Raw genomic sequence first — 56869 nt, forward strand, 5'->3', positions numbered from 1 at the left:
CACCGTTTCGGCCACGACCGCGCCAAGCCCGCCGAAGCGCAAGGCCTCCTCACAGGCCTCAAGCACATATTCCTCGTGAACCGCCTCGACATAGATCACGCGATCCGGATGAAGGCCGGTCTGCGCGAGCGCGGGTGCGAAGAGATCGGGACGCGCCAGGCACCACACGACCGTGCCCTTGGTGCGGGCCGCTATGCCTGCAACAAACAAGGCAGCAGCAGCTCCGTTGACGGCGCCGGCCCCGCCTCCGGCGAATTCGTGGATAGCGCCATAGGCGAGTCCCCCGCCGGGAAGCTTCTCGTCGATTTCGCCGACACCGAAGGGCAAAACCGCCTTCGGACGGGCAGCCGCCCCTTCGAGATGCTGGATGCGCTCTCGAAGCTCGTAGATAATTCGGTTTGCGCCTGGCCGAGCCATTGTCCGGTCTTCATCATATTAAACCTATCCACACCGCAGGAAGGCGGATATGTTCTTTATTTGTTCCTAATTCAGACGTGAGTCAACGTAGCTGTAGAGGTGAATATTCCTAACAGGGCGCTATCCGCGCCTTTAATGGCAAAAAAATAGAGTTAGTTCAACTGAATGGCCGGATTCCAACCAACTTGAAAAATATCGGCATAAGAAAAAATACCTATGTTTGCTCCCCCCTCCGGCCTCAACTCTCCGTGGCCGTCTGCAGGCAAATCCAGGAAATCCTTGCCGCCGCAGCGATGATCGAAACAGTCGCCCGACGGGCCGCCCGGCTCCTGACCGGATGGCCAGCTTTTGCTTTTGAAAGCAGGGAACTTTTCGTTTGGTCTGACGTTACAACGCGGCAGATAGTGCGCCGGAGTTGATGGCTGGAAGAATGATGCGCGTCCAAACACCCATTTTGACTGCCTCCGTGCTTGCAATTTTGGTTGCGCTTGTCGCCGTCAATCCATTCGGCCGTCATCTGGTCGACCCCCGCTCGACATCAGCAATTATGAGAGAGGGTCATTGACGAATGCGCCGCTCGATCTCGTCTGCGGCGTGCTCAGCTGTGAACACGCGTGGTCGGACGAAGCTTGATAGCACGGCCAAATGCCTATGATCGCGCTTATATCCCGCCTTTGAAATCCTGTTGCCTCTATCCCGCCATGCTGCCTCGTTCAGCGCAAAAGAACACAAAACCAGGAGAATGATTTGGCCCGTCCAAAAGGCAATCCGATCGACGCTGTCGTTGGACAAAACCTGCAGCGTATTCGAAAAAGCAGAGGAATTAGCCAAACCGCACTTGGTGAGGCGCTCGGCATTTCCTTCCCGCAGATCCAGAAATACGAGACAGGCATCAATCGCGTCAGCGCCAGTGCGCTTTACGAAATGGCGCGCGCCCTCGGGGTGTCACTGGATGACTTGTTCAGCGGGGCCGAACAGATTTTCAGCAACGATCCGACGCGAGAGCCAAACCTCGCCGGACGACGACCGACAGAAATCGATCAGATCCAGAACCCTGCCATTCGCGAGGCGATGCGGAGTCTCATCACGCTGGTATCTGGGCCGGGCACGCAAAATGAGGTCGGAGCGGAAATCGCGCAATAGCGTTGCGACCTGGGTCGTCGTTCACTTAATCGGGCTTTAGCCGAAGCAACCATGTGCTCGCTGTTCTGCCCAAGCGTATTCTCCACAATGACAGTACTGACGGACAAGGGCCTGCGGCACCGGCGGTGCGGCGGCAGTTGGCAGCGAGGTCGCCGTCATTGTTGCGAGACAACGTGCTCTCCAAGGACGTCCCCCACATTCAGATTATAGCTGAACAGGTGAATCTCGATATGCAGCCGCCGCTGAACCTGCTGACGGCGTCCGTGCAAAGTTTACCGAAATGTTTCCCAAGCGATGCCGAGCTACCACCCTTGGGCATCAATCTTGCTGAAAACTTCACCTCCCACACGAGGCGAAACCTCTAAACTGGCTCTGCACTCGTCAGCTCTAGAAAGGGAGGAGACGATGACAGACGCGTTGAGCGGGATTGTATTTTTGACAAGGTCAGACCTCGCTACGAGAGGCTGCGCGCTGACGACCAAGGACGTGCACGAGGCCGCAGCGCGAGCCTGGGCCGAAATCCGGTCCGGGGCTGCGCGCGGCGGCAAGGCGGTCCTGTCCTTGCCCGAAGACGAGTTTTGGTCGGTCCCCGATTTTACCGCCTTCAAGCCTGATTTTGCCCAAGAACGTCTCGGCTGGAAGCTGTCGTCTCTCTATAGCGTCAGCTCGACGCATGGCGGGGTGAAGATCATCGGTGCCAATGCCTTCAATCGCAGCCTCGGGCTTCCGAGATCAACATCGACCTTCATCCTGCTCGACAAGTTCACACTTCGCCCGATTGCGATCCTCGACGAGACGGCGCTTTCGGCAGACCGGACCGGAACCTATGCCTCACTCGTCGCAGAAGCATGTCTTGCCCGTGGCACTGCCTCCTGCGTCTATCTGGTTGGAGCCGGGCCGGTTGCGCAGAGCGTCATCCGGTCGCTTGCCTTTTCCTGCGCGGACAGGATCGAGCAGATCTTCGTCCGCGCCCGCAGATTGGAAAACGCCCGCGCGCTTGCAATTGCGCTCTCGGGCGAAGTCAAGATCCCGCTCGTCCCTGTCGATGACAACCGGACCATGCGCTGCTGCTCCCTGGTCGTCACCGCGTCCAATGCCCGCGAACCAGTCTTTGCGGACGAGGATCTGGCGCAAGAGGCGACCACGCTCCATCTTGGAGGCAACGAGGCGCCGGAAGATTATCTGAAACGGGTGTTTCGAACCGGCCTCATGGTTTGCGACGATCTCCAGACCGTTTCGAGGCGCAATTCGCAAAGCATCGCCCTGCATTTTTCCAGCCGAGGCCTGTCGCTGGAAACGATCGGACCGCTCATCGGCATACGCGAACTCGCAAATCCAGCACCCTGGTACGAAGACAATGCCGGACCGACCTGCGTTACCTGTGTCGGCCTGCCAATGCTCGATCTCTTCGTCGCCCAGGCGAGCTTCGATAAATATTGCCGTGCACATGCAGGATCGGAGGTGGATCGGACATGTCCTATCTGACCCGCATTCTGGCCGAGCATGTGCGGGCGGCACCGACAGAATATTGTCCTGCCATCGCTGACGTCGCCAGACGTTGTATCCTGGATCTGCTGGGCGCTGCTATCGCAGGCCTAGCCATGCCGAGCGCGGTAGCTGCGCGCACCATGGCCGCACCGGTCTTTGGCAGCGGCGAGGCGCCGATTTGGTGCGCCGGCAGGTGCGCGCCGGCGGGTGCCCTTTTCTGCAATGTCACTGCCGCATCCGCGCTCGACATCGACGACGGCAATCGCGCGGCTCGCGGCCATCCGGGGGCATGCGTCATCCCCGCGGCGTTGCTGATAGCTGGCCAGACCGGAGCGACGGGACGTGAACTGATCAGCGCGATCATCTGCGGCTATGATGTCGGCGCGCGCATCGCCGCCTCGCAGACGACGGACGGAATTCGCACACGCCAGTCCGGTCGCTGGGCAGCCTTCGCTTCGGCCGCGACAGCCGGCCGCCTGTTGCAGCTGGAGCCTGTCCGGCTTTCGCATGCTCTCGCCATTTCGGGCGTGATGGCGCCGAACCAGCTTGCCAATGGCAGTTCCGGCTACTCGCGGCTGACAGGCAACGATGTCAAGGAAGGTATCGCATGGAGCAGCCTGCTCGGCATAACGGCGGCCCATCTCGCGGCTGCCGGTTTTACAGGGCCTGAGGACCTTCTCGATCACCCGGACTATTACGATGGCAGCCGCATTCTCGGCGGGCTCGGTCGCCATTGGGAAATCGCCGACACCTATTTCAAGCCCTATGCCTGTTGTCGCTACATTCACCCCGCACTCGACGCCTATAGCGAGCTCGCCGCAGATACGATTGGTCCCGACGACATCATCGAGGTCGAGGTCCAGACCTTTGCCTGGGCCTTGAAGCTTGCCAACAAGGTATCGCCGGAGAGCCTGGTCGACATGCAATACAGCCTCCCCTTCTGCATGGCGATCCTCGCCGTCGATGGCGTCCAGGCGCTCGCACCGATCGATAAAGCTGCGCTTGGCCGAACGGACCTGATCCGTTTCGCGCAGAAGGTTCGGCTGAGCGTCGATCCCGATCTCGACCGGTTCTTCCCGGCGCAGACTCTGTCGCGCGTCGTCATACGCACCCGGACGCTCGAACTGACCTCTGATATCCACACTCCGCTGGGCGACAAGACGCGGCCGATGGGCTGGAAGGCCATCTGCCGGAAATTCCGCAATCTGACACGCCACCAGCTTCAGGACGCAGAGCAGCAAGACATCATTGGCGCCGTCGCCGCGCTGCCAGGCGGGGGCGCTGCCGCGATCGCTGATCTCCTGCAGGCGCTCCGCCGGACGTGCTAGCAGACTGGGATCTGCTTCAGGCGAGCGGAAAGGACATCAGAAACCGATCCGCCGATCGACCGACGAGGCTTCCATTGAAGACGACGATCCGGCCGGCGACGAGAACGTGACGGACACGGCCATGATTATGGGCCTCGCTGATGACGATATCGGCGCGTTTTCCCGTGGCGATCAAGCCGCGGTCGCCCGCCAGTTCGGGCAGAATGCGCGCAACATTGCCGGTCGCCAATGCGATCGCCGCTGCGGGCGCGATGAGCCTTTTTTGAACCAGGCGATGAATGGCCTCCAATATGCCGTCCCAGTCGCCGCCGGCATAGTCGGTAGAAAGCGTGTCGGCGAGACCGGCTTCGATCAGGGCATCGAGATTGTCCGGGCCGTTGCGCCATCGCGTGGAAATGCAATCGAGCGTCGACACATCGACGAAGGCGCCGAGATTGCGGAGCGCGCGCGCCGTTTCCAGTGCTTGGCTTGTCGTGAAGGAAGGATGATTGCTGTGACCTGCGACGATGCGTGCCTTGGGATGGATCCTAGCGAGGTCGATCAGCTGTTCGCCCGTCGGCGCCGCATTGTGAAAGATCGCAGGCATGCCCGTGCGCGCGGCCTCCGCGGCGATTTCGGCAAGACCGCGGCGCGCAAGCGCAACAGATGGCATCACCGTATCGTGGATCAAAGTCGCAAGGGTCTCTGCAGAGAAGTGGCCGTCGAGCACGCTTTCCTCGATGATCCGTCGGAGCGCCTCACGGTCTCCGCCATCTTTTCGCTCGAGCCTATGGCCGAGAACAACGTCCTTGAGTTCGCGTGCCAATCTTGGGTGGACAACGACTCCCGAAGTCTTCTCGATCGCGGCTGGAAGAAATCGATAGTCCTGTGCCCCGCCGCCGAGCGTCTGGCCGCCGCCGGCCTCGCCAAGCGCCTTGGCGCCATTTGCGAGCATGTCGTCGATGGTCGCCGTCAGGTGGCGTCCGGAAAGACCGCTCCCGTCAGCGGCCACCGCCGCAGCGAGGCTCGACGGCGTGTGGCCGGTGCTGATGTGGATGTCGAGCGGATGGGACGCGTCTCGCCCGGCGTCGATTTCGTCGGTCAGGGCAAGCCCGCAGACATTCAAGACGGTGGTCGTGCCGGACAGGAGATGGCGGTTACGCTGATAGAGCACATCTTCTTCGCCAAATGGCGGAGATCCGCTCGGCATCGACGGCCCGTGGACACAGCCATGCGCGTGAGCATTGATCATGCCGGGCAGGACCGTGCAGCCAGCAGCATCGATTACGGCATAGTCTGGCGCAACCATTAGGTCATCCGACTGAGTAATGGCTTCGATCGTTTGGCCGGACACGAGCACGCTCGCTCTCTTCAGTACTGTCACGCCGTCACCCGTGATCAGCTCGCCATTTACGATCGCAATCGGGCAATGCGGGCTCATCCGTTTCCCCTTCCTCTCAGGATCCTTTGACATCCAATCCATAACCGATGCCGCGCACGGTGCGGATGATGTCGACCTTCATGATCGGCGAGAGCGCCTTGCGGAGCCGGCCGATGTGGACGTTGACCGTTCGCGGGTCGACAAAGACGCCCTCCGGCCAGGCTCTTGATGCCAGTTCTTCGCGCCGGAAGGCGCGGGTTGGCTCACTGATCATCTGACGCAACAGGGCGAACTCGATCGGTCCAAGATGGATGTCGCGACCTTCATAGGTGATGCGGTGGGCACGAGCGTCGACAATCACTCCTCCATGGCTGATCGTCTGTGGCTCCACGCGCTCTATCGGCTGCTCCTCGTCGGCACCAAGCAGTCGTTTAAGGGCGCGCAGATACCGATCGGGCTCGACCGGGCGCATGAACGCCTCTTCGACGCCGACCTCCAGGAACGCTTCGAAGCGATGTGCAGCCCCGGCCGGGACAAGCGTCACGATGCGAACATGGTCGGTCGCCGCATCCGCCTTTAGCACCTTGCAGAGACCGACCGCGAACTCGTTCCCGCCGTCGACGATGAGCCCGACATTGTGTTTTTCCTTCACGGCCACGATGGTTTCGACCGGTCCCATCGCAAGGTCGGTGGCAAAACCCTCCACTTCGAGAATATGGCGGACCGACAGGCTGAAGTCGGCGTCGAGCGAGCTTATGACGACACTGGGTTTCACAACAGAACCGCGAGAAATAGAACTTCCCTCGAATTCAGCAACTTATGGATGCAACGATGCCACGAACGTCCACTAACGGCAAACGCTATGATATTAATTATTGTTTCCCGTCCGGGGCCGCGATTTCGCCTCCCTGTTCGACCAAAGCGTCCCCTCAGATCTGCGACTTGAAGCGGCTGGGTTCTATGCTCTCCTCGCCCGATGGAAAAAAAGCGACAGGCGGGCGCCATTCTGATTGCGACCGACGACTTCGCCTCCGTCGGGCGGATCGCCGCCGCTCTTGGCGCCGACAAAATTGCAAGCACAGTGGTCCCGCCCGCCCAGGCGACGCAGGTCTCGGCACACGATGGCTTCCGCATTCTGATCATCTCGACCCTCGTCGAAAATCTGGGTCTCGATCTCTGTCGGGCGATCCGCAGCGCAAGTGCGATGTCTATCATCCTGTTGCTTCCGGCTGACAGGCAGCTCGATGGGGTCGAGGCCGGCGCCGATTACTGTTTGCCTATTGGCACCGAGATGCGCCAGTTGATGGTGCATGTGCGCGCCCTGCTGCGCAGATCCGAACTGGACGAGCAAGAACGCTGGCGCGTGCTGCAGTTCGACGGCTGGCGTATCGATCCGCACCGACGCCTGCTTTCAGCACCCGACGGTTCAAACGTTTCGCTGCTCGCAGCCGAGTTCGAGCTCCTGATTGCGTTCTGTCGCCAGCCCGGAACTGTCCTGTCGCGACGGTTCCTGTTGGATGCGACGCATATCGGTCTCGGCAGACCACTCGAGCGCAGTGTCGATGTTCATATCTGCAGGCTCCGCCGCAAGCTCACCGAAGCCGGGAATGGCGGTGAGCTCATCCAGACCGTGCGTCTTGGTGGCTACGTCCTCGTCGCGCGCGTCAACCCTGAATAAGTACGGATTCCAATTCTCGTCTCATGAGTGTTTAATCCGGCTAATAGGGATATGTCAGTTGCGATTATTGCCTCGGTCGACGGCTGGTTTTGAACGTCGTGCGGCCGGCCAGCGGGAGCGATGTGTCTTGAAGAAGAGATTGGATGATCTGATTGATGTTTTAAGTCTGTCAAACGATGAACGCTCGGCACGCACTGCGCTTTTGACGTTTGCCCAGCAATGCGGCTTCGAACGCTTCGCCTACATGAACGTGCGTTCCGGGGACACCGAAGCTTTCACCAACTATCCGCAGGAGTGGCAGGAGATCTATTTCGCGAACGACTATCAGAAGGTCGACCCTGTCATCACTGCCGCCAAGCGTCTCCTGAAGCCTTTCTATTGGTCAGCAAGCCCCCTGCGGTGGACAGCCTCGCCCGAAGAACGAAGATTTTATGAGCATGCTCGTCAATTCGGCATCGTCTCCGGCCTCTCCATGCCAATCCGCATCGAATTTGGTCGGATAGCGGTCTTGACCCTCGCGTCGCATCTGCCCGATTTCAAGGTTGACGGGATGATTGATGACATCCGGGCGACGACCGCGACAGCGTTGGTGCATGCAACGTTAAAAATCAGCGATCCTTCGACTATGAAAAAACCCCAGGTCAGCCTGAGCGTTCGGGAAAAGGAATGTCTGAACTGGGCCGCTCTTGGTAAATCGATGTCGCTGACGGCCGATATCCTCGGAATCAAGAAAAATACCGTTCGCTACTATCTCGATGCCGCGAAGCGGAAGCTCGGTGCCTATAATACGATGAATGCTGTCTATCTGGCGACACGCCTTGGGCTGGTTTAGAAAGCCCGAATTACGCCGAGAAGTAGAACGGAATACCGTTTCCACAAGTTACACGCAAGCGTCAAAGTTTATCACAACCCAGCATTTTAGCGCCAATGCGGGGAGAATTTGATGACAACCATTGCACCAGCATCATATTACGGCACTCGCTATGCCGGCTACGACAAGACGAATTCGACGAAGTCCGAGCAAGCCTATTCCCTTCCAGGGGACCAGGAGGCCAAAGCGAGGACAGGCTCTGACACGAGGGTCGATTCGAGGCCCTCTTCAGCAACCTTCAAATTCATGGGCCGGGTGATCGATGCGACCAATCTCGCCGTTGACCTCAAGCCGATGAACATCTCCGAGCTGCCGGAGGACGAATATCAGTCCTTTATCGAAGGAGAAGCGGCAAGAATCGAGGCCAACAGAAAGTATCTGGAAATGCAGCACACGCAGTTTCCGGAGCCTCCGGATCTGTCGGACTATCCCGGCAACAAGCCGTATGCAACGGTCACCGTCGACGGACGGGTCGTGGCGACGATTTTCAATGACGGCTCTGTACAGACCGACGACAATGCTCTGGGATCGAAACTCAAGGACATCCTGAAGGGCAGCATCAATGGGACGAACGGACCCGACCTCGCTCAGGACCGGGCCGACCAGATCGCCGACATGTTCGGCGGCAGGATCTCGAAATCAGCGACGGCGCTGACTCAGCCTCAATATGCAGCACTCCCGAAGATCGTCGTCCAGCAGCCGACGATCGACTACGAGGCGATGATGAGCGATCCGCTCTATGCCCAACTTCAGAAACAGACCGGCAATCTCGAGATCTTGAAGCAGCAGAGAGAAGCATTCCTGTCACAACAGTGATGGGACCGCCAATCGGGGCGAGAGCAGTTTAAAAGCCTCGCCCCGATCGAAAACGCCGGCAGCGGCGTTTTCATTAGACTTCTTCAATTAGGCAACCATCGGCGGAATGAGCGCAGGCAGGTTGAAGGCGCCGTCATTGGTCTGAAGGATATCGATCACATAGTGACCGCCCTGGAAGTAATCCTCGATGATCACGGCATTGTCGATGACACCGTCGGCCGTGTCGTTGAGCGAGGTGATCAACAGATCGTCGCCGCCCGAGACGAAGAACTGGACTTCGGCTGCCGCATAGGAGACGATTAGGCGATCCTGCGTGTCGAAGACGGTATCCGTGCGCGGCGCGCCCGTGTCGGTGACGCCGTCGTTGATGACGTCGATGCCAGCACCGGTGAATTGATACTGATCGTTGCCCGCACCACCCCAAAGGCGATCGTTGCCGACGCCGCCATCCATGATGTCGGCACCTGCATCGCCGAAGAAGACGTCGTTGCCAGCTTCACCGAACATCGTGTCGGCTCCGTCACCTCCGACGAACGTATCGTCGCCCGTGCCGCCCGCCATTGTGTCATTGCCGGCATCGCCGGTCAGCCAGTCATTTCCGGCATCGCCGTAAAGCTGGTCGTTGCCCGCACCGCCATAAAGAGAGTCGTCGCCGTTTCCGGCGATCAGCGTATCGGTTCCGTTGCCGCCGTCGAGCAGGTCGTTGCCGTTGAAGCCATATAGGGTGTCGTTGCCCTCGCCGCCTTCGACCCAGTCGTTATAGGCGCTTCCATAGACGGTGTCGTCGCCGCCAAGGGTGTAGATCGACCACCATGCCTGATGATCGGGCCAGCCTGCGGGTGGCGTCGAGGTTTCGCCGCGCAGGTCAACAATATTGACGTTGTTGTCATAGGTACGACTTGGCATGTCCTTCTCCTCTTCGATTGGCAGACGCGCTGCCGTTGCTGCCGACGCAATCTCCCTGGCCTCATACCGGGATATGACGCTTCGACATTCTTGGGATGGGCCGCGCCCATCATGGTTCGTGAGCTATTCCTCCCGAAAAACCCGGGCCGCGTGATCGCGGATGGGTTTGGTGAAATAGGAAAGCACGCTGCGATCGCCGGTGCGCACAAAGGCCTCAACCGGCATTCCGGGCACGAGGGACAGATCATCCAGGCGCTGGCGTTCGTCATCGGGTATTGCCACGCCTGCGCGATAGAAGCTCGATCTCGTATGTTCGTCCGTTTCGAGATCGGCCGAAATGCGAATGAGCGTTCCCCTCAGCTCCGGCGTGGTATTGCGATTGAAGGCTGTCAGTCGCAGTGTCGCTGCCTGGCCGATCGCAAGCTGGTCGACGTCTTGCGGCGCAACCCTGGCCTCGACAGTCAACGGGCTTTCCTGCGGAACGATCTCCATCAATATCTCGGCGGGTGTTATGACGCCGCCAATCGTGTGGATCGACAGCGCATGAATGGCGCCTGCGATCGGCGCCCTGATGTCGATATGCTTGAGCTGTTCGAGAGCCGTCACCTCCTGCTCCACAAGCTCGGCCTTCTGGTTGTCGACATCACGCAGTTCCGTCGCCACATCAGCGCGCATCGTCTGATCGATCTGTAACAACTGGAGTTCGATCTCCGAAATCCGGCCCCTCGTGGCGGCAATCGAGGCAACAAGAGCACCACGTTCGCCCTCAAGCCGTGTTGCGTCGCGATCAAGGCTGTTGACCCGGTTCAAGCTGGTGAGGCCTTGCGCAAACAGCCGGCGCTGGCCCTCGAGTTCCTTGCCGATCAGCTCGATCTCGCGTGCTTTTGCCGCTTGCTGAACGTCGAGCCCCTTGATCTGCTCTTCCATTTGCCGGCCCTGTTCCCCAAGCCGTGCCTTCTGGCCCTCACGCGAGACGCGACGATCATCAAACAGCCTTCGCTCGCTCGTCATGGTCGCTTCCGCGACCTCAGGAGCAAGACGCTCGAGGAGAATGGCCGGGATCATGACCGTGGCAATTCCGTCGCGCTCCGCTTCCAGGCGCGCCTGCCGGGCGTGGAGGTTGTTGAGGCTCTTGGAAACCGCATCGAGATTGGCGCGGATGACGGTGTCATCGAGGCGAATGAGGATTTCGCCGGCGTCAACCAGTTGCCCCTCCTTCATCCGCAATTCGGCAACGATGCCTCCGGACGGATGCTGCACCTTCTTGACATTGCCATCGACCACTAGCGTGCCGACAGCGATCACCGCGCTCGATAGGTCCGTCGTGGCGGCCCATCCGCCGACGCCACCGAACAGCAGGGCGACAGTGGCTATTCCTGCAACGAGATTGCGACGCAGCGACCGCGACAACGAGAGATGCCCATCCATCGTCATTGCGCCGCCTCCCCTTCAATGACCGTCAGATTGGCAAGCGAAGCGGCGCGCGGCGCGCGCGGCCTCTGCTCCTGAAGGCTTTTCAATACTTGGTCACGCGGCCCGAAGATCTTCGCAGCTCCATTTTCCATGACCAGCAGGAAATCGATCTGTGACAGCACGCTGTTTCGATGAGCGACGACGACGACGATGCCGCCACGCGCCCTGATGGCTGCGATTGCTTCGGCGAGCGCTCTCTCGCCTTCACCATCGAGGTTCGAATTCGGTTCGTCGAGCACGACGAGGAACGGGTCTCCATAGAGCGCGCGTGCCAGCGCGACGCGTTGACGTTGACCTGCAGAAAGGTTGCGTCCGCCCTCGCCCACCTGCGTTTCATAACCATCCGGCAGCGCGACGATCATGTCGTGGACGCCGGCGGCCCGGGCAGCGGATATGACCGCAACGTCGTCGGCATCAGGCACCAGCCTGGCGATATTGTCGGCAATCGTGCCGGGAAACAGATCCGACGTCTGCGGCATATAGCCGATATGTCGGCCGCGTTCGCGACTCGTCCACTGGTCGAGAGCAGCACCGTCGAGGGCCACCTTGCCTTTTGCAAGCGGCCAGACAGCAGTGATGGCGCGCACAAGCGACGATTTTCCCGAAGCACTCGGCCCGATCACGCCGACCACCGTCCCGGCGCGGGCCTGAAATGACACGTTTTGAACCGTCATTCGCTGGCGCTCGCCCGGAGGAGCCACAAATGCGGCGTCCACCACGAGCGATCTTGTCGGCGCCGGTAGCGCCGTGCGGTCAGCCATCTCCGGGAAGAATGCGAACATGTCCTGCAGCCGTTGCCAGGCCTGGCGTGCTCCGACCATGTTGCGCCAATTGGCGATCACCTGCTCGACGGGCTGAAGAGCGCGGGTCACGATCACCGACGACGCGATGATCATGCCGCCGGTCAGGTCTCCCTCAATCACGAGATAGGCGCCGAGCGCGAGCGATCCCGACTGAACGGCCTGCCGGATTGCTTTCGACAAGCCCGTGAACAGGCCGGCAACGTCGCCGGTTCTGCGCTGAAGAAGCGTGGCCGCGCTGTGCATCGCCGCAAACCGTGTCCTGACAGATTCCAACATGCCCATGGCTGCTATTGCCTCGGCATTGCGATGGCTCGCCTCGCCGAAGCGATTGCGAACCGCCATGGCATCGGCCGCCTCCCGGGTGCGCGCGCGCGTCAGGGCATCGGTGGCGATCGTCATAGCGACGAGGAGAGCCATTGCCGCGGCGGTCAGCCAGCCAATCAGCGGATGCAGGAAGAAACATACGGCAAGATAGACCGGCATCCACGGCAGGTCGAAGAGGGCACTCGGTCCGGAGCCACTCAGGAAGCCGCGGATCTGATCCAGATCCTGGGCTGGTTTCAGGACGTCGCCATTGGCTTTGGTTCGCAGCGAGGCGCCAGCGATGACCGAAATGACTCGCCTTGAAAGCGCCTGGTCTAGCATGGCGCCGAGCCGCATCAGAACGCGGCTGCGCAGAACGTCGAGGATACCCGAAAAGGCATAGAGGCCGGCGGCTAGAATAAGCAGTGCGATCAGTGTGGGCAGGCTCTGGCTTGGAATGACACGATCGTAGACCTCGATCATGAAAAGCGGCGCGGTGAATGCCAACGCATTGATGATCGATGAAAACATGAACGCTCCGACGACCGCGAAGGTCAGCTCCGAGCGGGAATTCAAACGGCTCGCGCGCATCAGACCCTCCATCCAACATGCTTGATGAGCACTTTGCGGGCGTAACCTATGAGGGAACTGGCAATTCAATCAATATATGCAGAGTAGTGTAAAGCTATGCCTATGCCATTGATCCGGTTCGTGAAAAATGGCTCGTTAGGAAATTTACACAGCAGAAAAATTGGAATTCAAGACCGGAAATTGGCGTCGTTCTGTCAAATTATACCCGAATGCGTCCCATGTTGGCATCCAGGCGAAAATTTATTCCGGTCTGTTCTATTAGGATGCGCGAACATGCCATCGGCCATGCCCGCGGTGGCTCAGGCCGCCAGCGCCGACGCTACGTCGAGGAACGAGTTTTCCCGGACGAGCTGGACCAGCAGCCCATAAGACATGATCTGCGCGGTCTTCTTGATGATGCCGAGCTCAACTGCTTTGCCAACGGCCTCAGGCAGCGACTGGCAATGCAGGCGCTCCTGGGCGTGGCGGAGATGCATGCGCACGGTATGAATCGACAATCCGAGGAGCTTGCCGATCAGCGCCGGCTTGTGCCCGTTCAGCACCATCTCGAGGCAGACATGGCCGCGATCTGTCAGAAGCGGATCGGCCGGCCGCCTCTCATCGAGCCGCAGGGCATGGAAGTGAATGTGGTTGGCGAACAGCAGCAGGTCTGCCTCGCAACGACGTTTCTGGGCTTTCCATTCGACGTCGCTGAGCCCGCGAGCCAAAATCGTCAGCAAGCCGGGCGGTTTGTTGATCGGCGAAATCGGTATCGTTAGGCCGCGATCGCCGAGTTCATAGCGATCCACCTCCGAAAAGAAATAACGGGCGTTCCTTGATCTCCTGTCGATCCCGTCCCAGTCGAGCGGCAATGGTGATTGCCAGGCAGCATTGACGACCGGATCGATCTCAATAAATTCCCGTGCCTCGTATTGCCTGAACCATTCTGGATCGACAGTCGAAAGCGCAAGCCGCGAGGAGACCTTTCCGGCGCCCTCCTGTCGAAGCTTTCGATAGGTGAGGTTGCGCACGCCGTAATGATCGCGCATCGTATGGACGACTGCAGTCATGTCTTCATACGTTGCTGCTGCCGCCAATTCGCACAGCCTGTCATCAAAAAACCGATCTTGGTTCATCGTCCCCTCCGCCGCTCCAGTCTCACTTGAACAGCAACAGGCGATTTATTCAACTCTAAATACTTATGGAACGGTCTAAATCGCGGCAAAGCCTACCAAAGGGCGAAATTATTAGCCGGTGATGCAGCCGCCTTGAGCGGCGCGTCCTTACCTGTCGTAGCTACCGGGAAAGACGATATCCTGATCAACCAGGACGTTGAACCTGTATCCGGGCCGGATTTCCAGCGTCGGCTGGACATCCAGGTTTCGGTCGATCGTCCGCTCGGCAACGCGTCCGAAGCTTTCGGCGAAATTGCGCCTTGCAGCGTCGGAGGCCGTATCCTGCGTTGACCGTGTCGAGCTTTCCGGAATGGACGCGTCGATGCCCGTGCCGATTAGGGCGATGAGGGCCGCCGAGGTGAATGTCCTGATGGCGTGATTGTTGACGCGGTCGTTAAAGCCGCCATAACCCTCGGCATCCGTGCCCGCCATGCCGCCGATCTGCAAGGTCGATCCGTTCGGAAAAATGATATCGGTCCAGACGACCAGAACCCGGGCCTGACCGAAGGCGACCTTCGAATTGTAGCTTCCGAACAGCTTTGCTCCCTGTGGGATCAATAGTCGGTCGCCGGTGGCGCTGTCATAGACGTTCTGGCCGACCTGGGCACTGATACGCCCCGGCAAGTCCGAATTGATGCCTGATATCAACGTTGCAGGGATGACGGAACCGCGTTTGAGCTCGAAAGGCGACAACTGCGGAACGATCTTGTTCGGCAGATAGCCAAGCTCCTTGATATCCTGATTGAAGAAGTCTTCCTTCGAAAGCTGCTTGTTCGGATCCGCGTTCTGCCCGGCAAATCCGGCCTGCAGCGCAGCCTGATAGACATTGGCGGGAGTTGTTGCGGTCCGGCCGCCTGACGGTCTTTCCGACGGGTCGACCTGACCTTCGGAGGGCCCTGCCCGGCTGATGTCGACCTGAAGCGGTGAATCGAGCGCTGCTTCCTCGGCCTGGAGCTGCGCCATCCTCCGGCGCTGGAGCTCGCGCAGATAGCGCTCGCGGCCTTCTCGTGCCAGTCGTACCTCGAAATCGTCATCAGATCCGGGTTGGGCGGCTTTGGTGGCAGCGTTCGGTGTGGCTGGCGGGTTGTCGGGCTTTACTTGCGCCGGCGCCTTGTCGATAGCAGGTCGCGGGTCGAACAGTTCGGCCGGCTCGGGTTCGCCAATGATGCCGTCTTGAACACCACGCTTCAGCTGGTCGGCGTAGTTCGATGCAGGGGCGCCCGCTCCATCCTCGCGCTCATGTTGCGTGGGGTAGAACCCCCTGGCGGAAAGCCCGAAAATGACCACCGCAAAGAAGACGAGGATCAGACCGATGGCAACAAGCACCGGCAGCCGGTTGAGCCGCCGGACCGCCTGCGCCTGACCGCCATGCATGTTGCCGAGCTGGAGTGACTGTGCCATCTGTGCCCTCCTACTTGAACGTCATCACCGACAATGGGCTTGCCGGTCTCGCACCGGAGCCCGTCACGACATAGAGCCGCGCAAGCCGCAAACCATCCGTCGACAGGCTGGCGAGCACGCCGCCGTCCGATCCGTCGAGGGCGTAAGAAAGCATGGTCGCCTTCGCCTCGGTCTTCTGGACGCTCACGACCGAATAGCCGGATCCCTTGAGCATCGCCTGTAGTGCCAGGCCGAATTCCGACCGGTCGTCCGGCAGGTTGATCGGGCTTGCTTCCCGGGGAAGACGCTCGGACAGGCGGTTGGCCATGTCGCCGGCGATCGCCGCCGCCGCGCCCGCCGAAACCGGTGCGGGCCGGATTTGTGAATCCATATCCCCGGTCTGGCAGCCGCAGAGAGCCAGGCAACCAGTCACGGCAAGAAGGGACCGGCGCATGTCAACTGCTCCGCCGGATCGTAACCTGCTGCTTTCGCCAGCCGACCCCGGATACGAGTATCGCGCGCTCGATATTGTAGTCGACCACCATCATGTTGTTTGCCATGCGGTAGTTGACGATGCGGTTCTGTCCGCCGGAAACGACGAAGAGGACGGGTGCATCCTGTCCGGCAAGCGAGCGCGGGAACTGGATGTAGGTCTTCTGGCCGTCGGAATAGACGCGCGTCGGTTTCCAGGCGGCACTTCCGCTGACGGAATAAGAAAAGTTCAGTTGGTCGGCGGCAATACCGGTCCCTGGCACTCCTTTCGCTTCCAGGCGCGCATTCACATCTGCGAGCTTGTCGGAAACGTCTTCGGGATAGGAGAAGCCGACGCGCGCCATGTATTGGCTGGGATGGGATTTCAGCTGGATATGATAGGTGCGTCGCGACGTGGTGACGACCATGGATGTCACCAGGCCGGGTTCGGCCGGCTTGACGATCAGATGGATCGCCTGTCCTCCCACGGCTCCCGAGGTCGCGGGCTCGACCTTCCATCTGACGGTATCGCCGACCAACACGTCACGAACCACCTCTCCGGCTTCAAGTTCGATATCGCATACCTGGAGCGGCGAACAGATGACGGAAGGCTGGGTTTCGCCGAAAAGGAAGACGACTTTGCCATCGGAACCCCTAGTGACGAGGCCCGAGCTATCGCGCCACTTGGAAGACAGGTTCGTACCCTTCGCCTCTTTGGGCGTCATCGCCTGGGCCTTTGCCACGGGAGCAGCGCAGAGCGTAGTGGCCGCGATCGCGCAGCTGAAGGCGACCGATAAGTGTGTTCGGTTATGCATGCCCTATCCTCGTTCTATAGCTGTGCCGTCCAGTCGAGGTCCTTGAGATATAGACCGATCGGGTTGAGCCGGATCGTCGCCTCGTCCTGAGGCGTGGTGATCGTCACCGTGGCGATCGCGCGGAAGCGGCGCGTACCGGTCTCTTTGCCGCGCCGGTCGCGCTCGAACTCGGTCCAGTCGATCTGGTAGGACTGGCTTGACAGCGCGACGATGTTGTTCACCTCGACCGCGATCGTCGCTGCCTTGGCCTTCTCGAAGGGGGAATTGCCGCGAAACCACGCGTTGATCTTTTGCGTCGAGGGGTCAGAGGTCCGCAGCAACGCATAGGTCCGATCGATATACTGCTTTTGCACCACCGCATCGGGTGTTACCGAGCGAAAGCTGGTCACGAAGCCGCCAAGCGTCGCGCGCACCACGCGCGGGTCGGCATATTCGATATGTTCGGGAAAGCCTGCAGATACCGGCGTACCCAGCCTGTCGACCTCGACGATGTAGGGGATGAGCTTGACTTGTGTGCTGAGAAAGAGCGCGTAGCCGAATCCGATGATCGCGATCATCAAGGCGAGGATTGCAACAATACGCCAGGCCGCCGCTGCCCTGACATAGGAGCCATAGCGTTCGTTCCATTCCAGCCGGGCAGAGAGATAGGGGTTTTCTGCAGCGTTCGATTTCATGATCCCCACTCCTCGTTCACGTCCGTTGTCCGGGTCGGGGCGCTGTCGACGATCCCTTGCCTGCCGCGGACCGGCCCTGTTCGAGTTTGGCATTGGCAAGTCCAAGCAGCGATCCGGCATGCGAGCCCGGCGCCTCGATCGCCTTGTCCTTCAAGGCTGATGCGGTCGCCATGCTCGCGGCGCTCACACCTTCCGCCAAGCCGCGCATGACGGCGCCCGCCATGGATGCGCCGCCAGCCCGGGCCGATCTCGCCGCCGACATGCCTGCCGAGGCGCTCCCGGCCGCCAGGAAGCCGGCCCCTGCCGCAAAGGAGGCGGCCTGGCTGCCGTGCCGGATAACCTCCATGCCGCTGCCGACCGACACGCCTTGGATCACGCCCTGAATGATGTTTGGTACATAGATGGCAATGACGAAGACGACGACGGCAATTCCGGCGATCGCGAGCACCGTCTGAAACTGGTCGCCGATCTCAGGACGGTTGGCGAGGCCGATCAGGACCTGCGAACCGATGCGGGCGATCATGACGAGCGCCATCAGCTTCATTCCGACGCTGAAGGCGTAGACCAGATATCGGATCGCGAAATCCTTGGTGAAGGATGAGCCACCGAGCCCGAGCATGATCATGCCGGCAAGGAGGCCGATATACATCTCGGCCATGATCGCCACGAAGATCGCCGCCACCAGCGAGAAAGCGATCACGACCACGATCGTTGCGAAGGCCGCCGACACCGCCAGCGCATTGTCTTCGAACAGGCCGAAGCGGATCTTTTCGGCCATCTTGCCCGCCACCACCAGTCCGGCATTGAAGATATCGGCCGGCGAGGCATCTCCGCCCGACGCCCCGATCTGAAAGAGGCTGTCGACGACCGCTTTTGCAAAGGCTGGTCCCCGCTCAAGAACAAGGGCGAAGAACCCGACAAACATGATGCGGCGGACGAGTTCGGCAAACCATTCCTGCAGCGACGGCGCCTGCAGAGCGAGCCAGATCGCAGCAAGCCCGATCTCGATCGATGCCAGGATCCAAAAGAGCGATCGCGAAGCATTCGATACGGTCTGCTCCCATCCGCGCGCCGCGCCGCTGATCTCGTCCTGTAGCGATGTGATCAGGGATCCTTCCTGGGCATGGACGGGCGCAACCATGACGAAAAGAAGAAGGGCTGCCCAAACGACATCGCGCGCGACGCTCGCCGCTCTCTGTCTTCGCAGATGCCTCACCATTGCGGCTCCATGGTCCTGCCGCCGCTTGTCTGCGGGATGGTGGCCCTGAAAAACTGCTCGCGACGGGCTTGCGCGAGGTCCTTGTCGGTCTGATTGGTCTGCAGCCAGGTTCCCATCATCGTCATCTGCTGGGAGACGAGGCCGCGGAGCTTCTGCATCTGGGCAACCTGCTGGGCGGCAATCTCGTGACCGACCTGAAGCGCCTTCATCTGGCCATTGGCGCCATCGGAGAGCGATCGAAGCGATGCCATCGTCGCCTCCTCGGTGTCGAATTGCTTGGCCGTCAGGCTTGCCGCGCTGAGCGTGGCCGCGATCGTGTCGCGATTGGTGTCCGACCAGGTCTGGTAGGTCGCAGAGAAGCTTTCTGCGTCCGGCAGGTTCGCCCTGAGATCGGCATAGCTCTTGAACCGCTGCCGCAAAAGGTCATCGGCATTGGCCATGGCAAAGGCGATGCTCTGGCCGTCGGACACGACTGAGCGCAGCCGATTGAGATCGCCTTCGACCTCTCCCCAGATATGTGTGGGAAGCTGCGCGGTGTTCTGCAGCATGTTCTCGTAGATCTTCAGCTGGTTCTGGATCTGCTCGGCAAGCTGCGTGATCTGGGTCAGCTGGTTGTCGACCTGGACGCCCGAACTTTCGAGCAGCTTGATGAGCTCGCCATTGTTGGCAAGCTGCGTGAATTCGGTTGCCGCGCCGGTCGCAGCCCCTGCGACAACAGGAACCGGCCTGGCTGCTGCCATGAGGGTGGCGAGTGAGACTGCGAGAAAGCCGCGTCTAGATCGTGACATGGGACACTCCCCTCCCCTTGAGCCAGACAGATGGCCAGTCGTTTCCATGCTCGTTGCGGAGCGCGCGGATACGCTTGAGGTCGTCCTTGCCCGAGGCGCCTACGAAAGAAAGGGTGAGCGGTCCGAGCGCCATGTCGAAGAGGCGCCGGCCATCGGGAGAGACGATGTAGTAGTCCCGCTTTGGCCTTGCCGTGGCGACGATCTCGATCTGGCGCTCGTTGAAGCCGATCCGCTCGTAGAATTCGCGCGACCCGACGTCGCGGGCAGACCCGTTCGGCAGGCAGATCTTCGTCGGGCAGCTTTCCTTCAGAACATCGATGATGCCCGATCGCTCGGCATCCGAGATCGATTGCGTGGCAAGAACGACGGCGCAATTGACCTTGCGGAGCACTTTTAGCCACTCCCGGATCTTTTCGCGAAACACCGGATGGCCGAGCATCAGCCAGGCTTCGTCGAGGATGATCAGGCTCGGCACGCCGGAAAGCCGCCTTTCGATGCGCCGGAAGAGGTAGGTGAGGACAGGAAGCAGCGTGCGCTCGCCCATGGTCATCAGCTGCTCGATCTCGAAAGTCTGGAAATGGCCAAGCATCAGGCCGTCGCTTTCTGCGTCGATGAGCTGGCCCATCGGTCCATCGACCGTGTAATGGCGCAGCGCTTCCTTCAGGTCGCGCATCTGCACGCCGCTGACGAAGTCCGACAGCGAGCGTCCGGAAGAATTGGCCATCAGCGCGATCTGCCGCGCAATCGCATTGCGGTGATCCGGTGTGACGGCAATGCCCTGGAGGCCGACGAGCGTTTCGATCCACTCGCTTGCCCAGGCCCGATCGGCTTCACTCGACAGCTCCGCAAGCGGGCAGAAACTCAGGTCACTCCCCTCCCCTTCCCCGCCGATCTCGTAGTGATCTCCGCCGGCGGCAAGGGTGAGCGGCAGCATCGAACAGCCCTTGTCGAAGACGAAGAGCTGGCCATCCCTGTAGCGAAGAAACTGGGCGGCGATCAACGCGAGCAGCGTCGACTTTCCCGAACCGGTCGGCCCGAAGATCAAGGTGTGACCGACATCGTCGGCATGCAGGTTCAGGCGGAAGGGTGTCGAGCCGGAGGCGACCTGCATCAGCGGCGGAGCGCCCGCCTCGTAGAAGGGACAGGGGGCGGTCGGACTGCCCGTCCATACCGAGTTCAACGGTACGAGGTCGGAAAGATTGCGTGTCGTGATCAACGGCTCGCGAACATTGCAGTACCAGTTGCCAGGCAGACTGCCGAGAAAGGCGTCGGTGGCGTTGAGCGTTTCGATCCGGGCGCCGAAACCCTCGGCCTGTATCACCCGGCGAACGCCTTCGGCCTTCTTCTCCAGGCTCTCGGCATGATCGTCGAACAGCACGATGACCGGCGTGTAGTAACCGTAGGCGACGAGCTCGGAAGCAGCCTGCGCAATTGCGTCCTCCGTTTCGGCCACCATCGACAGCGCGTCCTGGTCAATCGAGCGGCTTTGTGTCTGGAAGAGCTGGTCGAGGAACGGCCGCACCTTCTGCTGCCACTTCTTTCTGGTGCGCTCCAGCCTCTCCCTCGCTTGCTCGGCATCGAGGAAGATGAAGCGTGACGACCAGCGATAGGCAAGCGCCATCAGGTCGAGGCTGTTGAGGATGCCGGGCCAGCTTTCGGCCGGCAATCCGTCGATGGCCACGACCGCGACGAAACGATTGTCGATCTTCGGCGTCAGGCCGTGCTCCATTTCGGCTGTCACCATGCAGTCGATATACATGGGCACGTCTGGCAGCCGGACCGGATGGTTGTCGCCTGAAATGCAGAAGCGGGCGAACTGCAGGAGTTCGTCATAGCGCACCGTGTTGGCGCCGCCGACCGCCGCCCGTGTCTTCATCCTGCGGATCGATAGCGTATTTGCCAGATATTGCTCGATCTCGCGTGTTGCCGCCTTGAAGGCTGTAAGTGCGATGTCGGCATGCGTCTGCTTTCGGCTACCGGTTTCGGAATAGACGTAGCGCGTGAGAGCGGAGCGGCGAGGCTCGGCCGGCCTGTAGGTCAGGATGATTGCATGGTGGCTCTCGAAATGGCCGCGCTCGGCTCCGAAATGCCGCCGGCGTTCTTCGTCGATCGCGCTTGTGACGCGATCGGGAAAATACGAGCGCGCGGGCGCGGCATAGTCGGCGGTCGGAACGCGGATCGCTTCGACCTGGATCATCCATCCGGAGCCGAGGCGCGCCAGCACCTGATTGATCTGTCGAGCAACCTCGTTGCGTTCCCCATCGGTGGAGCTTTCCGAATCCGGACCGGCAAAATACCAGCCGGCCATCAGCGAGCCGTCTTTCAGGAGCAGCACGCCTTCATCAACGAGGCCGGCATAGGGAACGAGGTCGGCAAAGGACGGTCCGGCATGGCGGAAAAGTCGTAGCGCCACCATGGTCGGCCTCAAGCACTTCGCCAGGGCGTCGACGTCGCCCGGTAGCGAGGTCGGTAGCGCAGGTGACGCAGATAGATCCGCCGCATCATCGGGTCGGCCTTGCCCATCCGACGCAGCAGGCCAAGGATCGCAGCCCAGATCGCGATGCCGATGAGGACCGAGTAGACGGTCAAGACGACAAAGATGAGGACGATGGCGGCAAGGCCGGTGACGAGGACCAGTTCGCGGTCGGCGCCCATCAAAAGGTTAGGCCTCGACAGGGCGCGATGGATGCGGTTGGTCTGCAGGCTGGAGATGGACGGGGCCATTATCTCTCCCCTCCCCTCTCCTGCGCCACTTGCGCGACGTCGGCGGCGATGCCAACAGAGGCACCCGTCGCCTGGAACAGGGCGACGATCTGGGTTGCGCCAAGAAGGACGCCGGCCACGAGGACGACATACATCAGCCGCCGCGCGAAATCGTTGAGTTCACCCCCAAAGATCAGCATGCCGCCGGCAACGGCGACCGCCGCAAGGGCGATGAAGCCGGCGACGGGACCCGTAATCGATTCCTGGATCTGTTCGAGGGGCGCCTCCCAGGGCAGGCCGCCTGCGGACCCCGCAAGGGCCGGAGGGGCAAGGGCGGCGAGCGCCAGGAACGCCGACCCGGTCAGGGCGGTACGATGACTAGGCTGCATGACGTTCCTCCACATGGGGTTTGAGGTGATAGGCGCCGCCATCAAAGCCCTTCACGTGAAGGAGATCTTTGACACGCCTGCCGTCCGGGGTCCGTTCGATCGAGACGACGAGGTCGACGGCCTCGCCGATGACTGTCTGCATCGGCTGGCGACTGGCTTCTGCCGTCAATTGTTCGAGGCGCTGGAGTGCCGAGCGTGCGGTATTGGCATGAAGGGTGGTGACGCCACCCGGATGGCCGGTATTCCAGGCTTTCAAAAGCGTGAGTGCGGCACCGTCGCGCACCTCGCCGACGATGATGCGATCGGGTCGCAGGCGCATGGTGCTTTTGAGGAGCTGCGCCATGTCGACATGATCGCTGGTCCGCAGCGCCAGCATGTTGGCGGCTGCGCATCGAAGCTCGCTCGTGTCTTCCAGGATGACGAGGCGATCGCCGGGGCAATAGGCGGCAATCTCGGCAATGATGGCGTTGGACAGCGTGGTCTTGCCCGATCCGGTCCCGCCTGAGACGACCACATTGTGTCGCGCCCGGACGGCATCACGCAGGATACGGGCCTGAGGTCCGGTCATGATGCCCGATGCCACGTAGTCGTCGAGCGGTATGAGTTGGGAGGCGCGCCGGCGGATAGAGAAGGCAGGAGACGTCACGACCGGCGGAAGCAGGCCCTCGAAACGGTGTCCACCGATCGGCAGTTCCCCGGACACGATGGGACGCCCCATGTCGACCTGCGTATTCAGGACATGGGCGACGGCGCCGATAATGATCTCGGCCCGCCCCTCCTCCATCTCGCCTGCCGCAGAGATGCCGGCGCCGAGACGCTCGATGAAGAGATGTCCGTCGGGATTGAGCATGATCTCGCTGACCGATGGATCGGTGAGTGCGCCGATGAGCGCCGGGCCAAGGGCTTCCTCGAGCTTGCGCACCAGCCGTGGTAACGAACGGGCTTCCATCGCTGCGTCCTCACGCGGCGCTGCGAAAGCCGGGCGGGACGCTTGAGCGAAGAGCGGGCGGTCGCATCGCCTCGAGATGCTCCTGCGAGACCGCCAGGCTGCCGGCGACGCTGCGCACGTCGCCGATAAGGCGGGGTTCGCCATAACGCGTCAAGGGCCAGGAGGCGCGTTTGAGAATGCGCTCGAACCTGAGGTCGGTAACGGTTGCGATCTCCGTCATTCCGGCTGCCAGACACCATTCCAGGATCCCGGTAAACAGGAAGACGGTCGCCTGGTTCAGTCCGAAGGGTCCAGGTGTCGCCTCCGCATGCGTGTCGACGCAGAACCTGGAGCTTTCGACCATGCGTGCGTGCGGCAGGAAGGGTCTGTTCCCAAGCAGCTCAGGGAATACATCCGTGAGCATCGTCGGTCCGAGAGCGGGAAGCAGGCGCGCCGACGCTATCGCCTCGCCCCTTTCACCAACGATGACGATGTAATGGGGGCCAAGCTCGTCGAACCGGTCGCGTTCCCTGCCCTCCTCAACCGTGACCTGCCATTTGAGCCGTGCGTCGAAGACCCGCGCCCTGAGGCGAAACATGCTGTCGAGAAGATAGGGTTCTGATGCTGCATCTGCTGGTGCAATCGCCGTCGCAAACATGATCGCTCTCCGCGCCAAGTGAGGTGCAGCTATGCAGACCACGATGCCGCTCGCTTGTCAGACCCTCGCATGTGAGGGGGCGGTCCACGCTGGCGTCACCAACCGCACCGGCGTCGCGTCCCTCGCCCATCCGTACATGCTCGACTTCACGTCGATGGAGCCATTCGAGCTGGTGCTCGGCGGCTATCTGATCGCTGCTGTGAGCCCGGCGATGTGCAACCGATGACGATGGCCACCTCGTGCGAACCGCGTTAGGCGCGTCATGCCCAAGAAGGAAATGCCGGCATCACGCGGCAAACGCTTATGAGGCGCCGTGCCTGGCTCAACCGCGAAACTTATGATCGCGCGTTGGGGTTGCTTCATGCGTCAAAGACGAAATGCCGGTGTCATCCATCAACCGTGCATGCACAAATTTGTCAGCTGACAAAAATCGAGAATGTATCAGATAATTCAATGGCATAAAGCAATTTTGGCGGCTCTGGTGTGGGCCCCATGAACCTGCTCGGAGGTCTGGTCGGTCGTTCGAACGAGAGGACCGGCGCTTTGGGTCATCATCAACTGCTTCTCTCCACCACTCCCATGTCGCCACGAAGGAAGCTCATCCTGCGCAACCTCGACCGATGCCAGCCGGCCAAGCGCCGATCGCCTGAAAGGAGTCGAAATTGGACGTCGATAAAAGGTCGGTCTTATCGGCCGATTGATGTTCAGCGTTCGATTTGCAACCGTATCAACATATTCACCAGTGTCAGATTTCCGGTTTGCATCGCGAGCTCCAGCGCGCATTTAGTTGAAAGATTGCAGCGGCTGTCTGTGCTGCGGCACCCATGATTGACGGCCCATAAAGCTCCGCTACCAATTTCACTGGTCCTGATCCGCTCGCGACGTCGCGATTCTCGAGATTTGAGGCAAGCAACACGGCTTCTTGCCTCGAAGCGTTCCGTCGCAGAGGTACCAGCCGGCCTGTTTCACAAACGGCATTATCTGATGGCATACATTCAACTGAACGATGTCTGGGCAGTTTCACTATGGGTGGCCGCCAACGCAACTCGAGGTGTCTGTAGCCCGTCGTCATCCCCTGCCCTGACCCGGGCTAACCGTTCTAGTGACAATCGACCGTCAGCTCTGTAGTCCGCGGACTACATCTCTGAGGCCCGCGATTGGCGATCCTGTGCAAACCTCCGCCCCTCACATCCGTGGGGATGAGCGCCGGCAGCCCTTCGCATATCATCGATACTTGCGCAGAAGTGCGCAGAAGATCAATGAAGCGGCCGGTTATCGAAGCTCTTCCGAGGTGCGCGGGGGTTCGTCAATTGCGGGTCTTGAACTGCCTGGATAGCGGCGGACGAAGAAGCATCATTTTACGGGAAAACGGGGTCGCAGAGGCCTGTGGATAGCCTTATGGTTAAGCGTTTGTAAATCGGTAACGAATCGCGCGATAATATAACTGCGCAGTTGATGCTCTATCTCCCAAAATTGCGCAATTAAATTGGAAACCACGATGCTAGCGAATCCAGTTCTGAAAGACGATCAAGAGCACCTTCCATCGCTTCTGGCAACGGACGCTCAGGAGCTCGCCTATCAGCTCCAGCAGCACCAGGCTAAAATTTTCCCGCCGCTGTCCCGGAAGACGATGCGGCTGTTTTCTCCTGCGGAGGCCGCCTCCTATATTGGCATCGGCGAAGGCTATCTTCGCCAGATTGCCAAGGACGGCCACGGACCGGATCCACTCGCCAACGGCCGGCGCCAGTATGATGCCGAGGACATGAACCGCATCCGGCAGGCGCTCGACGAGCGAAACGGCACGCCGAAATACGTGCCAGGCCGGCGCGGCGCCGAAAAGCTGCAGGTCATCTCGGTCATGAACTTCAAGGGGGGCTCCGGCAAGACGACGACCGCGGGGCATCTCGCGCAGTTTCTGGCGCTGCGCGGCTACCGCGTCCTAGCGATCGATCTCGATCCCCAGGCGTCCCTGTCGGCGCTCTTTGGCCATCAGCCCGAGCTCGACGTCGGGGAGGGAGAAACGATCTACGGCGCCATCCGTTACGAGCGTCCGGTGCCGATCTCGGAGGTGGTGCGCGCAACCTACACACCGAACCTCCACATCATTCCCGGCAATCTCGAACTGATGGAATTCGAGCATGAAACGCCGAAGGCGATGGCGGGGGGCACGGCCGAATCCCTGTTCTTCGCCCGGATCGGTCAGGCGCTGACCGATATCGAAAGCCTTTACGATGTCGTCGTCATCGATTGCCCGCCGCAGCTCGGCTTTCTGACGATGTCAGCGCTCTGTGCTGCGACCTCCGTGCTGATTACCGTGCACCCGCAGATGCTCGACGTCATGTCGATGTCGCAGTTCCTGACGATGACGAGCGAGCTGATGTCGGTCGTCGAGCGGGCAGGCGGGCGCACGAGCTATGACTGGATGCGCTATCTCGTGACACGCTTCGAACCCAATGACGGACCGCAGAGCCAGATGACCGGCTTCATGCGGGCGATCTTCGGAAACCGAATGCTTCAGAATTCGATGCTGAAGTCGACGGCAATCTCGGACGCCGGTGTCACCAAGCAGACGCTCTACGAGGTCGACCGATCGCAGTTTACCCGCGGGACATACGATCGGGCACTGGAATCAATGAACCTCGTCAACGGCGAGATCGAGGCCCATGTCCGCTCGACCTGGGGCAGGAGATAGCTAAATGGCGCGCAAGAACCTCATTGAAGTATCAAACCCCAACGAAGCTCGTCCGGAACCGTCTCCGGTATCGCCGCGTGACAGCCGGCCGATTGCCGGCTTCATCCCGCAGACGCGCAGCGGCGGCCCCGTCGGCGGCATTACGAGGACGCTTGGCAACATCACCGAGAAGGTGGAGCGCGCCAATGATCTAGAGCGCCAGCTCGCCGAGGGGCAGACGGTCGTCGAGCTCGACACGGCGCTGATCGATGCCTCCTTCATCGCCGACCGACTTGAAGTCGACGCGGCCGAACTTTCGCAGCTGACGGAACAGATCCGCGAGCACGGCCAGCAGGTGCCAATCCTGGTGCGCCCGCACCCGGATGCTCAAGGCCGCTACCAGGTCGCCTTCGGTCATCGTCGCCTTGCCGCGACCAAGGCTCTCGGAATCAAGGTCAAGGCGATCGTGCGCACGCTGACCGACGATCAGCTTGTCGTCAGCCAGGGTCAGGAAAACAATGCCCGTACCGACCTGTCCTATATCGAGCGGGCGCTCTTTGCGCATCGCCTGGACGAGAAAGGCTTTGGCAGCGACGTCGTGATGGCTGCGCTCAACGTCGACAGGGCTGCGTTGTCAAAAATGCGCGTCATCACCCGCCAGGTTCCGTTCGCGCTGATCAGCACGATCGGATCGGCTCCGGAGATCGGCCGACGGCGCTGGCTTGAGTTCGGCGAGCATCTTGAAACGGCCGATATCGACGCGCTCGTAACAATGTTGTCCGCGGACTACATGCGCCAGCTGTCGAGCAATTACCGGTTCCATCAGGCCTTTGCCCTGGCCACGAAAAAACCGACGGGTGTGAAGGCAGGCTCGACATCCACGCAGATCGCCGATCTGCCTGTGAAGTTCAAACGCACGCCAGCGACCGCAACCTTCGTCTTCGACAGCAAGGCAGCGCCAGGTTTCGATGAATTCGTGCAGGAGAGGCTCAAGCGCCTCTACGCGGAATACCAACAGGAAAGAGGAGCTTAGGAAAGCAAAAGAAAAAGGCCCCCAAACGTCGCCGTCGTGGAAGCCCTTCTCGTTCTAGCAAATCAAGAATCGCATTTCCACGAATCGCAGTCAAGAGTCTTTAGGCGTCAGTTTGGCGAGCGGATCTCTTTTGCCTGACAAAGGGTGAAAGAAAATGGAGAGTGGAAGTGTGACGACGCCCTTTGGGCGGCGGCCGATGACGCTTGGCATGTTTTCAAGCCAGGTGGCGTCGCGCCGGATCGAACCGGACAAATCGGTCGACAAATGGAAACTGTATCGGGCCCTCTGTGAAGCGCGGCCGCTGCTCGGCGTGTCCGACAGGGCGCTCGCCGTCATGAACGCCCTTCTGAGCTTCTATCCGAAGAACGAGCTATCGGAAGAAAACGGGCTTGTCGTATTTCCATCGAACGTGCAGCTGTCTCTGCGCGCCCATGGCATGGCCGAGCAAACGATCCGACGGCATCTTGCCGGGCTGATTGGTGCCGGGCTGCTGATCCGAAAGGACAGCCCGAACGGCAAGCGCTATGCGCATAAGGGCAGGTCGGGAACGGTGGAGGACGCGTTCGGGTTCTCGCTGGCGCCGTTGCTTGCGCGCTCCGAAGAGATCGAGACTCTGGCCGCCCAAGTCATTGCCGATCGGATGCATCTTCAGCGCCTGCGTGAGCGCCTGACGCTCTGCCGGCGGGATATCTCAAAGCTCGTTGAAACGGCGCTTGAGGAGGCGCTCTCCGGCGATTGGGAGGCCGTTATCCTCTATCAGCAGGGTATTGTTGGTGCCCTTTCGCGCAATCCTGCCGCTTCGGAACTCGAAGAAGCCCTCGAAGACATGGAACAACTGCGCGAAGATGTGGTCAACCAGTTGGAAAATCTGCTGGATTCCAGAAAAACAAGCGGCAATGCCATTCAAAATGAGCGGCACATACAGAGTTCAGAACCCGACTCTATTTCTGAACTTGAACCTGGCTTCGAAACGAAGCTGGGCGCGAAAGCCGAGGACAACAACGGGCCGAATGCCAAGACGAGACGGCAGCAGGACGGCAGCAAGGGCATGGCGGCAGAAAGGGGGAGGGGACAAGCCAGCGGTGACCTGAAATCCTTCCCGCTCGGGCTCGTCGTGCAGGCATGCCCGCAAATATCCGACTACGCGCGGGGCGGCGCGATCGGCAGCTGGCGGGATCTGATGGCGGCAGCGGTCATCGTCCGCTCGATGCTCGGCGTCAGCCCGTCTGCCTATCAGGATGCCTGCGAAACGATGGGTGCGGAAAATGCGGCGACCGTGATCGCCTGCATCCTGGAGAGGGGAGGCCACATCAATTCGGCGGGCGGTTATCTGCGCGACCTGACGAGGCGTGCGGAACGCGGTGAGTTTGCGCTTGGTCCCATGTTGATGGCGCTTTATCGCAGCAGCGGGAATGGGAGCAGGCGTGCCGGCACTGGCTAAGGCGGTCCTGCCGCAATGATGGACGTCCGCGGCCTTTGCGCCCTAGGCGACAATCGGATCCAGGGTTTGCGGTAGGTATGAGCCATCAGGGTTTTGTTTGCCACCAGAAAAGCGCGAAGGATGCGAAGGCGGTTGCGAGAAGCGTCTGATGGTCCATGAGACTGTCCTTGTTGAAGCAGCGCGATAATGCGGTAGGCGATCAAGAGCTCCCAATGACCAGAGCGCCTGGGCCGGCCGAAAGGGCATGGGGATCGGCCTACTTTTCAAGCTTCGGTCGTGGATGGGCGGTCGCTCTGGAATTCTCCAAAAGCCACAAGCTAACATGGTTAACGGGCCTCAAGCGATCGAACCGGCCCGTGCTGAGCCGAAGCCTGAGGAGGGAGGGGGCTGACCGGCACAAGGTCGGAGCAAACGTCAGGATGGATCCGACAATCGCGATTTCGTGATGGCGGCTGAGGCTAGAAAAGCGTGCACCACGGTTGTCACCGCGGGTTGCAGTGCCATCTGTCTCATCCGGACAGGATGAGCAAGTGGAGGACGACGATGTCAGTCAAGGAAGACCGTATCAGACAGCGCGCCTATGAAATCTGGGAGCGGGAAGGCCGGCCGGACGGAGAGGATATGAGGCACTGGCTTCAGGCATTTCAGGAAATCGCCGCCAGTGCTGACGCCGACAGCCAGCCGGCCGGGAAGTCGCGCGCGAAGAAGACCACAAGCGCCGACAAACCGGTAAAGCCAAAGGTCGCAAGCAGATCCAAAGGCGGCGCCCAGAGCGTTCCAACGACAATCCCACCGCCGAAAGCTGGCAAGCCTGTCGCGGGCCTCACCAAGCACTGACGGGTTTAAGTGCGAGCGGCAGTCCGGTCGATAGGCGTATGGGTCTTACAGAAGCGGGGCGCCTTGATGGGCGCCCCGCAATCAGTTGTCTCGCTCATAAATCTCGTGCCGATCAGAGCGATCTGACGTTTTCCGCCTTCGATTTGCCGGTCTTCCGGTCCTGGCCGAGATCGTAGGAGACGCTCTGGCCTTCCTTCAGCGCGTCGCCGTACTCCAGCGCCGAGACGTGGACGAAGACATCTGGCCCTCCGGTTTCCGGCGTGATGAAGCCGAAGCCCTTGTCCTGATTGAAAAACTTAACCTTGCCAGTCGGCATGACATCCTCGTGTGTTTGCACTTGTTGTGGAACTGCAACCTAACCTCTGCATTCTGCCAGATCAACCCACGCCGTGCCTTCGGGCGTCGTCAACGGCGCTTCCGCGGGGCTACGTTGTCCCACGCGATTGGAACGATGTCGTAGAAGAAATCGGGCCAACCTGCCTGCGACCAATTCCAGGACACGAGTTATAGCCACCTTCTCTATAACTCAACGCTCCAGCGGATAATCGCATTTTAGTCTCTTCAGGTTCCGCCAGAGCAGCGAAGGCGGCGTTGTACCCTCCTTCAAAAACAATCGCGCCGCCTGACCGCTGCGCCTGGCCGAACGTAGTAGTAGCCGGCCGCCTATGCCTATGCTTATGGTATGGCGTTCTTGAAACCTGGATTTGACGAAAACGGAGCGTGCCCATGAGCCACCGTCAGCGCCGAGTTTATTTGACTGGAAATCTTTTCGAATACGGATGTCGTGCATGTCGAAGCCTCGGAAATGGATCCCGGTCTCGACGATCTCAATGCCGAACCAGCGACGGGTAGTCAGGCGCACGGTAGCGACTCATCAGCCTTTGAGAGCGGACGCGCTGAGGGAGAGCCAGCTTCAAGCTTTATTCCCGTCTCAAGGCGGAAGGCGTCGCAGAAATAGACTTGGAAGCCGAGGGTAGGCCGCTGGAGCCTGAGCGAGGACGATCGCATGACAGCGCCGAACCGTTTTCTAAGTCTAAAGCAAGGCAACAGGCGGTGAGCGAAACTCAGAACCGTCTTCACCCTCCCCCTCCTCGACGGCAGGAACGACAAAAGCAGGAGCAGATCCGTGCGAGCGTTCTCGGCCGCAGAAAAATGCAGCACACGTCAGCCACCGCGTCTTGAGCCGAAGTCGAGCGCCACCCCAGTCGCTTCTCAAACGATATACCCTCGTTTGCCAACAGGGATCTGCACCTGAGAACCTGGGCGCGGACTGCAACACGCAAAAATCACACGTACCCCAACACCCCGCCGGCTGCACGGCCTGCTGAAGTGCAGGCCTGGGTAGATTTTACGCTAACAGGGTCTGAGAACAGCCTGACTTTCCGTTCTCAGACTATCGCGCCTGGTCTTGCCCGAACAAGTGCCAGGATCATCGGCCCCACGGAAAACTGACCGACGGCCGCCCGCCGGCTCAAGTCCCTGAGATAAGCTCCGGCCGAGTAGATGCCCCCTCCCCTCTCGTAAATGCACGCGATAACGACGGCTGCATTCTCCGGGCCCATAGTCCGGCACGCGGTTTGAAAGGCGGGCTGGTTGATCTGGAGCATGGAACCAAGGATCGAGCTTGCTGCCACAAGCTCTCTCCAGCTTTTGATAGAACCTCCTGGCCCAAAGTGTGTGATTTCTGGGCAAGCCCGCAGCACCATATCTAACGAAACACATGGCTCAACGGTATCTTTGCTGGTTGGGTGGCGCTTCTCGTGGCATCCGAAGGCATCATTAAACTCAGATCTCGAAGATGAAGCCCGGTTGCTTGAGACTTCATCATCGTTTTCAGATTCAAAATGGGAATATGTATGTGAATCCTGTATGTGGCGCTCATTCTGAGATTCATTGGCGCACATTTTTTGTGATTTATCGTGTTCTTCCAACAAGTTGATGATCCGCATACGGAGTCCTGTCAATTGCATCAGCACTGCCTGAAGCTGATCAAGCAACGGGCGCCGAGGAAGGGATGACAAGAACGAGCGAAAGAGGTCGTGAAGCTCTGCCCAGTCACCTTCGACAATACCTGCCCGTGCTAGCTGAATGAGCTTGGTGATCTCACGCCGGCAAAGACTAATTTTCTCTCGAGTGGAATGGAGAAGTTCACGATCGGCGGCGATGCGGCCGGCAATCGTCTCAATCTCCTGCGCACGAGACAAAAGCGGCGCTAGGCTGAACCCGAAGGCTTCTCTGAAGTCCCCTGCCCTCCCCCTGCGAGCATAACGCTTTCCGTTGGGGCTGTCCTTGCGCAGGATGAGACCCGCATCGACGAGCGCGGCTAGATGCCGTCTGAGCGTCGCAGCAGTCATGCCGCGCGCCCGGATAGAAAGCTGAGCATTGGACGGAAACACGATCATGCTGTTCGAGGCGGAGAGCTCGTCCGAAGGATAAAATGACAGCAGCGCGTCCAGGACCGTTAGAGAGCGGTCACTGACGTGAAGGTCATGGCGAGCCTCGCAGACGGCTCGAAAGAGCTTCCACTTGTTACGCTTGATGTCTGGCGAGGCCTTCTCGGCTTGCCTATGCTTTGTCAGCAAGGCAAACGTCATCGCCCGCCGGCCAAAGGGCGTCGTTATGCATGCGGCATCCATGTTCTTCCACCTTTACGTAGGCAAAAGAAATTCGTTCACCGAAACGGTGCCAAGACTCTTGACGGGGATTCGTGAAAATGCGATTCTCTGGTTGCTACATACAGAGGAAGGCTTCCACGACGGCAACGTTTGGGGGGCCTTTTTCTTTTGCGGTTAATCTCCTGCTTCAGTCTGTACTTCACGCTGGAACGTCTGATAGAGCGACTCCAGCTGGTCTGATAGAAACGCTCCGAATTTTGACGCATCTTTTGATGTCAGCGCGAGCGTAAATGTTCTTCCGGACGACTTGGTCGTCACCGCAACGGATTTCGCGGCAACCTCAAACTGACGGACGGACGGAGACGCGTCCTTCTTTTTCTTCGGCTTCTTTGCCGTTTTAAGTTCGCCTAGAAGTGCGTTGAATCGCTCGGCCTCTGCAGTGTGACGGAAATCGGCTGCGAGAATAAATGCACACGCCCTGTCAGCATTGGCTGGAACCTGAACAAGCTTTTTCAATTCTTCCCAGCGATCGCGTCCGACGCCTTTTGCAGCGCCGACAGCGTCAAGGACGGACTCGGGAATGGACTCAGCGACAGCCAGCATTCTTGAAAGCAGGGTATCGTCGATCGTTAGGGCGATTTTCACGACATCTTTGCTCATGCCATTGGCGACGAGCTTCCTGGCAAAGAGTGCCTTCTCGATGAAGGTCAGGTCGGAGCGGGCGGTGTTTTCTTGACCCTGGGCTATCACATGGGCGATGTCTTCGAGGGGCTTGATCACGGCCCGGACTGGGATCTGAAGGTCCCGCGCGGCGCGGGCACGACGATGCCCAAAGACGATCATATATCGCCCCTCGGCGTCAGGATGGGGACGTACGAGGATCGGGGTTGACTGGCCCGACTGACGAATGGCTTCGCGAAGCTGGACATAGTCTTCTTGATCATCGCCGATGCGGTCGGCAACGAATGAACCTTCGAGCAACTCTGGATCGAGTGGGACCACCGTCTCGCCTTCGAGCATGCGAATCGAAGTCTCGGCCAGCTCGTCGAGCGACTGCATCATGGAACGTGAAGCACCACGGCGGGTATACTCCGCGCGAGTGTCAGCCGTCCGCTGGTGCTCTTCGGCCGTTGGCTGCACGAACTTTGCCAAAGAATGGTTTCTAGCCATTGTTTGCCTCCCTAACGCCTTCAAGTCGATGATTTGCTGATAGATTTAACGCTTCTGCACGGCTGTCAAAAGGTCCCGTCATTTGCGCCCCCATGCCTTGTGGATGAGGCTTGTGACTTCGCCATTGACCGCATTCAGACACTCAAGCGCGCGGTCGTAGGTCGATCGCGTGAACTGATTCTTTTCCACCTCGTAAAGCGTCTGCTTCGTAATGCCGGCATCGCTAATGGCGGTGGATTTCAGCATGTGGTTCTGCAGCATGCGCTTCGAGAACATGGCCTGCATGAAACCGACCATCTGAGCTTGGGGGCCATCGGTCGGTTCGTATCGTGTGACCAGGTACCTGAACCAGTTCAGCCTGACGCGTGCACCTGCTCCTTTGATCGATTCAAGGATCCCGCCTAGCATGAGAAGGAATTGGCTCATCGACATGATGTCAAGCATCTGCGGATGGACGGTAATGAGGACGGAGGTCGAGGCCGTCAGCGCGGTCAGGGTAAGATAACCGAGTTGCGGAGGGCAGTCGATCACAACCACATCGTAACGATCATCGACTTCTTTGAGGGCGCTGGAAATGCGCGTGAAAAACAACCTCCCCTCCGGGGACGATTTGTTCGATGCCGCAAGTGGCGTCTGATACTCGTATTCCTGCAGCTCAAGATTTGCCGGGATAATGTCGAGCCCGGGAAAGTTCGTCGGTTGGATGATTTCCTTGATCGACTTGCGCTGGTCGTCGTAGCGGAGCGTTTCGAAGAGAGACGGATTTTTGTCGAGCTCAGGCTGAATGCCGTGAAGTGAAGTCAGCGATGCCTGGGGATCGAGATCGATGGCAAGAACACGATGACCGGTGAGAGCCAGATATTGAGCGAGGTGGGCAGTCGTTGTTGTCTTGCCGGAGCCGCCTTTGAAATTGACGACCGAGACGATCTGCAACGGCTCCCCTGCCCTGCGATGAGGCACATAGCGCTTGAAATCGCTGCGCCCGTTCTTGTCGAGGAAGTGGCGCAGTTCCAGCATCTGCACGGCCGTGTAGGTTCTGCGGCCGGACGAGGTTGTCGCAGGAACTGGCCCCTTGCCTTCGAGGTGGAGCTTCTTAATGTGGTTTTGAGTGACGCCGAGATAATCTGCGACTTCAGCCAGCGAGAAAGAGCGTAGACCTTTTTCTGCGTCTGGCGGATATTGCTCCAATCGGAGCATGTTCAAATTGTCAGAAATCAATTCTCCCTGCTGGAGAATTTCCTGATCGAAATCCGATGCCTCGATGTTGATTTCCATGTTCAAACAGCCAATTCCAGAATAACGCTTTTAGCTCAAACGCAGCTCAATAAGCGTTATTAATACCGGCGATTCTACCTGTTCGGCAAACTGTTTTTAGTTAACAGAGCCTTAACGGCGAATTGAGGCCACGAAAAAACGACCTTGGCTCGGCGTATCCTTCTGATTTCGCGTGGAAAAGTGCAATTTTGCACGGCTGTCAAGTTAGACTCGGAAGGTACAGCCAGCCTTCGCCAGTGAGGAAGGCCTCAGGGAAACCGCAGGCGGCGTTAAGACAATGGCCGAGAATGTCACTTTTTACACTCTCTCCGCATTGAGCTTTGTCGTTCGCGGTCTTGTCTCGTCGGGATGGCTCAAGACCCACCGATCTCATATTTTTTGATGATCGTCTTATCGGGGCAATGGGCGTGGCATTGGCTGCGAAATAGAGGACAGTGATTGCCAGCCAGGCGACCCTCCTTGGAAGGATTTCTCGCCATGGGCGGCTGACGACATGATCGAACGATTGTTGCGGACCCGCGCCAGAGCGCGAATAGTTGACGACTCTGCAGCAAACGATCTTCTCCGTTCAGTTCTGGAGAAATGGTATCAGCGACCGAGTCGTATGACTGCGGCAGAGACGATGTCTAGCGACGCCTTGATGCTTTCCGTCAGCCTTTGCTCCTGGATTTTGCCGAGGACCATGCGAACGACGAGCGCTGGCTTACACCGTGGGACCTCGATGCGGCTTCGGTGAATGGTGGGATAGGAACTCAGTCGACGTCCCACCATCGCGTTGCAGCTATCGTCGCGATCGGCTGGGCTTTCCTCCGCGCAGTACGGGAAGATCAAGGGAACTGACAAGGGCGTTTGCACAATGCTGAAAACCGACATCCGGCAGGCGAACTGACGCCGAGCCCACCCTGGCAAGTACGAAGCGCACCTCGCTGTGCAGCGGGCCGTCAAGGCAGGCGAACTCGACAAGGAAACCTGCGAAGTTTGCGGCGTCGGGGCGGTTGATGCCCATCACGATCAATACGACGAGCCTTTGAGAGTACGGTGGTTATGCAGGCGCCATCATACTCGACTTCATCGCTACGGCGAGGACATGTTTCCGGTCAGGCGTTTGGTGTGAGGGACTGGCGGGTACACGAGCCTCAATCTGTGCCCGCTGACAGCCAGCCGTGATGGCGGAGCGCTCTGTTCTTCAGTTGCGTGGAGGCCGCAGAGCGCATGACGTCAGGTAGAAGCAGCCGACTGAGCTCGCTCCCTCTGCTCCAACTTCTCCAGCAATCCTTGAAACATCTCCGTTGAGTCTGCCGGAAGCGAGAAGACGTTAAGCCTTTGCAGTTGCCGCGCGGCAACAGGATCGCGTGCGTAGCGCCCGATGATTTTTGCTAAGTCTCTTTTAGTTTCCTGTGTCATAGGCTCAGAACACCCGGCAGGGGAACCTGTTCCGCCTTCTGATGCAAAATCCGCATCTTGCTCGCTGATTCAATCTGGTTCCATCAGGAGCGCTTTCACTGCTGCGATCAACTTCTTCTCGTTGTAGGGCTTGTCGGGGACGACATCGAAGACGCGGTCAGCTGCTCGCGGCGCAGACCGGAGGCGAAGGCGACCGTCAGGATGGCGCGGTCCCGAAGATCACGCAGGCTATCGGTGGCGCAGGTCGCCAGCAGTTTGCCAGCACGTCTCCGGTAACAGCCTTTGCGCTCTTGCGGCGACGCGTCCGAGGGACGGCGCGCACCGCGAGACGAATGGCCGATTTCAGCGCAGGGGAGGCGAAGGCGCCATCAAGGCCGCGCCATTTGGTCAGTGTCGACCAGTTCGCCAGCCGCCGGCGCACCGTGGCGGGCGCGTGCGGACCAGCGGATTTGAGAAAACCCTGGTGCCGAAGGTTCTCGTCGACATCGGCCGGCATGCCGTGATCGACATTCGTCTCGCGCTGTTGTGGATCCCAGAGATGATGGGCGACGAATTTCAAAAGCAGCGCCTCGGGCGCCGGCCAGGGCAGGGAGCGTCCGGCGGCGGCCATACTCCAAGCTTCGAGATAGGCGAGATCCGAAGTCAGGGCGCGCAGCGTATTGTCGCCCATGCCCTGGTTGACGAGATGGCTGAGCGTCTCGACATCCTGGTCGGTCAAAAGTTCGGCCAGCTCGTCTCTGCGCTCGATCGGCAGCACCGCGGCGATGGTGGCGAGTTCTTCGGCACGGCGCTCGACGGCGGTCAGTGATGTCTTCGGTTTGGCCACAGGCGCTTCAAAAGGACGGTTTCGGCGGCCTCTGAGTCCGTGATTTGCCCCAATTCTTTCTGTGTCAGTCTTCGAGGATGAACGGACTGCAATTAACTATTTTCTAACGATTTGACACGGGTGACGATCGGCGGACTTTGCCAGGTTCAGCGGAATTTTCACCTTATCCCAGAATGAAGTCTCGCAGGCCTCGCTCAAGCTGTGGTTCGCCGGCAACAGCCCGCGGCAACCGGAGAAGAGAATCTGTGCTCTCAAACCAACATCGACTGCTGCGCGGAGATACCCGCCGTCGCGCCCTGCGATATTGCCGTAGTAACCGAGGCCATGGCCGGGTTTGCAAGATCGCCGGCAGCATAGATGCCGGGCATGCTGGTTTCGCGGCGCTCGTCTACCTTGAGGGCGATGCCGAAGGGCGTATTGACCGTGGCGAGGCCCAGGCCGACGCCGGCAGCACCGAGTCGCCCGAGGCCGCGTTCGACATTCTGTTGACCTCGGGATTTCGCTTCCGTATGGGACGCTGCCGCCATCACTAAGGGCACCTGCGCCGCTATCCACGCTGTCTCTCTCCTGGCGGGCCGCCTCCATCGAAGCCATGGCTGAACTCGCAGGGCCTGGTCGAGCCTAGTGCGGTCGGAACGGTTCCGCCTTTCCTACATGTAGCCTTCTGGAAATTCCGGGGAGGGGAGGGCAGGCAGGCGCCGGAAGAACCGGCGCCCGCGCTTCCGGAGGAAAGCGCCGAGCTGAAACTGCGGAGCGATGGTGATTACCGTCGCCTGGCGCTGCAGATCCTCAATCAAGCTTGGAAGACAACGCCGGCTAACAGCCGCAGGGAAAAGAACCGCGCGATCGGTCGCTTGATGAACCGTGCCCTCAGTGGCGGATAAGGCCAAACCGGTGCGCTTCGTCCAACAGGTCCCGGACGGAGGAGGGTTGCCATTTTTTTCCGCCTCGCGCCGGCCGTTCTCCCATCTGGTCCAGTTGAGCGGCAATGTCGCGCAGCGACATGGCGGGATCGGCAATGGCGATCGCTGCTACGAGCTTCATCAGATGGTCCCCCGGGGCACGACGAGGGGACCGGGCCAGGAGTTCTTTCTCCGCGAGCTTTTCGCGCACCATCCGATGCACGGCGCGACGTAGCCTTTCCACCGTCCAGTCATGACCTCGACGATTGAGAACCCGCACGACATTGTCCCAGCTGTGCTGAGGGCGGAGTTGCCGGACCATTGGCAGCCAGGTCTGGGCAGAGGCGATCAGTTCGTCGAGATATAGTTTTTCTCGTGCCTTCGACACCGCCTTGATCGCTTCCGGTCGCCTCTCTCTAAGGCCTGGATTGCCTGGCAACTTGCCGCGGGCTTTTGCCGCCTTGATACCGGCCTTGGTTCGCTCAGCGATCAGCGCCCGTTCGAGCTGCGCGACGGCACCAAGGACCTGGAGAGAAAACATGCCCTGTGGTGTGGACGTATCGATCGGATCGCGGATCGACCGGAAATGGACGCCGCGTTCTTCGAGATCTTCGACCACCTGCAACAGATGGCTGACCGACCGGGCGAGACGATCCAGCCGGACGACGATAAGCACATCGCCGGCGGTAAGATCCCCAAGTAGTCTTGTCAGAACCGGTCGCGCGCGAGATGCGCCCGATCCATGCTCCTGAAAAATCCGCTCGCAGCCGGCGGCACGCAGCTCGTCCATCTGGGCGTCATGGACCTGATCGTCGGTCGAGACACGTGCATAGCCGATTAGACGTCTCGGAGCCGGCGATGGATTGGCGACTTGCGGTCTTGCCATGGTGTTCTCCAGTGCTTTGTACAGATAAGGAATGCGTGAGAAAATGACCGGTTGCAAGCGTGTTTTAGGTGTCGAACAGCGGCCCGCCAGACTCGAAATACGACCGTGGACGAGCAACGGAGCGTCCGGATAAGCAAAGGCGCGTCAGCGGGCTTCTGCGGCCGAAATGCCCGAAAAACAGCGGTATCGGTGATAGCTGAAGAGGGGGAGCCTGCCAAAAGAGCGCTGACGCCCAATCCGCGCGAGAGGCGTTCCGATGGTATGCGCCGACGCACGCGCCGGAGCAGCGATTAGGTGTTGCCAAGACAGCGCACATACACGCGCAGGTCCTCCTGCTTTGTCTTGTTCCCGAATATTTCTTGATTTACTCGCGGACCTGGTGGAGAAGGCGCCATCAACCTCACTCTTCAATCCCTAGGAGAGTATTAGAGAACTGTCGTGAACGCGAAAATTATCTTAGGTTTTATTACAATCGCGGCCCTAGCCGGCTACGACAGCCTGGGTCTCGATGCTAAGTATCTGGTTTATTTCCTTATTTTCATAGCCGCTTTTTTTGTCGGCTCCTGGTTTGACTCAATCGGACAGGACGAAGAGGAATAGCTTCTGCCAGGTGGTGCCACGCCCGATTTTATGTCTTTATCACGCCGATACTTGATCTACATCAGCACGACGCCGAATTAGCGAGCGAGCTGGCGCGTGATAGTCTAGTTAGTCCCAAAATCCTCCCAAGAGACGCAGTCGCGGATAGGTGACCCGCGGGAGAGAACGCGTTCTCGCAGATTTCGCGCGCCAGGATTCGTCCTTGCAGCTCGCTGCGCTATCGAAAATTGTCCGGAAATCCCGTATTTTACGGAAAATGGAGTATGCCAATGACATCGACTGTCACTGCTGCCGCTGTCAAACAACGCTTCGTCGCGCTTGTCCGCGCCAAGGCCCATCGATCGGCAAGTCGTAGCGATTAGCTATACGTCCGATGTCAAATTTGCATTCTGAAGATCGAAATCAATCTACCATCGATAACCTATACTTATCGATGGTTATGCATTCTATCTGAAATCATAATGGGTGGCGGAATCAATGTGTTGAATAGCTTCCAGTTAAGGAAATGTTTACCATGATTTCAGAGTGTTATCTTATCGTCAAAGCCCCTCACAGGCGCCCATTAAATAACATATGTAGGTCGCTTTGCCCTTTCGGGTGGGAGGAGGTGGCAGGGTCATACGAGCCGTTGATCACCGCCCGACCCTTGAGATCAGACCGTTCTCGAAAATGGCTACGCCGGCACTCGAAATGATCGCGCAAAGATCGACGCTTGGCGACAGCGATAGCGACTGGGCACTATTGTGGGCGGAACCTACATTCGGCTCGGCCTGATCGGGAGTGCCTCTGCTAACAATCCGCATCGACCATACAGATAGGCGATACTCATCTTCTTCATTTTCCCGAGAGAAGACGATTGCCCCGTCGTGAACGCTAGGGTTCAGGCGCACGCCGTCTTCGATCACCGAAACAATTCTGTCTGAAAAAAACGCCCCCACAGCAGGCATCGGTTCTCTAACCATTGGCACACCGTCGTTTTCGGAAATGCGGCCAGTGGAAAACACCAGAATCAACGGATGAAATGGTAGTGGCTGACGCTGCAACTCGTATAGTTTCGCCTTCAATTCGGCGTTTCGACCAGGTGCCATCTTGTTTACACGCAATTCGATATCGCTCCTACTTGTCATCGCCGTCATCGTCTGGGGAGCATTTCTATGGTTTTTAGGTATCCAACTGACCTGGGAGCACGCGAAACCCTATTCCTTAACCTTGGCCGTTCTCACAGGTGGCTGGACCTTGTTCAACAAATACCTATGGCGGAAATGGCCGTGCAAGTTGTTTGTTCGGGTACCAAATCTTAATGGCATGTGGAAAGCAACGCTGCAGTCGACCTACCGAGATCCGCAGACACTGGAAACCAAGGGCCGGATAGACGCCTATGTTGCGATCCGTCAAACATTCGCCACCCTTTCTGTGCGCTTGATGACCGCTGGAGACCACGAATCGTTCCTCGTTGCGAGTAGCTTCGACATCAATGATGACGGGACGACGTATCTTTATGGCGTGTACCAGGGCGTCCCGAGCATATCGGATCGCAAGGACGTGACGGCAATTCACTATGGAAGCTTTCGATATAAGGTGATCGGCTCGCCGGCCACAGCGCTCAGCGGTCACTACTGGACGGATCGAGAGACAGGCGGTTCAATTGATCTATTCGATCGTCGGTCCGAGCGGTTTGATAGCTTTGCGTCTGCTGAGGCCGCGCGCAAACCTGTTATGGACGCCCAACGCCCACTTCCCTAGGCGAGTGACGGAAGCAGGCGAACCTAAATGGGCTTCGCGGGATAAACCCGACCATGATAGCCGACACCATACCAATTGCTGGACCAACCAAGAATTATGAAGGCAACCGGTTCGCTCGTTTTGGCGATCAACCCTCTCCAGGTCTGAAGATCGCGTGCCGAGGGAACGGGCGTGTCCTCCGGATGAGTGTGCCATTCTCCTGTAAATGTCGTTGTAGCGCCGGATTCTGCCCAAGCCGTTTTCGCTGCAGCCTGATGACCTGGATCGCGACGATCGAAGAGGTAACGCTCGCGTCGGTCCTTGGGGAGAGGATGCGTTATTGCGGTAATCTCGATGTGCGCGCCGCGATAGCTACCCAGGAAGATGCCACCGGCCTCCCGATTGCGTTCCCAACTTTCTGTATACGCCGACATCGCCTCCAGGCAGTGGGGATGGATCAAAACATATCGTCGGGGTTGCCACTCAAGCGTGAGGCTGCCCGCAGGCGGGACAGTCATTACTTGGCTTCGGGCTACCGTCGGCGATGTTGTAGGCTTTTGCATTGTCAAAAGTCCGGCTTCTGAATCGGTCGATGCGAGTATCCTTGGCCCAGTCGAGAACATGATCACAGGCCATAGCCGCTGCACCGACTGAACGGGATACAGGAAAGGGCACATAAGTTCCGTCTCCGCATGCAGCGTTCCGTTCAACGACAATATCTTCCGCCGATTTCAATGTCTTGTGTCGAGGCGCTTGGGAAAGCCGCGGTTTCAAGCACTTGAGGCAAGCGTGATTGGGATCTCCGGTCAGCACCGATTTGGCGATGGCGCCATTGCCTTCCAGCCAGACGAACAAAATCGGCGGCGATGTCGGTCTTTGTCTGACTGCGCGATGATTAAGTGCGATTGAAAGGGCCTCCTCGCCCGTTGCGTCGATCACCAGATCGAAATTGCCGGGTTTGATTTCGACGCTTTCAGCATAGTTCGGCAATGATCGGATATTCAATGGGGGAAGTTGCTCACGGATGAGCTCAGCGCAAGCGTTTGCCTTATTCTCATACAGATATGGTGCGCCTAGAAGGTGACGCCCGAGGTTTGAGGGGTAAAGCAGATCAGGATCGACTAGTGTCAACTCACCGTCTCCGGACCCGGCTCCGCATTGCGCGAGTTGTTGGGCCAGAAAGCCGCCAATAGTGCCGCACCCGATCAAGAGAATGTGCCTTCCACTAAGATTCGAGCTGCCTTCCAGGTTCCGTCCAAAGACGTAGTCGGCATCTGCTGGCGCAGAGTTGACCCGCTCGATCGAAATCTTCGACCCGATCCTTGTCAACGTTCGCGACAAATTTTCTCGGCGAGTCTTCAAAAGCTCCTTTGTTTGATAGGCAACAGGTATGGAGGCTCGGCATAGAAATATTCCATTCGCAGCCCTTATCGCCAGGATAGCCACAGTATCGTCACTCTTGGTGATCGCTTCCTGAATTTTTCCCATCAGGGCGAGGTCATTCCATCCGAGCCACATGTCAAGCTCTGTGACGGTCTCTGGAGGCCACTTTGCGTTGGGATTGATCGACAGAGTTGCTCGAGTCTGAACGATGAGGGCTGACTCACCTCGGTCTTTGCCGCCCTTCACAGCGTCGCGAGACCATAGCCAAGAGCTATCTTTTGCTAGGACCGGAATCGGCTCTCGCTTCGGATGGAAGCGGATATATTTGACACTCCCTTTGCCAGTTGCGTCAGTCCGCAAGTCGACGAGTGAGTTTACCGATGACCAATAGGCACCAAATTCATCAGCGAAGTCGCCGTCGAGCTTCCCGCGGACGGCTTTCCGGATTACGTCCTCACATTTGTTGAGACATTGAAGTACTGTGCCGGCGGGATCGTAGCGATCTAAAACCACCGCGCCTCTTTCATAATAGCATACGGTCCGCTCAGCTCCCAGTACATGAGGCAGTCTGCGGTCAGGTAACGCGAACTCAGCGGCGATCTTGATAGTTGGATAGTCCACAAAGTCGAAATCGGTAATCTCGATTGAGACCGGCACCGATAGGCCGGATTTGTCTAAAACCCCGGTGTAGAGAAACCGGCCGCGATGCGCAAACGCACGCTGGAATCCGACATCGCCCAAGGCCGCATGGATCTCAAGCCGTGCCAGATCGACGTTATCATCCACTAGTAGAGCGTCCTACTTCTGGCGCTGGAACCTTTTTCTTCGGCTCCGATAGCACGGTCACGGCAGGTGCGGTTTGGATAATCACCAGATCCGGACGCAATGGGACTCGCGGACCAAAACCTGCCCTCACCAGCTCGACAGCACGATCCGGATTCTCGCATTTCGCGATAGCCTCCCGAAGATTGGCCTCCAGTTCGCGTAGTTTGCCAATGACCTTGTTGCGTTGAGCAACCGTCATGCGATTGATGTTCTCATCACCACACGGTGGGATGCGAACATCGTCTGCCAAGTATATCTGCATCCTTTCAATCACCCGCAGCAGTCGCTCGTCCGCACGGTCCGGCAAGAAAGCACCGCGGATCGCCTCGTACGCCTTCCAGACGCAAGCCATGATGTTGATGGAGGTCAACCCTTCGTCATCAAGCTGATGGTGGTCACGCCAGGCTTTCATGTAGCGAGAGTCATGACGGAGGCGCTCCTTGTAGAGTCCAACCGCGTCGACAAACCAATCGTAGATTTTGCGGGGATCCAACTCGACCCAGTCCTTCTCACGATGGGCAAGTAGTACGGCGTCGGACGGCAATGCGTCCCAAGAGTTGATCTTCGCATCGAACGTATGCATTTTCTGCACATTCCGCGCTTCCTCGAGATGCCTGAAATCGCCGTCGGGAATTGCGTATAGCGGTATGTCTATGTGGCCGTCGCGGCTGATAATTAGGCGCACGCACGTTGCCTTCTCTTTGACCAGCGTCCAGCCTTCCTCTTTTGCCAGATCCGTCAAGGCAGTCTCCACGAAGGCGAAGAACGCTGATGCAGCTTCTGATGGTCGCTCGCCCCTTACGAAAGAGAGCGGCAGGTAGCAACCGTCATCGAGATCCTTCTGTTGACCGGGCGGAAACGCGGGCAGGTTGAGGGTTTTGTAGGCGAAGCTGCCCTGGGTGAAGAATTTCGGTCGAACTTCTACACCGAACACCTCGGTGCTTGATTTCGCGAATGCATCCCTCAAGCGTTCACGGATCTTGGTACGAGCGTTCCGAAGTGAGGCTTCGTCAGCTTTCAAGTTGGCAAGGAAATGATCGTCAACAGTGTTGTGCAAAAGCTTAGAAATGTTCGCCATATACCGAATCCCCTCGGACGCTATTATATCGAATGTAGTAGTGTGGCCCCTTGCTTAAAAGGGTGAGGATTACCAATTTTTAACTAATCCGTTACAAAGCGCTTTGGAACCCATGACCAAAAGATTCAATATTCTTTCTCTCAGTGGTGGCGGGTATCTGGGGCTGTATACTGTCGCAGTTTTAGCGCAGCTCGAGGAAGATCTCGGTAGGCCAATCGCATCCAGCTTCGACCTAATTGCCGGGACGTCGATCGGTGGCATCATCGCACTTGGCCTTGCACATGAGGTCAGGGCGAAAGACATGCAGGAGGCATTCCTGCGTGAAGGACCAGGGATATTCTCCGACAGACCTGTACCGAAAGGCTGGGCTGGGCAGCTAAGGGATATATGGCGCTACGTTAACAAGCCGAAATACGATCCCACCCATCTGCGGGCCACTATTACCAGAATGCTAGGCGAAGAAACGAAGATCGGCGATCTCATGCATCGCGTTTTGGTGCCGGCAGTCAACCTCACTAAAGGCGGCCCTCAAGTTTTCAAGACGCCTCATCATGAAACCTTCACTCGCGATCAACGTCTCCTTCTCGTAGACGTTGCCATGGCCACGTCGGCCGCCCCTACGTATTTTCCAATCGCCGAAGTTGAGCATTCACTCTATGCGGACGGCGGCATGTTTGCGAACTCGCCCGATCTTTTGGCCGTTCATGAAGCTGAGCACTTTCTCGGTGTCGAACCTAGCGATGTGCATGTGATGAGTATTGGCACAACAACCTCCAGCTTTTCGTTTGCTGACGCTAGCGGACGGGAACTCGGTATATTCGGCTGGGCTCGAGATCAGAGATTGGTAAGTGTCATTCTCGCTTCTCAACAGAAGATCTCAGATTACATGTTGAAGCATCGGTTGGAAGACCGATATCTCCGCCTCGACAGCGAGCAGTCCCCGGACCAGACCGAACACTTGGCGTTGGACGTCGCCACAGCAAGCGCCCAGAGAACAATCATGGGGTTGGCTATGGCAACGGTCAACGCAAACATTAATAGCTCCGCAATGCGGGATTTCTTTCAGCACCGCGCCGCCCCCGCCGACTTTCCGGGAAAGGCAATATCGCTGCGAAATCTCTAGTGTGCGTCAGATAACGGGCTTGGATCAACGTAGCCGCTGAGGAGGCCGCTCGGCTAGGATGTACGAGTGTAGAGCTCACGAAGCCCCTCGGACGACACGGCAGGCTGAGCCACTCCTCGTCTCAACGCGAGTTCCAAATTCTTCGCAACTCAATCAAGCGTTCGTCGTTGTTCAGCTTTGGATCTGCCTTGCCGATACGGTCGAGTGTGGCATCCATTCCGTACGGCCATTGTCTCGCGCCATCGGGTAGAACCGCGTGAAGAAGAGCGAGTACGAGGTTAGGATGTGTGTCAGCGACGTTATTCTCCGTTCTCCTTAGGCTCGGAAGAGAAAGCTGGTTTGAACCAATTTTTCCGAGGAGCGGGAGAACGAGTGGGGCGACCTGGGCAAAATCGTGCTCGCTGGAAAACGCGAGATCGCATAGGCGGGCTGTAACCTTCGGTGATTTTGCGCCGAGCTGACGAGGCCAAACGTTTTGCAACAAATGCGTAATATTTGCTAACCAGCTCGCCTGGTCGTAGCCTTCGTTCACCCTAGGGCGCTCGATGTTCCAAAGGAAACGACTGCGGAATTCGTCGTCGGAATTTAACAGCACATCGCGGAGCTCACCATCCGATATCAAGCGCTCTCCTGTTGCGGAATTGGTGGTACGCCAGCCCGACAGAATCAAGTTCGTGAGGGCCTCCGCATGCCCGCGCTTTTCAAGCCGGCCCGATTTCGCGAGACTAAGCATCTGGGGTTTGAGGATATCGAAGAGCTGGTGACCGTGTGCTCTACCGCGCCATAGGAACCCTGCCCAAAAAGCTTGACGGTCTTCGGGTTCAGGTGAGTCCAGAACATTCAGTACATGAGCTTCTGCCCAGTCTGGATCGACCCAATAAAGCCAATTCAGGTGAAATGCGAAGATGACCAGCGCATGCCTCCTAAGGTCGGCTGGAAGCAACAGAAGCTGTTCCGCCGGAGCTTTCCACGCTGTGTCCAGGTTTTGTCTATGGCTCAGCTCATTTCGTTGAGGAACATCGAAAAGCGCTTCGGCCAAGTCTCCGGTGGGAGAATTGATCGCCTCCATCGTCCAGTCCGGATCCGTCGAAGTGCGGACGATTGCCGATCTTCCTTGGAGTGGAAGTTCGCGCAGAACAGAGATCAACCTTTCCAAGAGTCGGAAGTGGAGGTCTGGATGAGATATCGCCAGGGAACCGGTGGCCTTCTGAAGCCAGTCTGCAGCCGACCGGATGAAATGCGCGATATCAGCCACTTGGTATTTGACGATTTCCCTGGCGATCAGGGCAGAGAAGACGGTCTTGTCGTTCTTCCTAACCTCCGTATCCAAAAACGTTCGCCAGGCCCACTCCGGAAACTCGTCTCGTTTCGCTGCGTCTCGCAGAACCGCGAGCGCGCGAACCGGCCGCGTCTTGACGAATCCGAGAAACGGATCATGTTCGGTGAAGTCCGCACTGCGTCGCTTTGAAAGTTCCGAGGCCTTTGCAAGAACGTTTGTCAGTGGTTCGTCCGCCAAGCCTGAAGGATCGGTAATCGTCCGAATCGTGCCGACGCGCCCTTCCAGCGATCGTGCTTCTTTTGCCGCGTACTCTAGCATCCAACGGGGTGCTTCGCGCTGCAGTTCTGCGGTTCGTGCGTCCACGTCTGTGCTAAGTTGCAAGCCATTAATCTTCATCCAGTTAAGCCGGTTAAGAACCGACCACGCCCGCCGTTCGATGAAGGCTGTCTCTTCCTCATGGTCCTGCCGTGAAGGGCCTTTCAGTACGCGAGCCTCGGTTCGGCTCCTCACCAGGTCGTCAAGATTGGCCCAGCGTGCGGCGATCGCGAGCAAAAGGTCCCTCGCATGAAAGCTATCCCAGAATATTTCGTCAGGCAAACTATCGATCATATCCCCGAACGCCTCGCGGGCCACAAGTTCTCGTTTACCGATTGCCCAGGTTCGCAGCCGAGCAAACACGGTTTCGTCTGTGGTATCCCATCGCGCAAATTCTCGACGCGCAGCTTGCGGATCGAGTCCGATCAGCCTTTCCATTAGCCCGACATAGTAGATCATCCAGCCGGACAGGCCACGCGTACGTCCATATCGCTCGCCATCGTCCTCGCCCTCGTCGTCGGGCACGATAGGGCTCAGATGACCTAGACCGTAACCTCCGATCTCCTTTTCCAGTTCTATCGCCATTTCGAGGTTCCTTCGGAGATGACCCATCAGCGACAGCAGAAACTCATCGGAAACGGTTAAGTCGATCGGGACATCCGGGTACTCCACGTCAAGAGACACGAACTCAGCGATCTCCTCTCCCCGTAGCGCGGTCGGAGCGATTGGCCCATCGGAGAAGGCAGTCTCGACCCTGATGTATGGTAGGGCGATGTCGGCGAACCGGCGTACCAGCGTGGCGTTCCAGCCGTTCGAACGGGCGTCATCTCCCAATTGGAAAAAGTCGTCATCGCCGCGAATTGGGCGCAGCCAGCTGTCGAGGAAGAGACGCCATGCCGAACGGGTAGGCTCGGCAATCTTGATTTCTCCTTTTTTATCGAGCCAGAAGTCAATTTGACGAAGCAGCTGGGGATGCAAGTTTCCCTGACGCGTCGCCCACCAAAGAGAAGCGGGCTCATGCGAAACCCTTGCGATCCAACCGGCGATTTGATCGAGCCTTGACGGAAGGCGAGGGACGTATGCGGCCGAGTACCCTCTCAGAGAGCTGACATTCTCGTCTAGAAGGCCTTTTCGATCGGACTTGTTCAAACTGAATGCGTCCCACGCGTCGTCGGGAACCTCGCGCTTGGCGTAGTCCGTTTCCGGGTCAACCTTGTTTGGGACTTCATCGGAATCGAGCCCATAAAGGTCGAAAGGATCGACGAATGGCGTTTTTTCGTCAAAACGCCTTTCCCGCTCGGGCTTTGCATAGCGTCGGCGGGGATCAAAAACGGCCAGCCACGTCGCAGGCGGAGGGGACTGCGATTCAAAAAGAGCCCTAGCGCCCTGGATAGTCCCGACTAGGTGTGCAACCTGTCCACGCTGATAAGGTTCGAGGTTCTCGGGACCGTGTTTCGCCATCTCCACGACAGATTGGACCCAGCCATCTGGATTCGTCGCTCGTGCCGCCCATTTTTCGAGGGTCGCCCACAGTGCGGCATGTCCGTTATCGGCAACATAGGGGATAGCACGAACGCCTTTGTGTCGCCATCTGCTCGTCGCGTAATGGGCTTCGCCCGATTGGAACGCGAACACTCCATCGAAGCTTCCATTGGTTTTATTCAGGGCTTCCAGCAGGTACTGCACGGGCGGATCATCTGCGCCGTAGCCGACGAACACCACTACGTATCGGGCGATGATCTCTCTAATGAAGGAGGTCGCCCAGCCGTCGGAAAGATATGCCCGCCCGAATTCCGAGCTTGAGAGGACAAAGCCGTCTTCTTCCGCCCCGTCGTAGGCCAGCGTCGCCTTGCCATGGAGATAGATGATGCCATTCATCTCCTTCGGCCGTGCAGGATTAGGTAGGTGCGGTGGCTGGAAGCTTCTCAGCCCGCTTCCGCATTCATCGAACAATCGATCAAAATTCGTTGTGACGATACGAACCAGACCTTCTTTAGTGGTGGCGAGCTGCACGAGAATCTCGTGAGCGCTTCGGTTGCTGTTAGCACCAGGATTTAAAGCCTCAGCAACTGCCGCGTGGATATCGCCTTGAGGGAAGTCTCGCTCCAAAAGGCCAAAGATACGGTCAGCGGAGATCAACCCATCGATGCCCGTACGGCCTCCAATCTCTCGAGCTTCGCCGAGGATCTTAACCATTGGACTGTCGGGCGGGATGCCCAGCTTGGAGATGACTTTTTCCGCGAGGCCGAAAAAATCAGGGAGACCTGCCCTGGCAAGGGAAACACCCGCACCGCAGAAAAAGACGACTCTTCCCTGATCTCGCGCCCATAACAATTCATCTGGGATTGACGGTCCGTCGGCTGTAAATCTCACTGAAACCTCTTGGCGGCTGACAACAGATGTATGTCAGACTTCTCGCTTAAGTAGAAGATGTTGCTGTTTGCGGATTGCGAATGACTTGGGGATATTGGTTTCTCCTTTGAGGCTACCGTCGATCGCTGGGAAAGGGGACTTAACGGCTGGTCAAGCTTGGAGTTATCTGTCGCGAGACAGGGATTGGACTGCCAGCCAAGTCGCTGTGCGTCAGAGGGCTATCGAGTCAACTGCACCCAAAACTAACCACGCGCGGGAGCCACACTTGAGACCGCGTCGCCTAGATATTCGAGCCGCAACTCGTCCCAAAGCACCTGCGATGCAAACGGGTTCGTTAACACTTTCACGTTGCGGAGAATCTAGTATACGCCTCGTTTTACCATTGAGTCGTAGGAGCGAAAATGGCGAGTCTTGTTGAGGTTTACAGAGCGCTATTTCCGGATTCGTTAAATTTGCGATCGCCTTTCGATCGTGTGCCGCTTTTGCCGGCAGATGTCTTTGCCTTCGCGGGGCATCTTCTTGAGCGATCCGGCGCCTATCATCATGTCGCCCCGGCGGTGCCGGGTCTTTCGGAGGAAGGGTTCCGTCAAATTCTGGTCGAACCCGATCTTCGTGATCGAGCCATTTTGACTGGGAACAAGTGGTTGACAACCGGGCCCGCCGAAGGTCGTCGCCTGCCGGACCCACCACGCGAGGTGCAAGAGCTTTGGTCCTCGCTCGCAGCCTATGAGGATGTTCCCGTATTTTCGCCACTTGAGGACCGGGACCCGTCGCCCGATTGGTGGTTTATCTGTCTCGAACTCATGATGATCGCAGATGAAGCGTCGAAGAACATCGGTTTTCGCGGCAAGAATCCCTTTTCCTCCGTTGCGCATGGAGGATATATAAGCGAGGACGTCGTAAGTGGCGATGTCTTTAGGCGCATCCAGAGAGGACCGTTTTCGATCTCTTCGGCAGCAGAAGATGTCGTCTGCGTGCAGCCGAAATCGCGCACACCCACAGTCGGGTGTACGCTTCGATCACTGAGCCACAATCTTGCTCTACTCCCACCGAGAGGACAGGTCCGTGTTCGATGGGTAGAGCCGATTGTCGAGGTGGTCGAGACAAGCCGGGATAATAGTCTTTCCCTGCTGCTTGTTCCGTTTCCGTTTCGTGTCGTCGACGAGGTGTTTCGGCCGGTCGGAGAACACGGCGAAGGCGGATGGGGTTGGTTTGATGCGGAGCAGATCTGGCTACCAGAAGACAACGATCGAAGCAAACGCTTGGCCTTTGTCGAGTTCGTCAAGGATCTAGTCATGCGCGCTCGGGATCGCGGCGACCGAGTCGATGGTGTTGTATTTCCCGAACTTGCTCTCAACTTCGCCCAGTTCAAATCGTTGGCTGGCGCGCTCGCAAATGATACCAGCATCGATTTTCTGATTGCAGGGATCTCGGATGACGGGGCTGGGCGGCGAGGAAACTTTGTCGCGACCGCTCCCTTTTTTCTTCTCGGATCCGAGCGCGAAGAGGCAATTTCGCGTTGGGAGGGTCTCATCCTGGTCAGAGAGAAGCATCATCGCTGGAAATTGGAAGCCGGCCAGATCAAGTGAACCGCCCCGGCTTTGCCGGAGACCGTTTGGTTTAAGTTATGCGGCCATGGCTGGTGCATCCAGCATGGCGTAGTAACGTTGTTCGGCTTCGGCTGGCGGGATATTCCCGATGGGCTCCAGAAGACGCCGGTGGTTGAACCAATCGACCCATTCGAGGGTGGCAAACTCCACGGCTTCGAAGTTGCGCCAGGGTCCTCTCCGGTGGATGACCTCGGCCTTGTAAAGACCGTTGATCGTTTCGGCCAGAGCATTGTCATAGGAGTCGCCAACACTTCCGACGGAGGGCTCGATGCCCGCCTCTGCCAGTCGTTCGGAATAGCGAATGGACACGTATTGAACACCGCGGTCGGAATGATGAATGAGCCCGCCGCGATGGACGGGCCGCCGATCATGAAGCGCCTGGTCCAGAGCATCGAGGACGAAACCCGCATGAGCGGTCCGGCTCGCCCGCCAGCCGACTATCCGGCGGGCGAAGGCATCGATCACGAAAGCGACGTAAACGAAGCCCTGCCAAGTGGCCACATACGTGAAATCGGAAAGCCACAGCCTGTTTGGCGCTGGAGCCTTGAACTGGCGGTTGACGCGATCGAGCGGGCATGGTCCGCCCTTGTCGGACACGGTGGTTTTGACGGGTTTGCCGCGAATGATGCCTTGAAGGCCCATCGCCCTCATGAGCCGAGCGACGGTGCAGCGGGCGATGTCGTAACCCTCTCGCTGCAACTGTCGCCAGACTTTCCGCACGCCATAGACCTGGAAGTTCTCGTTGAACACCCGGCGTATCTCGACTTTCATGGCGATATCATTCCGCTCGCGGGCCGATAAGCGGCCCACGTCCCTGCGCTTGGCAATGACCTCATAGTAGGTGGACGGGGCAATCGGCAGCAGTCTACAGATCGGCTCGACCCCGAGCACCGCGCGGTGTTCGTCGATAAAGGAAATCATCGCTTCAGTGGGCGGTCGAGCTCCGCCTGGGCAAAATATGCCGACGCCTTGCGCAAAATCTCGTTGGCCTGACGTAGCTCGCGGTTCTCCCGCTCCAGAGCCTTCATCTTCTCGGCCACATCGCTCGGCAGGCCTGCCCGCTTGCCACTATCGACCTCCGCCTTCTTCACCCACTCATTCAGTGTGTGCGCCGAGCAGCCGATCTTGGCCGCAATCGAAGATACTGCCGCCCATCGAGAACGATGCTCGGCTTCATGGTCCGCCACCATTCGAACGGCACGGGCGCGGACTTCAGGAGAGAATTTGTTCGTCGTCTTGCTTGCCATAGACCCTACTTCTCACGAGTTGGGGTCTCCGGTAAATCCGGGGCGGTTCAAAGTCTTACGGCTTGAACGCGCTCAATCCGGAGAAAAGCTGGTGGGAAAACATCGGTATCCTCAGCCGTAGCCTTGATATGCTTGTCTACCGGGGAAACACAACACTGACTACCCTCATCTGTGAGGACTTGGCGCGCGTTGATCCGTGTCAGGCCGTCATCCGCGCCGTCGGCCCAAACTTGCTTATCGCGCTCCTAATGGATGGCCCTCAACTCGGCTTCCGATGGCCTGGTCGATATGCAACAGTGCTCGCCGATGACCCTGGCACATCAGTATTGAGTTTTACGTCGCTCGGGTTGATTGAGCGTCAAAACCTGGAGGGAAGATATGATCAAGCAAGTAGTGTTGCTCTTTGGAAAGACGAGGCAAACGAGCTGAAGAAGCTCGAACTGCCCCGTGACGCCGATGCAATCGTCTTGCGGCTGAATTCTACGGTAAAAACTGAGACAAGCCTCGACGGGCGTTCGGACGGACGATCATCCTATCGTTGGGTTTATGGTTCGTCCTACGGGATATCGGCCGGCGTCAAACCGGATTGGATCAAGGCAGGCCGTGCTCGCTGAACCAGTTCTACTTGCTGCTCGAGCGCGTGCTAGAGCGGGAGAGCGTTCGGAAATCTTCGCGCGCACGCTTGCGGAATTTCGCGAAGAGGCGTTCTTCTTCCTCGTAGCCGACGCTTTTGCGCGACGCTTCAGCCGCTTCGGCCAATGTCTTCTTGGCCTGGCGGGTTATTTGTCCATACCGCTCTTTTACGTCCGTTGCCATGTCGCGTAGTCCTCATTTTTTCTGAATATATGTTCGGAGACACGATCCGTAAAGCGCTCTGCTTCGAGCTTCATAAATTGATATCATTTTACTGCAGAAGAGACATGCATGCTGATGCCGACAGAAATGTCGTCCAGCGATGAATCGGGACTCGACGTGACGTGAGTCGCGGCGGCATCAAAGGCAGACGGGTGTTGATCTGAGGCAAGCTAGAGAGAGCGAGTAGACCGTGCTCCAAATCGTACAAGGAATGTATTTCCGAGATGTCGCACTCACGGACGAACTGCACCGAGGGATTGTGTACACCAATCTGCGTGCATACGGCGACCGACGGTCGCATAGTTTACAGTTCGGGACATTGCTTCCTTCCACGAACTTCCACGGCGTGGGTAGCCTCACCATCGAGGCAAGGGAACAACTCGAAACCGTAACTGAGAGCGGTCAGCCGGAAGTGCTCGTCGCCACCAGTGGCGACCAGTTGCTCGACGAGATCGCCGCTGTGATTGCTTTCGGTCTCAACGCCGTGTGCGTGCGAGATCAGGACATGGCGCGGCGCGTGATCTCGCGAGACGAGAGCAGCCCGCAATATCGGCGAGGACCGGCAAGCATCCTGCGCCAAACCTTCGATGCCACCGTCGTCCTGAGCGAAAGTTCGATCAGGGATCTCGACGAATTGTTTCGCGCGCTGACCGCTCTCGAACGCAAGAGCTACGTTGCAGCAATGCGGGCGATCCGTCAGATTGTCGATGCAACTCTCATCGTCGATGAGGATGCAACGCTGGCCTACACACTGATGGTCGCGGCGCTTGAATCTCTAGGTCAGACGACCGAACCCAAGCCCTCGAGTTGGGCTGAATACGACCAACGCAAGCGCGAGCGGATCGATGAGGCAACCAGCGGGCTAAATGACGAATCCAAGGAGCGGATCCAGTCTGCAATCCTTGCGAATGAACACTCCGGGCTGCAACGGCGTTTCGTGGCATTTGTTTGCGACCACGTGGAACCGAGCTTCTATCGTAGCGAGGCGATCAACGCCATACGACCAATAGGTGCGAGCCAACTCCCGACTGCCCTACGTCTCGCTTACGCGATCCGGTCCCGAAACGTCCATATGCTTGAGAACCTTGCACCGGAGGTATGGATGGCGGCGGATCGGGCCGATACCGCCCATGTAGATGGTAACACTCTCCTGAGTCTTGAAGGATTGGCGCGCCTCTCTCGCCATGTGGTGCGCCGCTTCATCGAGCGTGCGCCGAAAGATGTGGACTCCAGTTTCAACTACCGCACGGCTCTGCCAGGCCTTATTCATGGTCGTCTGGCGGAGTTCTGGATTCATCAGGCGGCGGGATTTCATCGAAAAAGCGCGCCGTCATATTTCAACGGCATGCTCGAATTCATGATCGACGGGCTCGCCAACAAGAAGCCTGTACTCGTCGATATGCCTGAGGTGCTTGAAAAGATAGAGAAAGTGGCTCCTGGTTTGTCGAGCCGGGCGGACCGTCTGCCGATGGCGGCTATAGCGACGCTATGGAACGCCTACGCGCCGGAAGGCAGGCTCCGAGTGCTCAAGCCAAAATTGAAGGTCTCATTCGAAAACGATCTCGCAGAGCCCAGTATAATTAGCTTTGCGGTCAATTTGATGGTTGGGCGTCCGCAGCCCTGGTCTCTTGAGGTGTTGCGTGGCCTTGCGGTCGATCGAATGAAAGCTCGGTTGGAGAATAACGGTGTGCCAATGCCAAAGCGCATTGACGCAGCGCTCCACCTTCTGGTGGGTGCGCGCCTGTTTTCCCATGGAGATAGGGATGCTGGCCTCGCTGAACTCGCCAATGCGGTTGAAACGGTTCCGGGTTCGGTAGACCTCATCAGGTACGAGGATGCGATCACGCGTGGGGAAACAATGGTCCTTGATCTGCCCCAGTTTGTATTGGGTCGGCAAAATTTCGTCGATCTGCCTGTGTCAGAGGAGAACGAGCAGTCTGCAGCAGACGAAGAGGAGCTGTCGTTTGGCATCTAATCGTAAGAATGCGCTCGTTCCGGCAGGCGATGGCACCTAATTTGAGATTTTTCGGTGTGATTTTCGGCGATTGACCCGTTCCGATTCGGCAATAACCTTTCGTAATATCTGGCATTTTCTGATGAAGCTTTGCCGAAGGTGGCCATCTTTTCCACCGCATCGAATCTCAAATTAAGTGCCAAAATCGAAGCAAAAATCTCAAATTAAGTGCTCAATCTCAATTTAAGTGCCGCGCTATCTTATTGAAATGATTGCATGCGGAGTCTTGCGATTAAATGCAAAACGACAGAACGCCAAAATTTTGTCGACGCCTGCGCCTCGCTGTGGATCGACGGCGAACCCGTCCATCTCGAGGACCTGGTCCTCCACGACGCCACCCGCGACATCCGCACCCCGACCCACGAACTGACCATCGCCCGTGACGTGTTGCGCACTCGCCGGCGGATTTCTGGCCAATCCCCGGATTGGGCGTTGTCCGCGGAGGGTATCCGAACCTTGCGGCAAACCCAGGCGTGGCCTGGACCATCAGTAAGCGACAAGCTGACCCCATCTGGCGTCAGTAGCGTTGGCCGCTGTATTGCGGACAGACGATTCACAAACTGTGAGCTTCTATGTCTGCGCCTAGCTCTGGAACTAGAAACTTCCATATGATCGAGGCTGTTCCGGAACGGCTTGAGGGCGCCCCACGGCAATTTCGGCGCCGCTGGTCCGATGATTTTAAAGCGCGGGCTGTGGCTGAGGCAATGGAGCCCGGCGCAAGCGTCTCGGCCATTGCGCATCGCATCGGCATACATCCCTCGCAGCTATTTGGCTGGCGTCGTGATGCTCGTGACGGACAACGATCCTCCTCGCAAGATCGGGCTGGTCAGACGGAGACTGGGACGATTGGCACACGTGCGATGATCGAGCTTATCATCGGCGACGTCGTTATCCGGGCCGACGCAGATATCGGCGAAGCACACCTGCAGCGGGTGATCCGAGCGGTGCGGTCGGCATGATCCCGTCCGGCGTGAAGGTCTTTCTTGCGAGCCATCCCATCGACTTCCGAAAGGGGCCGGACAGCTTGCT

At 58.5% G+C, this 56869-nt stretch carries 51 protein-coding genes, 4 pseudogenes and 1 other annotated feature (2 of these 56 running past the window's edge); of the genes and pseudogenes, 21 read left to right on the forward strand and 34 right to left on the reverse strand.

Translation table 11 applies throughout. The features are described from left to right. Together ACR9ZQ_RS03585 and ACR9ZQ_RS03590 are read right to left on the reverse strand one after the other, a co-directional pair. Positions 1–417: the 5' portion of an ImuA family protein gene (locus tag ACR9ZQ_RS03585; RefSeq protein WP_481426864.1), read on the reverse strand. The gene continues 339 nt to the left of window position 1, outside the view; only the first 417 of its 756 coding nucleotides appear in the window; its start codon is at positions 415–417; its stop codon lies off the left edge, out of view. Positions 418–569: 152 nt separating this feature from the next. Beyond that, complete coding sequence (locus ACR9ZQ_RS03590) at positions 570–866, reverse strand: hypothetical protein (protein ID WP_481426865.1); 297 nt, start codon at positions 864–866, stop codon at positions 570–572. Between the two features lie 298 nt (positions 867–1164). On the opposite strand from ACR9ZQ_RS03590, the gene ACR9ZQ_RS03595 reads away from it, so the two are divergent. The 3 genes from ACR9ZQ_RS03595 (at position 1165) to ACR9ZQ_RS03605 (ending at position 4376) form a co-directional block, all read left to right on the forward strand. Further along, the gene (locus tag ACR9ZQ_RS03595; RefSeq protein WP_310384362.1) at positions 1165–1560 is read left to right on the forward strand and encodes a helix-turn-helix domain-containing protein; all 396 of its coding nucleotides are present in this window, start codon (positions 1165–1167) and stop codon (positions 1558–1560) included. Between the two features lie 435 nt (positions 1561–1995). Next, positions 1996–3045: an ornithine cyclodeaminase gene (locus ACR9ZQ_RS03600; RefSeq protein WP_481426866.1), complete on the forward strand. Its 1050-nt coding sequence runs from the start codon at positions 1996–1998 to the stop codon at positions 3043–3045. Then, on the forward strand, positions 3033–4376 hold the full coding sequence (locus ACR9ZQ_RS03605) for an MmgE/PrpD family protein (protein ID WP_481426867.1): 1344 nt from the start codon (positions 3033–3035) through the stop codon (positions 4374–4376). The genes ACR9ZQ_RS03600 and ACR9ZQ_RS03605 overlap by 13 nt, the downstream gene beginning before the upstream one ends. 16 nt (positions 4377–4392) lie before the next feature. Here the strand turns inward: ACR9ZQ_RS03605 and ACR9ZQ_RS03610 are convergent, their stop codons facing one another. Continuing rightward, complete coding sequence (locus tag ACR9ZQ_RS03610) at positions 4393–5796, reverse strand: amidohydrolase family protein (protein ID WP_481426868.1); 1404 nt, start codon at positions 5794–5796, stop codon at positions 4393–4395. Between the two features lie 16 nt (positions 5797–5812). Continuing rightward, positions 5813–6511, reverse strand: a complete 699-nt coding sequence (locus tag ACR9ZQ_RS03615; protein WP_481426869.1) for a winged helix-turn-helix transcriptional regulator — start codon at positions 6509–6511, stop codon at positions 5813–5815. A gap of 201 nt (positions 6512–6712) precedes the next feature. On the opposite strand from ACR9ZQ_RS03615, the gene ACR9ZQ_RS03620 reads away from it, so the two are divergent. From ACR9ZQ_RS03620 to ACR9ZQ_RS03630, 3 genes are all read left to right on the forward strand, one after another. Beyond that, positions 6713–7414, forward strand: coding sequence for a response regulator transcription factor (locus tag ACR9ZQ_RS03620; protein ID WP_310384353.1), 702 nt, complete (start codon positions 6713–6715; stop codon positions 7412–7414). Between the two features lie 127 nt (positions 7415–7541). Then, a complete protein-coding gene (locus tag ACR9ZQ_RS03625; protein ID WP_481426870.1) occupies positions 7542–8246 on the forward strand; it encodes an autoinducer binding domain-containing protein in 705 nt (234 codons plus the stop codon). 111 nt (positions 8247–8357) lie between these two features. After that, positions 8358–9101: a hypothetical protein gene (locus ACR9ZQ_RS03630; RefSeq protein WP_481426871.1), complete on the forward strand. Its 744-nt coding sequence runs from the start codon at positions 8358–8360 to the stop codon at positions 9099–9101. 87 nt (positions 9102–9188) lie between these two features. On the opposite strand, the gene ACR9ZQ_RS03635 is transcribed toward ACR9ZQ_RS03630, so the two are convergent. The 15 genes from ACR9ZQ_RS03635 to ACR9ZQ_RS03705 form a co-directional block, all read right to left on the reverse strand. Beyond that, positions 9189–10007, reverse strand: a complete 819-nt coding sequence (locus tag ACR9ZQ_RS03635; protein ID WP_310384346.1) for a calcium-binding protein — start codon at positions 10005–10007, stop codon at positions 9189–9191. 123 nt (positions 10008–10130) lie between these two features. Then, positions 10131–11441: an HlyD family type I secretion periplasmic adaptor subunit gene (locus ACR9ZQ_RS03640; RefSeq protein ID WP_481426872.1), complete on the reverse strand. Its 1311-nt coding sequence runs from the start codon at positions 11439–11441 to the stop codon at positions 10131–10133. Continuing rightward, positions 11438–13177: a type I secretion system permease/ATPase gene (locus ACR9ZQ_RS03645; RefSeq protein ID WP_481426873.1), complete on the reverse strand. Its 1740-nt coding sequence runs from the start codon at positions 13175–13177 to the stop codon at positions 11438–11440. The genes ACR9ZQ_RS03640 and ACR9ZQ_RS03645 overlap by 4 nt, the downstream gene beginning before the upstream one ends. Before the next feature lie 299 nt (positions 13178–13476). Further along, positions 13477–14292 carry a helix-turn-helix transcriptional regulator gene (locus tag ACR9ZQ_RS03650; RefSeq protein WP_481426874.1) on the reverse strand — a complete coding sequence of 272 codons (816 nt, stop codon included), beginning with the start codon at positions 14290–14292 and terminating at the stop codon, positions 13477–13479. Positions 14293–14439: 147 nt separating this feature from the next. Then, entirely contained in the window at positions 14440–15732 is a 1293-nt protein-coding gene (trbI, locus tag ACR9ZQ_RS03655) for an IncP-type conjugal transfer protein TrbI (RefSeq protein WP_481426875.1), read from the reverse strand. A gap of 10 nt (positions 15733–15742) precedes the next feature. Then, positions 15743–16165 (reverse strand): conjugal transfer protein TrbH, encoded by a 423-nt coding sequence (locus tag ACR9ZQ_RS03660; protein ID WP_310388812.1) that lies wholly within the window; start codon positions 16163–16165, stop codon positions 15743–15745. Between the two features lies 1 nt (position 16166). Then, positions 16167–16997 carry a P-type conjugative transfer protein TrbG gene (gene trbG / locus ACR9ZQ_RS03665; RefSeq protein ID WP_310388811.1) on the reverse strand — a complete coding sequence of 277 codons (831 nt, stop codon included), beginning with the start codon at positions 16995–16997 and terminating at the stop codon, positions 16167–16169. 14 nt (positions 16998–17011) lie between these two features. Then, the gene (locus ACR9ZQ_RS03670; RefSeq protein WP_310388809.1) at positions 17012–17671 is read right to left on the reverse strand and encodes a conjugal transfer protein TrbF; all 660 of its coding nucleotides are present in this window, start codon (positions 17669–17671) and stop codon (positions 17012–17014) included. 16 nt (positions 17672–17687) lie between these two features. After that, entirely contained in the window at positions 17688–18890 is a 1203-nt protein-coding gene (trbL, locus tag ACR9ZQ_RS03675; protein ID WP_481426876.1) for a P-type conjugative transfer protein TrbL, read from the reverse strand. Next, positions 18884–19630 carry a P-type conjugative transfer protein TrbJ gene (gene trbJ, locus ACR9ZQ_RS03680; RefSeq protein ID WP_310388905.1) on the reverse strand — a complete coding sequence of 249 codons (747 nt, stop codon included), beginning with the start codon at positions 19628–19630 and terminating at the stop codon, positions 18884–18886. The genes trbL and trbJ overlap by 7 nt, the downstream gene beginning before the upstream one ends. A gap of 34 nt (positions 19631–19664) precedes the next feature. Then, positions 19665–22094: a conjugal transfer protein TrbE gene (locus ACR9ZQ_RS03685; protein ID WP_481427275.1), complete on the reverse strand. Its 2430-nt coding sequence runs from the start codon at positions 22092–22094 to the stop codon at positions 19665–19667. Between the two features lie 8 nt (positions 22095–22102). Further along, positions 22103–22402 carry a conjugal transfer protein TrbD gene (locus ACR9ZQ_RS03690; protein WP_439019281.1) on the reverse strand — a complete coding sequence of 100 codons (300 nt, stop codon included), beginning with the start codon at positions 22400–22402 and terminating at the stop codon, positions 22103–22105. Further along, positions 22402–22770 (reverse strand): TrbC/VirB2 family protein, encoded by a 369-nt coding sequence (locus tag ACR9ZQ_RS03695; protein ID WP_481426877.1) that lies wholly within the window; start codon positions 22768–22770, stop codon positions 22402–22404. The genes ACR9ZQ_RS03690 and ACR9ZQ_RS03695 overlap by 1 nt, the downstream gene beginning before the upstream one ends. Beyond that, complete coding sequence (trbB, locus tag ACR9ZQ_RS03700) at positions 22760–23719, reverse strand: P-type conjugative transfer ATPase TrbB (protein ID WP_481426878.1); 960 nt, start codon at positions 23717–23719, stop codon at positions 22760–22762. Before trbB ends, ACR9ZQ_RS03695 begins: the two co-directional genes overlap by 11 nt. A gap of 10 nt (positions 23720–23729) precedes the next feature. Continuing rightward, on the reverse strand, positions 23730–24356 hold the full coding sequence (locus ACR9ZQ_RS03705) for an acyl-homoserine-lactone synthase (RefSeq protein ID WP_481426879.1): 627 nt from the start codon (positions 24354–24356) through the stop codon (positions 23730–23732). A gap of 31 nt (positions 24357–24387) precedes the next feature. Here ACR9ZQ_RS03705 and ACR9ZQ_RS03710 point away from each other — a divergent pair, with 31 nt between their 5' ends. From ACR9ZQ_RS03710 to ACR9ZQ_RS03730, 5 genes are all read left to right on the forward strand, one after another. After that, positions 24388–24582 carry a hypothetical protein gene (locus tag ACR9ZQ_RS03710; protein ID WP_481426880.1) on the forward strand — a complete coding sequence of 65 codons (195 nt, stop codon included), beginning with the start codon at positions 24388–24390 and terminating at the stop codon, positions 24580–24582. Positions 24583–25854: 1272 nt separating this feature from the next. Beyond that, complete coding sequence (gene repA / locus ACR9ZQ_RS03715) at positions 25855–27048, forward strand: plasmid partitioning protein RepA (RefSeq protein WP_481426881.1); 1194 nt, start codon at positions 25855–25857, stop codon at positions 27046–27048. Between the two features lie 4 nt (positions 27049–27052). After that, the gene (repB, locus tag ACR9ZQ_RS03720) at positions 27053–28060 is read left to right on the forward strand and encodes a plasmid partitioning protein RepB (protein ID WP_481426882.1); all 1008 of its coding nucleotides are present in this window, start codon (positions 27053–27055) and stop codon (positions 28058–28060) included. Between the two features lie 154 nt (positions 28061–28214). Beyond that, a complete protein-coding gene (gene repC, locus ACR9ZQ_RS03725; RefSeq protein ID WP_481426883.1) occupies positions 28215–29501 on the forward strand; it encodes a plasmid replication protein RepC in 1287 nt (428 codons plus the stop codon). Positions 29502–30044: 543 nt separating this feature from the next. Next, entirely contained in the window at positions 30045–30338 is a 294-nt protein-coding gene (locus ACR9ZQ_RS03730) for a DUF2934 domain-containing protein (RefSeq protein WP_310388788.1), read from the forward strand. 112 nt (positions 30339–30450) lie between these two features. On the opposite strand, the gene ACR9ZQ_RS03735 is transcribed toward ACR9ZQ_RS03730, so the two are convergent. From ACR9ZQ_RS03735 to repA (ACR9ZQ_RS03755), 5 genes are all read right to left on the reverse strand, one after another. Continuing rightward, on the reverse strand, positions 30451–30654 hold the full coding sequence (locus tag ACR9ZQ_RS03735) for a cold-shock protein (RefSeq protein ID WP_310388786.1): 204 nt from the start codon (positions 30652–30654) through the stop codon (positions 30451–30453). 210 nt (positions 30655–30864) lie between these two features. Continuing rightward, the gene (locus ACR9ZQ_RS03740) at positions 30865–31200 is read right to left on the reverse strand and encodes a hypothetical protein (RefSeq protein WP_481426884.1); all 336 of its coding nucleotides are present in this window, start codon (positions 31198–31200) and stop codon (positions 30865–30867) included. 526 nt (positions 31201–31726) lie between these two features. Further along, positions 31727–32974, reverse strand: a complete 1248-nt coding sequence (repC, locus tag ACR9ZQ_RS03745; RefSeq protein ID WP_481426885.1) for a plasmid replication protein RepC — start codon at positions 32972–32974, stop codon at positions 31727–31729. A gap of 153 nt (positions 32975–33127) precedes the next feature. After that, on the reverse strand, positions 33128–34123 hold the full coding sequence (gene repB / locus ACR9ZQ_RS03750; protein ID WP_477923403.1) for a plasmid partitioning protein RepB: 996 nt from the start codon (positions 34121–34123) through the stop codon (positions 33128–33130). Positions 34124–34201: 78 nt separating this feature from the next. Then, positions 34202–35398, reverse strand: a complete 1197-nt coding sequence (gene repA / locus ACR9ZQ_RS03755) for a plasmid partitioning protein RepA (protein WP_481426886.1) — start codon at positions 35396–35398, stop codon at positions 34202–34204. A gap of 856 nt (positions 35399–36254) precedes the next feature. Here repA (ACR9ZQ_RS03755) and ACR9ZQ_RS03760 point away from each other — a divergent pair. Beyond that, positions 36255–36512, forward strand: a pseudogene (locus ACR9ZQ_RS03760) (hypothetical protein). Positions 36513–36957: 445 nt separating this feature from the next. Here ACR9ZQ_RS03760 and ACR9ZQ_RS03765 read toward each other — a convergent pair. The 3 genes and pseudogenes from ACR9ZQ_RS03765 to ACR9ZQ_RS03775 all read right to left on the reverse strand — a co-directional run. Next, positions 36958–37628 (reverse strand): annotated as a pseudogene (locus ACR9ZQ_RS03765) (integrase); the annotation flags it as partial. 251 nt (positions 37629–37879) lie between these two features. Further along, a pseudogene (locus ACR9ZQ_RS03770) lies at positions 37880–38065 on the reverse strand (FAD-dependent oxidoreductase); the annotation flags it as partial. Positions 38066–38498: 433 nt separating this feature from the next. Then, positions 38499–39416 carry a recombinase family protein gene (locus tag ACR9ZQ_RS03775; protein WP_481426887.1) on the reverse strand — a complete coding sequence of 306 codons (918 nt, stop codon included), beginning with the start codon at positions 39414–39416 and terminating at the stop codon, positions 38499–38501. Positions 39417–39854: 438 nt separating this feature from the next. Here ACR9ZQ_RS03775 and ACR9ZQ_RS03780 point away from each other — a divergent pair, with 438 nt between their 5' ends. Continuing rightward, complete coding sequence (locus ACR9ZQ_RS03780) at positions 39855–40016, forward strand: hypothetical protein (protein WP_442207281.1); 162 nt, start codon at positions 39855–39857, stop codon at positions 40014–40016. A gap of 632 nt (positions 40017–40648) precedes the next feature. Here the strand turns inward: ACR9ZQ_RS03780 and ACR9ZQ_RS03785 are convergent. After that, complete coding sequence (locus ACR9ZQ_RS03785; RefSeq protein WP_481426888.1) at positions 40649–41119, reverse strand: hypothetical protein; 471 nt, start codon at positions 41117–41119, stop codon at positions 40649–40651. On the opposite strand from ACR9ZQ_RS03785, the gene ACR9ZQ_RS03790 reads away from it, so the two are divergent. Beyond that, positions 41106–41759, forward strand: a complete 654-nt coding sequence (locus ACR9ZQ_RS03790; RefSeq protein WP_481426889.1) for a Cap15 family cyclic dinucleotide receptor domain-containing protein — start codon at positions 41106–41108, stop codon at positions 41757–41759. The two genes, ACR9ZQ_RS03785 and ACR9ZQ_RS03790, sit on opposite strands and share 14 nt — an antisense overlap. A gap of 23 nt (positions 41760–41782) precedes the next feature. On the opposite strand, the gene ACR9ZQ_RS03795 is transcribed toward ACR9ZQ_RS03790, so the two are convergent. The 3 genes from ACR9ZQ_RS03795 to ACR9ZQ_RS03805 are packed head-to-tail and all read right to left on the reverse strand — an operon-like array spanning position 41783 to position 45024. Beyond that, a complete protein-coding gene (locus ACR9ZQ_RS03795; RefSeq protein WP_481426890.1) occupies positions 41783–42172 on the reverse strand; it encodes a Mov34/MPN/PAD-1 family protein in 390 nt (129 codons plus the stop codon). Between the two features lie 49 nt (positions 42173–42221). Beyond that, a complete protein-coding gene (locus ACR9ZQ_RS03800) occupies positions 42222–43907 on the reverse strand; it encodes a ThiF family adenylyltransferase (RefSeq protein ID WP_481426891.1) in 1686 nt (561 codons plus the stop codon). Then, positions 43900–45024, reverse strand: a complete 1125-nt coding sequence (locus tag ACR9ZQ_RS03805; protein WP_481426892.1) for a CBASS cGAMP synthase — start codon at positions 45022–45024, stop codon at positions 43900–43902. The genes ACR9ZQ_RS03800 and ACR9ZQ_RS03805 overlap by 8 nt, the downstream gene beginning before the upstream one ends. Before the next feature lie 112 nt (positions 45025–45136). Between ACR9ZQ_RS03805 and ACR9ZQ_RS03810 the strand changes: the two genes are divergently transcribed. After that, positions 45137–46147: a CBASS cGAMP-activated phospholipase gene (locus ACR9ZQ_RS03810; RefSeq protein WP_481426893.1), complete on the forward strand. Its 1011-nt coding sequence runs from the start codon at positions 45137–45139 to the stop codon at positions 46145–46147. A gap of 121 nt (positions 46148–46268) precedes the next feature. Here ACR9ZQ_RS03810 and ACR9ZQ_RS03815 read toward each other — a convergent pair whose 3' ends face one another. Then, a complete protein-coding gene (locus tag ACR9ZQ_RS03815; RefSeq protein ID WP_481426894.1) occupies positions 46269–50114 on the reverse strand; it encodes an SIR2 family protein in 3846 nt (1281 codons plus the stop codon). A gap of 401 nt (positions 50115–50515) precedes the next feature. On the opposite strand from ACR9ZQ_RS03815, the gene ACR9ZQ_RS03820 reads away from it, so the two are divergent. After that, positions 50516–51703 carry a hypothetical protein gene (locus tag ACR9ZQ_RS03820; protein WP_481426895.1) on the forward strand — a complete coding sequence of 396 codons (1188 nt, stop codon included), beginning with the start codon at positions 50516–50518 and terminating at the stop codon, positions 51701–51703. A 36-nt stretch (positions 51704–51739) separates the two neighbouring features. Here the strand turns inward: ACR9ZQ_RS03820 and ACR9ZQ_RS03825 are convergent. Continuing rightward, positions 51740–52971, reverse strand: a protein-coding gene (locus ACR9ZQ_RS03825; RefSeq protein WP_112904619.1) for an IS3 family transposase whose coding sequence is annotated in 2 segments (ribosomal slippage) — positions 51740–52680 and positions 52680–52971 — 1233 coding nt in all. Because the reading frame shifts where the segments join, the coding sequence is not laid out codon by codon here. Beyond that, positions 52571–52687, reverse strand: a sequence feature (AL1L pseudoknot). It overlaps the preceding gene by 117 nt. A gap of 62 nt (positions 52972–53033) precedes the next feature. Here ACR9ZQ_RS03825 and ACR9ZQ_RS03830 point away from each other — a divergent pair. Next, positions 53034–53585: a hypothetical protein gene (locus tag ACR9ZQ_RS03830; protein ID WP_481426896.1), complete on the forward strand. Its 552-nt coding sequence runs from the start codon at positions 53034–53036 to the stop codon at positions 53583–53585. A 7-nt stretch (positions 53586–53592) separates the two neighbouring features. On the opposite strand, the gene ACR9ZQ_RS03835 is transcribed toward ACR9ZQ_RS03830, so the two are convergent. Next, a complete protein-coding gene (locus ACR9ZQ_RS03835) occupies positions 53593–53787 on the reverse strand; it encodes a hypothetical protein (protein WP_481426897.1) in 195 nt (64 codons plus the stop codon). A 385-nt stretch (positions 53788–54172) separates the two neighbouring features. On the opposite strand from ACR9ZQ_RS03835, the gene ACR9ZQ_RS03840 reads away from it, so the two are divergent. From ACR9ZQ_RS03840 to tnpB, 4 genes and pseudogenes are all read left to right on the forward strand, one after another. Continuing rightward, the gene (locus tag ACR9ZQ_RS03840) at positions 54173–55801 is read left to right on the forward strand and encodes a hypothetical protein (protein WP_481426898.1); all 1629 of its coding nucleotides are present in this window, start codon (positions 54173–54175) and stop codon (positions 55799–55801) included. A gap of 288 nt (positions 55802–56089) precedes the next feature. Beyond that, positions 56090–56359 (forward strand): annotated as a pseudogene (locus tag ACR9ZQ_RS03845) (RHE_PE00001 family protein); the annotation flags it as partial. Between the two features lie 89 nt (positions 56360–56448). Then, a complete protein-coding gene (locus tag ACR9ZQ_RS03850; RefSeq protein WP_082935752.1) occupies positions 56449–56799 on the forward strand; it encodes a transposase in 351 nt (116 codons plus the stop codon). Next, positions 56796–56869, forward strand: the start of a protein-coding gene (tnpB, locus tag ACR9ZQ_RS03855) for an IS66 family insertion sequence element accessory protein TnpB (protein WP_003592504.1). 271 nt of this gene lie beyond the right edge of the window; the window shows 74 of its 345 coding nt (coding positions 1–74); it begins with the start codon at positions 56796–56798; the stop codon falls past the right edge of the window. Before ACR9ZQ_RS03850 ends, tnpB begins: the two co-directional genes overlap by 4 nt.

It is taken from the genome of Rhizobium sp. KNZ14-9A, assembly GCF_056755015.1.

Bases quoted from the DNA above. Each gene is read 5' to 3' on its own strand.
- ACR9ZQ_RS03835 (WP_481426897.1), bottom strand. From the start codon at position 53,787: ATGGCAACGGACGTAAAAGAGCGGTATGGACAAATAACCCGCCAGGCC.
- ACR9ZQ_RS03690 (WP_439019281.1), bottom strand. From the start codon at position 22,402: ATGGCCCCGTCCATCTCCAGCCTGCAGACCAACCGCATCCATCGCGCC.
- ACR9ZQ_RS03645 (WP_481426873.1), bottom strand. From the start codon at position 13,177: ATGCGCGCGAGCCGTTTGAATTCCCGCTCGGAGCTGACCTTCGCGGTC.
- ACR9ZQ_RS03630 (WP_481426871.1), top strand. From the start codon at position 8,358: ATGACAACCATTGCACCAGCATCATATTACGGCACTCGCTATGCCGGC.
- repA (WP_481426886.1), bottom strand. From the start codon at position 35,398: ATGGAAATCAACATCGAGGCATCGGATTTCGATCAGGAAATTCTCCAG.
- ACR9ZQ_RS03695 (WP_481426877.1), bottom strand. From the start codon at position 22,770: ATGCAGCCTAGTCATCGTACCGCCCTGACCGGGTCGGCGTTCCTGGCG.
- ACR9ZQ_RS03805 (WP_481426892.1), bottom strand. From the start codon at position 45,024: ATGGCGAACATTTCTAAGCTTTTGCACAACACTGTTGACGATCATTTC.
- ACR9ZQ_RS03730 (WP_310388788.1), top strand. From the start codon at position 30,045: ATGTCAGTCAAGGAAGACCGTATCAGACAGCGCGCCTATGAAATCTGG.
- ACR9ZQ_RS03735 (WP_310388786.1), bottom strand. From the start codon at position 30,654: ATGCCGACTGGCAAGGTTAAGTTTTTCAATCAGGACAAGGGCTTCGGC.
- trbG (WP_310388811.1), bottom strand. From the start codon at position 16,997: ATGCATAACCGAACACACTTATCGGTCGCCTTCAGCTGCGCGATCGCG.
- ACR9ZQ_RS03610 (WP_481426868.1), bottom strand. From the start codon at position 5,796: ATGAGCCCGCATTGCCCGATTGCGATCGTAAATGGCGAGCTGATCACG.
- trbI (WP_481426875.1), bottom strand. From the start codon at position 15,732: ATGGCACAGTCACTCCAGCTCGGCAACATGCATGGCGGTCAGGCGCAG.
- trbB (WP_481426878.1), bottom strand. From the start codon at position 23,719: ATGGAAGCCCGTTCGTTACCACGGCTGGTGCGCAAGCTCGAGGAAGCC.
- ACR9ZQ_RS03685 (WP_481427275.1), bottom strand. From the start codon at position 22,094: ATGGTGGCGCTACGACTTTTCCGCCATGCCGGACCGTCCTTTGCCGAC.
- ACR9ZQ_RS03670 (WP_310388809.1), bottom strand. From the start codon at position 17,671: ATGAAATCGAACGCTGCAGAAAACCCCTATCTCTCTGCCCGGCTGGAA.
- ACR9ZQ_RS03795 (WP_481426890.1), bottom strand. From the start codon at position 42,172: ATGTCGGCGTATACAGAAAGTTGGGAACGCAATCGGGAGGCCGGTGGC.
- ACR9ZQ_RS03620 (WP_310384353.1), top strand. From the start codon at position 6,713: ATGGAAAAAAAGCGACAGGCGGGCGCCATTCTGATTGCGACCGACGAC.
- ACR9ZQ_RS03635 (WP_310384346.1), bottom strand. From the start codon at position 10,007: ATGCCAAGTCGTACCTATGACAACAACGTCAATATTGTTGACCTGCGC.
- repC (WP_481426883.1), top strand. From the start codon at position 28,215: ATGGAGAGTGGAAGTGTGACGACGCCCTTTGGGCGGCGGCCGATGACG.
- ACR9ZQ_RS03660 (WP_310388812.1), bottom strand. From the start codon at position 16,165: ATGCGCCGGTCCCTTCTTGCCGTGACTGGTTGCCTGGCTCTCTGCGGC.
- ACR9ZQ_RS03605 (WP_481426867.1), top strand. From the start codon at position 3,033: ATGTCCTATCTGACCCGCATTCTGGCCGAGCATGTGCGGGCGGCACCG.
- repA (WP_481426881.1), top strand. From the start codon at position 25,855: ATGCTAGCGAATCCAGTTCTGAAAGACGATCAAGAGCACCTTCCATCG.
- repB (WP_477923403.1), bottom strand. From the start codon at position 34,123: ATGGCTAGAAACCATTCTTTGGCAAAGTTCGTGCAGCCAACGGCCGAA.
- repB (WP_481426882.1), top strand. From the start codon at position 27,053: ATGGCGCGCAAGAACCTCATTGAAGTATCAAACCCCAACGAAGCTCGT.
- ACR9ZQ_RS03640 (WP_481426872.1), bottom strand. From the start codon at position 11,441: ATGACGATGGATGGGCATCTCTCGTTGTCGCGGTCGCTGCGTCGCAAT.
- ACR9ZQ_RS03650 (WP_481426874.1), bottom strand. From the start codon at position 14,292: ATGAACCAAGATCGGTTTTTTGATGACAGGCTGTGCGAATTGGCGGCA.
- ACR9ZQ_RS03705 (WP_481426879.1), bottom strand. From the start codon at position 24,356: ATGTTTGCGACGGCGATTGCACCAGCAGATGCAGCATCAGAACCCTAT.
- trbL (WP_481426876.1), bottom strand. From the start codon at position 18,890: ATGGTGAGGCATCTGCGAAGACAGAGAGCGGCGAGCGTCGCGCGCGAT.
- repC (WP_481426885.1), bottom strand. From the start codon at position 32,974: ATGGATGCCGCATGCATAACGACGCCCTTTGGCCGGCGGGCGATGACG.
- ACR9ZQ_RS03820 (WP_481426895.1), top strand. From the start codon at position 50,516: ATGGCGAGTCTTGTTGAGGTTTACAGAGCGCTATTTCCGGATTCGTTA.
- ACR9ZQ_RS03850 (WP_082935752.1), top strand. From the start codon at position 56,449: ATGATCGAGGCTGTTCCGGAACGGCTTGAGGGCGCCCCACGGCAATTT.
- ACR9ZQ_RS03810 (WP_481426893.1), top strand. From the start codon at position 45,137: ATGACCAAAAGATTCAATATTCTTTCTCTCAGTGGTGGCGGGTATCTG.
- trbJ (WP_310388905.1), bottom strand. From the start codon at position 19,630: ATGGCAGCAGCCAGGCCGGTTCCTGTTGTCGCAGGGGCTGCGACCGGC.
- ACR9ZQ_RS03775 (WP_481426887.1), bottom strand. From the start codon at position 39,416: ATGGCAAGACCGCAAGTCGCCAATCCATCGCCGGCTCCGAGACGTCTA.
- ACR9ZQ_RS03710 (WP_481426880.1), top strand. From the start codon at position 24,388: ATGCAGACCACGATGCCGCTCGCTTGTCAGACCCTCGCATGTGAGGGG.